41 protein-coding genes (1 of these 41 running past the window's edge) are annotated in these 57,671 nt (G+C 59.5%); 32 read left to right on the forward strand and 9 right to left on the reverse strand.

The features are described 5' to 3' along the window. Positions 1 to 815 precede the first annotated feature (815 nt). From HMPREF0577_RS00005 to HMPREF0577_RS00035, 7 genes are all read left to right on the forward strand, one after another. The gene (locus tag HMPREF0577_RS00005; RefSeq protein WP_036342068.1) at positions 816 to 1,922 is read left to right on the forward strand and encodes a tyrosine-type recombinase/integrase; all 1,107 of its coding nucleotides are present in this window, start codon (positions 816 to 818) and stop codon (positions 1,920 to 1,922) included. Between the two features lie 176 nt (positions 1,923 to 2,098). Continuing rightward, positions 2,099 to 4,069 (forward strand): ABC transporter substrate-binding protein, encoded by a 1,971-nt coding sequence (locus HMPREF0577_RS00010; RefSeq protein WP_004011557.1) that lies wholly within the window; start codon positions 2,099 to 2,101, stop codon positions 4,067 to 4,069. Positions 4,070 to 4,254: 185 nt separating this feature from the next. Beyond that, entirely contained in the window at positions 4,255 to 6,285 is a 2,031-nt protein-coding gene (gene typA / locus HMPREF0577_RS00015; protein ID WP_004011558.1) for a translational GTPase TypA, read from the forward strand. 149 nt (positions 6,286 to 6,434) lie between these two features. After that, complete coding sequence (locus HMPREF0577_RS00020) at positions 6,435 to 8,318, forward strand: VanW family protein (RefSeq protein ID WP_004011559.1); 1,884 nt, start codon at positions 6,435 to 6,437, stop codon at positions 8,316 to 8,318. A 32-nt stretch (positions 8,319 to 8,350) separates the two neighbouring features. Continuing rightward, on the forward strand, positions 8,351 to 8,671 hold the full coding sequence (gene fdxA / locus HMPREF0577_RS00025; protein ID WP_004011560.1) for a ferredoxin: 321 nt from the start codon (positions 8,351 to 8,353) through the stop codon (positions 8,669 to 8,671). A gap of 179 nt (positions 8,672 to 8,850) precedes the next feature. Beyond that, positions 8,851 to 10,152: a citrate synthase gene (locus tag HMPREF0577_RS00030; protein ID WP_004011561.1), complete on the forward strand. Its 1,302-nt coding sequence runs from the start codon at positions 8,851 to 8,853 to the stop codon at positions 10,150 to 10,152. 35 nt (positions 10,153 to 10,187) lie between these two features. Then, positions 10,188 to 11,162, forward strand: coding sequence for a DapH/DapD/GlmU-related protein (locus tag HMPREF0577_RS00035; protein WP_004011562.1), 975 nt, complete (start codon positions 10,188 to 10,190; stop codon positions 11,160 to 11,162). 17 nt (positions 11,163 to 11,179) lie between these two features. Here HMPREF0577_RS00035 and HMPREF0577_RS00040 read toward each other — a convergent pair whose 3' ends face one another. Continuing rightward, a complete protein-coding gene (locus tag HMPREF0577_RS00040) occupies positions 11,180 to 12,673 on the reverse strand; it encodes a DNA repair protein RadA (RefSeq protein WP_004011563.1) in 1,494 nt (497 codons plus the stop codon). 489 nt (positions 12,674 to 13,162) lie between these two features. Here HMPREF0577_RS00040 and HMPREF0577_RS00050 point away from each other — a divergent pair, with 489 nt between their 5' ends. The 3 genes from HMPREF0577_RS00050 (at position 13,163) to HMPREF0577_RS00060 (ending at position 15,184) form a co-directional block, all read left to right on the forward strand. Continuing rightward, positions 13,163 to 14,077, forward strand: coding sequence for a 1,4-dihydroxy-2-naphthoate polyprenyltransferase (locus HMPREF0577_RS00050; RefSeq protein ID WP_004011565.1), 915 nt, complete (start codon positions 13,163 to 13,165; stop codon positions 14,075 to 14,077). Positions 14,078 to 14,226: 149 nt separating this feature from the next. After that, positions 14,227 to 14,988 carry a hypothetical protein gene (locus HMPREF0577_RS00055; protein WP_004011566.1) on the forward strand — a complete coding sequence of 254 codons (762 nt, stop codon included), beginning with the start codon at positions 14,227 to 14,229 and terminating at the stop codon, positions 14,986 to 14,988. Then, positions 14,978 to 15,184 carry a PIN domain-containing protein gene (locus tag HMPREF0577_RS00060; protein ID WP_004011567.1) on the forward strand — a complete coding sequence of 69 codons (207 nt, stop codon included), beginning with the start codon at positions 14,978 to 14,980 and terminating at the stop codon, positions 15,182 to 15,184. Before HMPREF0577_RS00055 ends, HMPREF0577_RS00060 begins: the two co-directional genes overlap by 11 nt. Positions 15,185 to 15,606: 422 nt before the next feature. Here the strand turns inward: HMPREF0577_RS00060 and HMPREF0577_RS00065 are convergent, their stop codons facing one another. Genes HMPREF0577_RS00065 through HMPREF0577_RS00080 form a run of 4 tightly spaced genes read right to left on the reverse strand, consistent with a single transcriptional unit; the run spans position 15,607 to position 19,638 of the window. Beyond that, on the reverse strand, positions 15,607 to 16,464 hold the full coding sequence (locus HMPREF0577_RS00065) for a class II fructose-bisphosphate aldolase (RefSeq protein ID WP_004011568.1): 858 nt from the start codon (positions 16,462 to 16,464) through the stop codon (positions 15,607 to 15,609). 2 nt (positions 16,465 to 16,466) lie between these two features. Next, the gene (locus HMPREF0577_RS00070; protein ID WP_004011569.1) at positions 16,467 to 17,633 is read right to left on the reverse strand and encodes a 1-phosphofructokinase family hexose kinase; all 1,167 of its coding nucleotides are present in this window, start codon (positions 17,631 to 17,633) and stop codon (positions 16,467 to 16,469) included. Continuing rightward, positions 17,602 to 18,744 (reverse strand): ROK family protein, encoded by a 1,143-nt coding sequence (locus tag HMPREF0577_RS00075; protein ID WP_004011570.1) that lies wholly within the window; start codon positions 18,742 to 18,744, stop codon positions 17,602 to 17,604. Before HMPREF0577_RS00075 ends, HMPREF0577_RS00070 begins: the two co-directional genes overlap by 32 nt. 12 nt (positions 18,745 to 18,756) lie before the next feature. Next, a complete protein-coding gene (locus HMPREF0577_RS00080; protein ID WP_004011571.1) occupies positions 18,757 to 19,638 on the reverse strand; it encodes an SIS domain-containing protein in 882 nt (293 codons plus the stop codon). A 207-nt stretch (positions 19,639 to 19,845) separates the two neighbouring features. On the opposite strand from HMPREF0577_RS00080, the gene HMPREF0577_RS00085 reads away from it, so the two are divergent. The 8 genes from HMPREF0577_RS00085 (at position 19,846) to HMPREF0577_RS00115 (ending at position 34,129) form a co-directional block, all read left to right on the forward strand. Next, a complete protein-coding gene (locus tag HMPREF0577_RS00085; RefSeq protein ID WP_036342332.1) occupies positions 19,846 to 20,631 on the forward strand; it encodes a DeoR/GlpR family DNA-binding transcription regulator in 786 nt (261 codons plus the stop codon). A gap of 472 nt (positions 20,632 to 21,103) precedes the next feature. Beyond that, positions 21,104 to 23,104, forward strand: coding sequence for an FAD-dependent oxidoreductase (locus HMPREF0577_RS00090; RefSeq protein WP_248613699.1), 2,001 nt, complete (start codon positions 21,104 to 21,106; stop codon positions 23,102 to 23,104). Positions 23,105 to 23,134: 30 nt separating this feature from the next. Then, positions 23,135 to 23,299 (forward strand): hypothetical protein, encoded by a 165-nt coding sequence (locus HMPREF0577_RS11515; protein ID WP_004016192.1) that lies wholly within the window; start codon positions 23,135 to 23,137, stop codon positions 23,297 to 23,299. Positions 23,300 to 23,927: 628 nt separating this feature from the next. Continuing rightward, positions 23,928 to 24,161, forward strand: a complete 234-nt coding sequence (locus HMPREF0577_RS00095; protein ID WP_004011578.1) for an ABC transporter permease family protein — start codon at positions 23,928 to 23,930, stop codon at positions 24,159 to 24,161. Between the two features lie 274 nt (positions 24,162 to 24,435). After that, positions 24,436 to 24,828 (forward strand): hypothetical protein, encoded by a 393-nt coding sequence (locus tag HMPREF0577_RS00100; RefSeq protein ID WP_248613610.1) that lies wholly within the window; start codon positions 24,436 to 24,438, stop codon positions 24,826 to 24,828. A gap of 187 nt (positions 24,829 to 25,015) precedes the next feature. Beyond that, positions 25,016 to 28,513, forward strand: a complete 3,498-nt coding sequence (gene rpoB, locus HMPREF0577_RS00105) for a DNA-directed RNA polymerase subunit beta (RefSeq protein WP_004015301.1) — start codon at positions 25,016 to 25,018, stop codon at positions 28,511 to 28,513. 27 nt (positions 28,514 to 28,540) lie between these two features. After that, positions 28,541 to 32,446 carry a DNA-directed RNA polymerase subunit beta' gene (locus tag HMPREF0577_RS00110; RefSeq protein WP_004011581.1) on the forward strand — a complete coding sequence of 1,302 codons (3,906 nt, stop codon included), beginning with the start codon at positions 28,541 to 28,543 and terminating at the stop codon, positions 32,444 to 32,446. A 246-nt stretch (positions 32,447 to 32,692) separates the two neighbouring features. Further along, entirely contained in the window at positions 32,693 to 34,129 is a 1,437-nt protein-coding gene (locus HMPREF0577_RS00115) for an AI-2E family transporter (RefSeq protein ID WP_004011582.1), read from the forward strand. A gap of 211 nt (positions 34,130 to 34,340) precedes the next feature. Here HMPREF0577_RS00115 and HMPREF0577_RS00120 read toward each other — a convergent pair whose 3' ends face one another. Together HMPREF0577_RS00120 and HMPREF0577_RS00125 are read right to left on the reverse strand one after the other, a co-directional pair. Continuing rightward, positions 34,341 to 34,913 carry a PLD nuclease N-terminal domain-containing protein gene (locus tag HMPREF0577_RS00120; protein ID WP_036342073.1) on the reverse strand — a complete coding sequence of 191 codons (573 nt, stop codon included), beginning with the start codon at positions 34,911 to 34,913 and terminating at the stop codon, positions 34,341 to 34,343. Between the two features lie 738 nt (positions 34,914 to 35,651). Then, positions 35,652 to 37,286 carry an AMP-binding protein gene (locus tag HMPREF0577_RS00125; protein ID WP_248613611.1) on the reverse strand — a complete coding sequence of 545 codons (1,635 nt, stop codon included), beginning with the start codon at positions 37,284 to 37,286 and terminating at the stop codon, positions 35,652 to 35,654. Positions 37,287 to 37,462: 176 nt separating this feature from the next. Here HMPREF0577_RS00125 and HMPREF0577_RS00130 point away from each other — a divergent pair, with 176 nt between their 5' ends. The 8 genes from HMPREF0577_RS00130 (at position 37,463) to HMPREF0577_RS00165 (ending at position 49,185) form a co-directional block, all read left to right on the forward strand. After that, positions 37,463 to 38,500 carry a DUF3048 domain-containing protein gene (locus HMPREF0577_RS00130; RefSeq protein WP_036342075.1) on the forward strand — a complete coding sequence of 346 codons (1,038 nt, stop codon included), beginning with the start codon at positions 37,463 to 37,465 and terminating at the stop codon, positions 38,498 to 38,500. Between the two features lie 56 nt (positions 38,501 to 38,556). Next, positions 38,557 to 39,702, forward strand: a complete 1,146-nt coding sequence (locus HMPREF0577_RS00135) for an enoyl-CoA hydratase-related protein (protein ID WP_004011587.1) — start codon at positions 38,557 to 38,559, stop codon at positions 39,700 to 39,702. 37 nt (positions 39,703 to 39,739) lie between these two features. Next, a complete protein-coding gene (locus HMPREF0577_RS00140) occupies positions 39,740 to 41,035 on the forward strand; it encodes a hypothetical protein (RefSeq protein ID WP_004011588.1) in 1,296 nt (431 codons plus the stop codon). A 116-nt stretch (positions 41,036 to 41,151) separates the two neighbouring features. After that, positions 41,152 to 42,840 (forward strand): enolase C-terminal domain-like protein, encoded by a 1,689-nt coding sequence (locus HMPREF0577_RS00145; RefSeq protein ID WP_004011589.1) that lies wholly within the window; start codon positions 41,152 to 41,154, stop codon positions 42,838 to 42,840. A 54-nt stretch (positions 42,841 to 42,894) separates the two neighbouring features. Further along, on the forward strand, positions 42,895 to 44,094 hold the full coding sequence (locus tag HMPREF0577_RS00150; protein ID WP_004011590.1) for a PP2C family protein-serine/threonine phosphatase: 1,200 nt from the start codon (positions 42,895 to 42,897) through the stop codon (positions 44,092 to 44,094). Then, positions 44,091 to 44,555: an FHA domain-containing protein gene (locus HMPREF0577_RS00155; RefSeq protein WP_036342077.1), complete on the forward strand. Its 465-nt coding sequence runs from the start codon at positions 44,091 to 44,093 to the stop codon at positions 44,553 to 44,555. The genes HMPREF0577_RS00150 and HMPREF0577_RS00155 overlap by 4 nt, the downstream gene beginning before the upstream one ends. Positions 44,556 to 44,792: 237 nt before the next feature. Then, complete coding sequence (locus HMPREF0577_RS00160; RefSeq protein WP_004011593.1) at positions 44,793 to 47,216, forward strand: thiamine pyrophosphate-binding protein; 2,424 nt, start codon at positions 44,793 to 44,795, stop codon at positions 47,214 to 47,216. A gap of 229 nt (positions 47,217 to 47,445) precedes the next feature. Continuing rightward, positions 47,446 to 49,185, forward strand: a complete 1,740-nt coding sequence (locus HMPREF0577_RS00165; protein WP_248613613.1) for a trypsin-like peptidase domain-containing protein — start codon at positions 47,446 to 47,448, stop codon at positions 49,183 to 49,185. Between the two features lie 365 nt (positions 49,186 to 49,550). Here the strand turns inward: HMPREF0577_RS00165 and ubiE are convergent, their stop codons facing one another. Beyond that, positions 49,551 to 50,243, reverse strand: coding sequence for a bifunctional demethylmenaquinone methyltransferase/2-methoxy-6-polyprenyl-1,4-benzoquinol methylase UbiE (gene ubiE / locus HMPREF0577_RS00170; RefSeq protein ID WP_004011595.1), 693 nt, complete (start codon positions 50,241 to 50,243; stop codon positions 49,551 to 49,553). Between the two features lie 276 nt (positions 50,244 to 50,519). On the opposite strand from ubiE, the gene HMPREF0577_RS00175 reads away from it, so the two are divergent. Both HMPREF0577_RS00175 and HMPREF0577_RS00180 read left to right on the forward strand, forming a co-directional pair. Then, the gene (locus HMPREF0577_RS00175) at positions 50,520 to 52,286 is read left to right on the forward strand and encodes a chorismate-binding protein (protein WP_244854242.1); all 1,767 of its coding nucleotides are present in this window, start codon (positions 50,520 to 50,522) and stop codon (positions 52,284 to 52,286) included. Between the two features lie 255 nt (positions 52,287 to 52,541). Beyond that, a complete protein-coding gene (locus tag HMPREF0577_RS00180) occupies positions 52,542 to 53,798 on the forward strand; it encodes an ATP-binding protein (RefSeq protein ID WP_004011598.1) in 1,257 nt (418 codons plus the stop codon). 74 nt (positions 53,799 to 53,872) lie between these two features. Here HMPREF0577_RS00180 and HMPREF0577_RS00185 read toward each other — a convergent pair whose 3' ends face one another. Continuing rightward, complete coding sequence (locus tag HMPREF0577_RS00185; protein ID WP_172606781.1) at positions 53,873 to 54,325, reverse strand: hypothetical protein; 453 nt, start codon at positions 54,323 to 54,325, stop codon at positions 53,873 to 53,875. Between the two features lie 710 nt (positions 54,326 to 55,035). Between HMPREF0577_RS00185 and ndhC the strand changes: the two genes are divergently transcribed. The 4 genes in view from ndhC to HMPREF0577_RS00205 are tightly spaced (at most 28 nt apart) and all read left to right on the forward strand, a layout consistent with a single transcriptional unit that may run on beyond the window. Continuing rightward, positions 55,036 to 55,395, forward strand: coding sequence for an NADH-quinone oxidoreductase subunit A (gene ndhC, locus HMPREF0577_RS00190; RefSeq protein ID WP_004011602.1), 360 nt, complete (start codon positions 55,036 to 55,038; stop codon positions 55,393 to 55,395). 28 nt (positions 55,396 to 55,423) lie between these two features. Continuing rightward, a complete protein-coding gene (locus HMPREF0577_RS00195) occupies positions 55,424 to 55,978 on the forward strand; it encodes an NADH-quinone oxidoreductase subunit B (protein WP_004011603.1) in 555 nt (184 codons plus the stop codon). Next, positions 55,975 to 56,775, forward strand: coding sequence for an NADH-quinone oxidoreductase subunit C (locus HMPREF0577_RS00200; protein WP_004011604.1), 801 nt, complete (start codon positions 55,975 to 55,977; stop codon positions 56,773 to 56,775). Before HMPREF0577_RS00195 ends, HMPREF0577_RS00200 begins: the two co-directional genes overlap by 4 nt. Then, positions 56,772 to 57,671: the 5' portion of an NADH-quinone oxidoreductase subunit D gene (locus tag HMPREF0577_RS00205; RefSeq protein WP_004011605.1), read on the forward strand. The gene runs 465 nt beyond the window's last position; only the first 900 of its 1,365 coding nucleotides appear in the window; it begins with the start codon at positions 56,772 to 56,774; its stop codon lies off the right edge, out of view. The genes HMPREF0577_RS00200 and HMPREF0577_RS00205 overlap by 4 nt, the downstream gene beginning before the upstream one ends.

Raw genomic sequence — 57,671 nt, forward strand, 5'->3', positions numbered from 1 at the left:
CCTAGGTAGAAACCCAAATGCTACGCAAAAAAGTGCAATTCTGGCGCAAAATTTACCACATTTCAAACCTATTAATCGCTAGTGGAACCTAACTTCCATAATAACGTAGCATTTGGAGCCTTTTGAATGTAGCGCGTAACTTATGCCAATCCTAGAAATCTAATTCGTGTTTTCGGCACACTAATACTCAAGGTCTGGAGGGAAATTTAGACTATTACCGGTGCATCAATTGCGACAGTACCGAAATTTGGCGGCATTTTCTGCCCTGATGGCAAGATTTAATGTCTTGAGGTTATTAAATCGGGCAAAACGTCCCAATCAAGAGTTAAATAGGCTACAATGTCCAGTTTTTTCTAGTTGTGTGGTGAATCTGCTTTTTGGTGTCCCGAATTCATCTGGTTTTGCCGCCAATACCAACCAGGCGCAAAACTTGTGAGACTAATGGGGGCGCATAGCCTGGCCTGAGGCTGAGGGTGGCGCATAGCCTGGCCTGAGGCTGAGGGGGGCGCATAGCCTGGCCTGAGACTGAGGGGGGCGCATGGCCTGGCTTGAGGCTGAGGGGGCGCATGGCCTGGCCTAGAATTAGGAAAATCGCCGCAAACTCCGGCCTAAAATCATAAAATCAGAAAAATAGTCTTGAACCCCGCCCCAAAACCAAGAAAACCAAGAAAACCAAGAAAACCAAGAAAACCAAGAAAACCAAGAAAACCAAGAAAACCAAGAAAACCAAGAAAACCAAGAAAACCAAGAAAACCCCAGTCTAAGACTAAGAAAACCGCCCAGACCCCAACAAGGACGATGTTACAATATCTGGCGTGCAGGGAATAACAGAAATCAGGCATAAAGACGGTCGTGTCGTCTACCGGGTTCGATTCCGAGACGGCAAAACCAACGCCAGTGAAACTTTTCGTAACATAGAAACTGCTACCTATTTCCGGGATTTAGTGAAGCAATTCGGCGGCACCGCCGCCCGCAACATCCTAGATTCACGGGAAAACCCTGACGATACGGATACCCTCACTCTCGGCGGTATCCACCAATCCTATTTGGAGCATGCGGCCTCGTATGCGACCCCTGGCACCATCGCCCGCTACCGAAACATGGCTGCCAGCTACATTTTCCCCAAAATCCCGCCGCAAACCCCCATTCGTGCCCTCACCCGGGAAAGTATAGAAAACTATGTCACCTGGCTTCGAGCCAAGCCCAGCCGATACGGAACCTCGCTGAAACCTCGAACAATAAAGAGGATTGTGGCTTTCCTCTCTACCCTGTTTAACTACCAGATAGAAATCGGGAATCTGGAAAGTAACCCCGCGCGCGGCATCCGCATCCCCAACGACGCGATCCCCACCCAGCCGGTGTTCCTCACGCCGCAACAAGTCGAAAAAATCGCCGATAATTGTGGCTATTACGGGGTTCTGGTTCGGTTCCTATACGCCACCGGTTTGCGATTCGGGGAAGCCACCGCTTTGACCCCCGCCGATGTGAATGTGAAAACCCGCACTATTACCGTCTCTAAAGCCTGGAAACAAGGGGAGAAAAGCAGTGACTTTTACCTTGGCGCCCCGAAAACAGACACTTCCACGCGAACAGTTTTGGTTTCTAAATCTGTTATTGCCTTGTTGAAACCGCTGTTGGTCGAGGACGCGCCGTTCCTGTTTCACCCTAAAACTCGTCCTGATCGTCCCTTGCGTAACAAGACCTTTCGTAACTGTGCCTGGAAACAAGCCGTCGAGAACATGGATCCCCGGCCGCGAATCCACGATTTGCGCCACTCGCATGTTTCCCGGCTTATCCAGGCTGGCATCCCCCTGCCGGTAATCCAGAAGCGGGTCGGCCATAAGGATATCCAAACCACGATAAATATTTATGGCCATATCACGCCGAAAGATGCCCGCGCCGCTGCCGATGTTTTCGGGTGACGTGGTGCGGGGTTGCGCGGGTGGCCGGTGGGATGGACGCCGGGTTCATGAGGTGCCAGCCGGGGTGCTGGGCGAATCGCCAAGAGTGAGCCATCCCGGGTGTGAACCCGGGATGGCTCCGGACACAATCCGTGGTTGATAGAATCAACCACGTGTGGCGCAAATCCAAACAAGTAATGGTTAAAACCTTGGTCTTAGGGATGCTGGGAGTGCTTGGCCTTGCCGGATGCGCGATGGCACCTCATGAACCCGGCACTAACGCCACCAATGCCACTAACGCCACTAACGGCGCCAACAGTGACCTTCCCGGCAGTCACCCGGGCGCGAACCTGCCCGGGCTGCCGCCGGGCGCCAAGCCGCTGACAAACTACGTGACCGTCGCCGCCACCGAACCGAACACCCGGTTGCTGCCCTCGACCGCCGTGGACAAGGCGACCTCGAAAATCACGCGTCTGATATTTTCCGGCCTGGCCTTCCTCGACGAACGCGGCCAGGTCAAAAATGATATCGCCACCGCGATAATCCCGAATGAAACCTGTACTATCTATGATATTGAAATCCGTCCCGACCTGTATTTTTCTGATGGGACGCTGGTGAAGGCCGGGAACTTCGCGCGCACTTGGTCCGATATTGTGCGCAACGCCGACACCCGCCGCGAAGCGACGTTGCTGAAGGCTGTGCGGGGTTATGCGGATACTGCGCGGGGTCATGAGGTGCCATCCGGGACGATGGCGAATCCCGGGGCGGCGACTAATCCCGAGGGGGGGAGCGTCCCGGCCTTAACTCCGGAGCTGGAGGGGATAGAGGTGATGAGCGACACGCATTTTAAGGTTCACTTAGAGCGGTCAACCTGTGATTTTATCAGCCGGGTCGCCACCCCTGTGTTCGCGCCGCTGCCGTATGCGGCCTTTGACCAAAATGGCAAAATTTCGGCAAACTTCACCGAGAACCCTTATGGTTACGGGCCGTATATGCTGTCGCGGGAAGGCGCGTGGGAACGCGGGGTACAGCTAAACCTGGTGCCAAACGAGCGGTATTTGGGGCCGCGTTTGGCGAAAAACGAGGGGATTTCCTTTAAATTTTATCGCGACCGCGACGCTTCGTACCGGGATTTACAGACCGACGAGCTGGATGTGGTTGATGCGCTGCCGGTGGCGGCGTTGAAAACCTATCGCGACCAGTTGGGGGCGCGAACTAAAGAGCATGTCTCGTCGGTAACCAGTTTCCTGGTGTTGCCGCGCGTCGCGCGGTTTTCGCCCACTACCGACGAGGGACGGTGGCGTCGTCAGGCGATTTCACTGAGTCTGAACCGAGCAGAAATAGCGCGGAAGTATTTTTCTTTGATGGTGATTCCCGCCACTGACTTTGTGTCCCCGGTGGTTTTGGGGTACGACAAAACCCGTTCGGATAACGAGGCGCTGCGTTTTGACTTGGCGCGGGCGAAAGCCGCCTGGACGCAGGCCAATACCCTGTCGCCGTGGGAAGGGGAACTGGTTTTGGCGCGGGTGGACAACGAATCCAGCGAGTGGGTGGAGCGGGCGGCCAGCCAGATTCGTACGGCACTGGGGGTGAGCGTCCGAGTGGTGAGTTTCCCCGATCGCGCCGCTTTACGCAAGGCCGCGACAGAGGGGATTAGCCCCGGGTTCGGCCAGCCGGTTCAGCCGAGCCAGCCGAGCCAGCCGAGCCAGCCGGGTAAATCCGGCGGGAAGAACCCCGGTAGTGCTGCGGGTTCTGGGCAAGACAAAACGAATCAAGGCGGCCAGCCGGGTCAACCGGGGCAGCCGGGTTTTTTGAACACGCCGCCGGGCGCGCTGCTCACCCCGTATCTGGTTTACGCGGATTCCTGGGAGCCAAAGTATCCGGGTATGAACGCGTATCTGTGGCCGTTGTTTTCCGCCGCTGGAATCGGTAATGATTCGGGCTATCATAATCCCGGGTTCGAGGATATGCTGGGCAAGGCTCGCGCTGCAGTTTCCGAATACCAGGCTTCGCATATTTACCACGATGCCGAGACTATCTTGTTGCGTGATTTACCGGTAATTCCGCTGTGGTTCGAGAAAACCGCCGTCGGATGGTCGACGAAGGTCGCGGGGCTTCACCTTGACTGGCAAGGAATTCCGCAATACTGGCGTATCACTAAAGATTAGTTCGCCCCAGTTGCTTGGTGGGTCGCGGGGGCGCTGTGGCGCTTGACGCTCGGGGGCGAAACCGCGTAGCTGTCGAGGCGCTAGCGCCACAGCACCCCTAGCGCCTCATGAACCACAACAACGCAAATGCGCTAAAATACTGAAGGTTAAAAACAACGATTCAAGGGAAACAGTAAAGAACGCTTATGGCACAGACCGCACAAACCCCACAAACTAAACAGAGAGAAGACCTTCGTAACGTCGCCATTGTCGCACATGTGGATCACGGCAAAACCACGCTGGTGGACGCGATGTTGCGCCAGGCTAAGGCCGAGGGGCTGCGCGCTGACACCCCGGAGCGGGTTATGGACTCGGGGGATTTGGAGCGCGAAAAAGGCATCACTATCCTGGCGAAGAACACGGCCGTGAAATATTTCGGGCCGGCTGCCCAAGCCCACGGTCTGAAGGACGGGGTAACCATCAACGTCATCGACACGCCTGGTCACGCCGATTTTGGCGGCGAGGTTGAACGCGGCCTGTCCATGGTTGACGGGGTGGTGCTGTTGGTGGACGCCTCGGAAGGCCCCTTGCCCCAGACCCGCTTCGTGTTGCGTAAGGCGCTGGCGGCGGCGCTGCCGGTCGTTTTGGTCGTCAACAAGGTTGACCGCCCGGATGCCCGGATTCATGAGGTGATATCCGAAACCACTGACCTTTTGCTGACTTTGGCGTCTGATTTGGAAGCCAGCGAGGAAGTGCTGATGGATGGCCAGCCGGAGGCAGCGGGGACGGGTGAATCCCCGATGGCACCTCGTGAAGCCGAAAGCAACGCGAGTGTCGGAACTAACGCGACCACCGGGCGACCCAAACTGGATGTCGACCAGCTGCTGGACTTGCCGATTATCTATGCTTCGGCGAAGGCGGGGTGCGCATCCTTGAAGAACCCGGGGGACGGGAATGTGCCAGACGGCGACCTGGAATGCCTGTTCGAGGCGATTTTAAAGCACATTCCCGGTCCTACCTATATCCCCGGTGCCCCGTTACAGGCGCATGTGACGAACCTGGATGCCTCGCCTTTCTTGGGGCGTCTGGCGTTGCTGCGGATTCACAACGGGAGTTTGCGCCAAGGCCAAACGGTGGGCTGGGCGCGGTCGGACGGAATGGTAGAGGCCGTGAAGATTACGCAACTTTTGGCGACTCATGGACTCGACCGGGTGCCGACTGAATCCGCCTCGGCCGGCGACATTGTGGCGGTGGCCGGGATTGACGATATTACGATTGGTGAATCCCTGGTGGATTTGGATGACCCGCATCCGTTGCCGCTGATTACGGTGGATGAGCCGGCGATTGCGATGACGATTGGGATTAATACTTCGCCTTTCGCGGGGCAGGTCAAGGGGGCTAAGGTTACCGCTCGCCAGGTTAAAGATCGTTTGATGCGCGAGTTGGTTGGCAATGTGTCGCTGCGCGTTAAAGACATCGGTCGGCCTGATGCCTGGGAAGTACAAGGGCGCGGCGAGTTGGCGCTGGCGATTCTGGTGGAACAGATGCGCCGCGAAGGCTACGAACTGACCGCTGGGAAACCCCAGGTGGTGACAAAGACGGTCGACGGGAAACTGCTGGAGCCGATGGAGGCTTTGACAGTGGATGTGCCCGAGGAATATCTGGGGACGGTGACACAGTTGCTGGCGGCGCGCAAGGGACAGCTGAAAACCGTGACGAATCACGGTTCCGGGTGGGTGCGTCTGGAGTTTTCTGTGCCGGCACGCGGGCTGATTGGGTTCCGGTCGCGTTTCTTGACCGAGACACGCGGGACGGGAATTTCGGCATCGGTGGCGGCGGGATTCGCGCCGTGGCAGGGGGATATCGAGTCGCGTGCTACTGGGTCGCTGGTTGCCGACCGGGCTGGTAAGGCGAGTCCCTATGCGATGATTAAGTTACAGGAGCGCGGGGCATTTATTGTCCAGCCAGCTTCCCCCGTTTACGAGGGTCAGGTCGTGGGCGAGAACCCGCGTGGCGAGGACATGATTGTCAATATTACCAAGGAAAAACAGCAGACTAATATGCGTTCTTCTACCGCCGAGGCTTTTGAAGGCCTGACTCCGCCCAGGGTTTTGACCCTGGAGGAGAGCCTGGAGTTTGCGTCCAATGACGAGTGTGTCGAGGTCACACCGGAGGCGATTCGTATTCGCAAGGTTATCCTGAATGCCGAGGCCCGGTATAAGAGTAAACGCCAGTGACCCCGGTTTTTGCGGTCATGGACACATAAGCCCCTTATTGAGAATACTTGATAACGAGATAAGTCTGTGACCTGGGGGTTTGTCTGGGGTGATATCGTAGCAAAGCGCTTATGTGTCCATGATAAAATCAGGGGTTAAAGGAGGGTTCAATGACCAAAGCGCCCCGGAAACCGACACTCCGGAAACTGGAGCCCGGGAAGTCGGCACCCCGGAAACCGATACCCCGTGACACGAACGTCACCGAGGTCTTCGCCGGTTTTGCCCAGGACAAGAAACGCACCGGTCGGTTCCCCGCTACCTTGGGGCTGATAATCGGACTGGTCGTTTTAGTCTATGTCGGGACGGGTATCGCCCTGTCCGGTGCGGTTCCAAAGGGAGCCAGTTTTGCGGGAGTCGCAGTGGGGGGAATGTCCACTGACCAGGCCATAAAGAAATTGGAAACGGAACTGGGACCCAGGCTCAAAGCGCCACTGAAGGTGAAACTGGGCGAAAAAACCGCGCCGCTTGACCCGGTGGCGGCGGGACTCACCCCGGATTTCGCTGCTTCGATAAACCAGCTGACGCGTTTTACCTTGAACCCGCTGACAATCATGTCTCGTTTGACCGGGGTAGGGGAACAAACCTTGAAAACGCAGGTCGACCAGCGGTTACTCGACCAGGCCGTCGCTAAGGTGGCGCCGCTGCTGCGGATGGCACCTCGTGAAGCCACCTTCCAGTGCGTCGACGCGAAACTGCACCCCGTGAAACCCCAGCCGGGATACGACTTGAACCTGGCTGCAGCCAGCGCCAGCATCGCGGCCAAGTGGTGGCGCGGCGAGCCACTGAGCCTGTCGGGCACCACCATCGCCCCGAAAAGTACCATCGCGCAACTCGACCAGGCCGCCGCTGGCCCCGCGAAAACCCTGATGAGTAGACCCGTTAAAGCCAACGTTGGCGGTAAAACCCTCGAGATACCCACCGGGGAACTGTGCCGGGTCGCCTCGTGGAAACTGGGGGGCAAAAAACTCGCGGTCACCTTGGACGGCGCAAAGTTGCGTGACTATGTCATGAGTCGCGTGTCCGGGTTGGAAACCAATCCCGTCGATGCCCGCTTTGAATTTGTCAACGGCGCGCCCCAGGTTGTTCCCAGCATCAACGGCACGAAACTGGAGGCGGCCGAAGTCGCGTCCAAAATCCAAGCCGGCGCGATCTCGCCGGAAAACCGCGAGGTCAGCGTGGATTTACAGCCAATAGCCCCGAAGTTCACTACCGAGGATGCCACCCAGGCCGGTATCAAAGAAGTCATTGGTGAATTCGACACCCCGGTCACCGCCGTGGCCAAGCGAACCGGGAATCTGCGGCAAGGAGCGGCGAAAATCACGGGAGTGATGGTGCGCCCGGGTGAAGAATTCTCGCTGGAAAAGGTGCTCGGCCCCATAACCGCCGAAAACGGCTGGTCAGACTCGGGGGTTATTAACAACGGGGTGCACACCACGGCGGTGGGCGGAGGATTGTCACAATTGTGCGCCACCACGCTGAATGCGGCGTGGTTCGCGGGTATGGATTTAATTGAATTTCACCCACACTCCGTGTGGTTTTCCCGTTACCCGGCAGGACGCGAATGCACCTTGTGGGAGGGCTCGCTGGATTTGCGATGGCGCAACCCCAATCCGAAGCCGGTGCTGTTGCGCGGCTGGGTGGGAGCCGAGCGGCTGCATGTGCAAATGTGGGGTACCAAGTATTTTGAGGTGAAATCCACCCAGAGCGAACGCAGCGGGGTGCGTGCCCCCGGCAAGAAAGTCAACACTTGGTCGGGGTGCGTGCCCAGTAGCTCGGGGCAATCCGGTTTCACGATTTCCAATACGCGGGTGCGTCTGTTGGATGGCAAGGAGTATGATTCCAAGACCTATACGCATACCTATCAGCCCGACGACCAGATTGTATGCGCGAAGGATGGCAAGGATGACAAGGACGGTAAGGACGCGAAAGCCAAGTCCACGTCGCGCGGTGCCCCCGGCGCAAAGCCTTCGACCAATCCGAAAGCCGTGGATTAAACCCTTAGCCTATTGTGACATAGACTTATCGTATGACCTATGTGATTGCCCAACCCTGTGTGGACGTGAAAGATCGGGCGTGTGTGGACGAATGCCCGGTTGACTGCATTTATGAAGGCGCACGAACCTTGTATATCAATCCGCTGGAGTGCGTGGATTGCGGGGCGTGCGAAGCGGTCTGTCCCACGGAAGCAATTTTCTATGAAGACGACCTGCCCGCAGAATGGGAAGATTATCTGCGTGCCAATCGGGATTTTTTCGACGACATTGGCACTCCTGGCGGGGCGAGCTCCTACGGTCCGGTTGACAAGGACGACCCGATGATTGCTGCGCTGCCTCCGATGAATCAATAACGCTGGGCATCCGGGCTGGCACCTCATGAATCGGTGTAAACGCAACCCTGCCCTCAACCCTAAGTTCGATGCAAAATCCAGGTAAAGGGACAACCCCGTTTCGACTTGCTAAACTTATAGAATCTAAAATATTATATATTGTAACAATCTATACATTGTAACACCCAAAGGAGGTTCTGATGGGCGACGAATCCGCCGACGAATACTATATCCAAGCCGGCTCCACCAGGCTCGACACCCCGTTGCATCCCGCCACGCTGGGCTGCAACGGCCTGGAAATCAATAAACTTTTAGCCACCACTGGCGATGTCGCCCTGGACTACGGCTTCGGCAACACGGCCAATTGTGAATCCAGCATCACCTACATTGACGGCGCGAACGGGATTCTGCGCTACCGAGGCTATCCCATCGAGGAACTCGCCCGCGAATCAAGCTTCGTAGAGGTCGCCTATCTGTTGATTTACGGGGAATTGCCCGACCGGGCGACCCTAGACCTTTTCACCCACCGGGTTAAACACAACCGACTTTTGCCCGAGGATTTCCTAGCCTTTTTCGGGGCTTTCCCCTCGAAAGGGCACCCCATGTCCGTGCTACAAGCCGGGGTGGCGGGCTTGGCAACGTATTACGAAGACACCCTCAATCCCCTTGATCCCGAACAACTCGAGGCCGCGACCTTCCAACTGTTGGGGAAAGTACCCACCATGGTGGCGATGATTGCGAAACGCGCCGAAGGCCTGCCCACGCTTTACCCCGATTCTTCGCGGGAATTGACCGAAGATTTCATCCGCATGACCTTCGGGTTGCCCTACCAGTCCTACGACATTGACCCGGTGTTGATTCACGCGCTGGACACCCTGTTTATCCTGCACGCCGACCATGAACAAAACTGTTCGACTTCCACCGCGCGTTTCGTGGGGTCGTCGCGCGCGAATCTCTATGCCTCGGTGGCCTCGGCTATCGGTGCGCTGTCCGGGCCGTTGCACGGGGGCGCGAACGAGGCCGTGTTGCGCATGTTGATGCAGATGGAGGACACCGACATGACGGTGGCCGAGTTTGTGGAAAAAGTCAAGACCAAGGCAGAGGGCGTGAAACTGATGGGCTTCGGGCATCGTGTCTATAAGTCCTATGATCCGCGCGCGGCCATAGTCAAGGAATCCGCTCATGATGTCCTGTCGCGCCTGGGTAAAGCCGATCGGCTGCTTGATCTGGCCCTCGAGCTAGAGGAGGTTGCCCTGAGTGACGACTACTTTGTGTCCCGGCATCTCTATCCAAACGTGGATTTCTATACCGGCCTGATATACCGCGCGATGGGCTTCCGCATGAAGATGTTCACGCCCCTGTTCGCGATTGGGCGGTTGCCGGGTTGGATTGCGCAATACCGCGAGATGATTACCGACCCGTCGACGCGAATTACCCGACCGCGCCAGGTTTATGTGGGTGCGGCGGAACGTCACTATCGCCAGGAATCGGCGGGTTCATGAGGTGCTAGTTTGAGAGGGAAGAGGAGGGTTAAATAATGCCTGATGAAATCATAAAGAAAGCCTGGGGAGTGGGCGTCACCGCCGAGACTTACGGCGGGAAAATGCTGGACACGTGGTTTCCTTATGTCCACAAAGGGTCTTTGAATGATGCCCAGGCGCGGGAATACGCGGCTCGTCTGGCTAGTTTGGAGCGTCGCGATGATGCCCGCGAAATCAATAACCGGGTTGTGATTGTGGAATCCGACCTGGAGAGTGACGTGACGAATCCGCGCGACGGGTTTTTACGACTGCATGTTTTGTCGAAGCGTTTAGCGAAACCGAATACGGTGTGCCTCGAGGGCTTATCTCACCAGTTGAACCTGGTGATGTGGACGAATCACGGGGCGTGTGACCCGGTAGGTTTCGAGGAAACCCGGCTGCGGTTGAAAGCGAAGTTCGGGGTGGGGGTGTCGGTGCAGTCCCTGGATCGGATTCCCCCAATGACCAGTTATGTTTCCTCTAGTGACGTGCGTATCACCAGTTCCCCGAATGTGCGTTTAGGGGCGTATTTGGCTCCCGGTACCGAGATTGGTTACACCGGTTTCGTGAACTATAACGCGGGAACCTTGGGGGCGGCACATATCGAGGGGCGCTTGTCCCAGGGGGTGACCGTAGACGAGGGCACCACCTTGGCGGGGGGTGCTTCCACGGCGGGAACCATGGCGATTGGGGTGCACCAGCGCGTGTCTCTGGGGCGGAATTGTCACCTGGGAGCGAACTCTGGGTTGGCGATTCCCCTGGGGGATGAATGTGTGATTGAACCGGGGTTGTATTTGAATGCCGACACGAAGGTTTATGTGATGCCTTCCGGTGGGGTGATTCCGGGGGAAACCGGGTTCTTTATGGAACCGAAAACCCTGTTGGCCTCGGATTTGTCTGGCGTATCCAATGCTTTGTTCCGTCGCAATTCCCAGACCGGACGGGTGGAGTGCGTCGGGCGGGACGGGTTGCAAATGGAGTTTGCTGACTAGCCGCGTTCCTGGGTTGGTTAAGCGTCGGGGGAGGGGTGCAGGGCGAGGGCGAGGGCTTCGCGCAGGTTTTTCGCGGTTCTCAGGCTAAGCCCGCGCGGGGCGGAAAGTTTTTCCGCCCCGGCGGCGGGGACGACCGCCGTGGTGAAACCTAGGCGGGCGGCCTCCGCGAGGCGCCGCGACAGCGCGGTGCAACTGCGGATTTCGCCGGTCAGGGACACTTCCCCCAAAGCCACTAAGCGATGGTCAATTACCTGACCAGTGACCGCGCTGGCCGCCGCCAGCGCCACCGCCAAATCTACCGCCGGTTCCACCGCGCGCGCCCCGCCCACCGTGGACACATAGGCATCGAGTGTCCCCAAGGGCAGTTTCATCCGGGCTTGTAGCACCGCCAGCATCATGGAAACCCGCGAATAATCCAGTCCGGACACGGTGCGCCGGGGACTGCCGGCGGCCATCGGGGTGGCCAGCGCCTCAATCTCTATCGGCAACGCCCGCCGACCTTCCAGGCTCATGGTCACGCACGATCCCGGCACCGGTTCGGCGGTTTGGGATAAAAACAGCCCGCTGGGGTCAGCGATGCCCTCGATACCGGATTCCGCCATCTGGAAAAATCCCACCGCGTCGGTCGGCCCATAGCGGTTCTTTACCGCCCGCAACAGGCGCAACTCCCCGGTGCGCTCGCCCTCGAACTGCAACACCACATCCACCAGGTGTTCCAGGGTTCGCGGACCGGCCACCGCACCATCCTTGGTGACATGCCCCACCAAAAGCAAGCCCATATTGCGGGATTTTGCGGCTGCGGTCAGTTTCGCGGTGACCTCACGGACTTGCGCCGGGCCGCCTATAGACGTGTCTAGGAGCGGGTCGGTTAGGGTCTGAATAGAATCCACAATCGTCAGCGCCGGGGCAGCGGCCTCTATCTGGCTCAAGGCCTGATCCACCGAGGTTTCCGCCGCCAAAAGCAGCTCATCGGCCAGCGCGCCGATGCGCCTGGCCCGCGAATACACCTGTTGCGCGGTTTCCTCGCCCGTCAAATACAGTACCCGCCGGCCTTCGCTAGAATCTTTGCTGTCACCCCGCCGTCCGCTTAGGCTCACCACCTGCGCCGTTTCGCCGGTAGCCTTATTCAACTCGCCAGACTCGTCGCCACGGGCTACCGCCGCCGCGACCTCTAGCAGCAACGTCGACTTGCCGATGCCCGGTTCCCCGGCCAAGAGGATTACCGCCCCGGGAACTACACCGCCTGCCAAAACCCGGTCGAATTCCGCCACCCCGGAGGGAATCCGCGCGGTGGCTTGCGTCTCGAATGTCGCGATAGCCTGAGCCGGGGAAGCCGGCTTGCCCAGGCTCGCCCGCCCGGCGGGCTGGCCCCTCATGAACCCGGAACCCGAAGCACCCACCACCGATTCCTCCAGGGTGCCCCACTCGCCGCACGCGCGGCACTGCCCAGCCCACTTCGGCCATTCTTCGCCGCAAGACCCACACACATACACGGTTTTCGATTTTGCCATGCCTCTATCTTCCCACGCTCCCTAGCCCCAAAAATCCGCTAACTCGCACCGGGACTTTTCCCCGGCAAAACGCCAAAATCCCCGAATAGCGCCTCATGAACCCGACCTCACCAAGAAGTCTGATATAATTATCGCGGTTGACCGCAAATTGACGGAATCCGTTTCGCCGCAAAGGGGAGGCTACGACTTCATGAGCAAAGGCCTGATTGCTTTTTACGCCACTGTTGCGGGTTTCGCGGTTTATGAACTATTCACAAGTCGCTCCTTTTTCATACTTTTCCTTGGGATTTATATCTATTCCCTGAAACGGGACATGGGGAAGCGCGAAGGGAAGAACAGTCGCTATCGCGGATTCTTCAGGGCAGACAGGGGCGATAGAATCGACTAGCGGAGCGAGCTAAGATAAGGGACAGCCTGGCACTCGCGCCCACTTTCGTTGCGTGAAGTACCGACTCGCTAGCCCGCTACCCGCCTGGAGAAAGGAACCCGATGGCCACCATCAGCGCCTGGATAGAAGGCGCGCGGCTGCGTACCCTGCCGGCCTCCGCCGCACCGGTACTATTGGGAACTGGGATAGCCTTCGGCCTGGGACGCGGCAATGCCTGGCTGGCGGTGGGGTGCCTGGTGGTGGCCTTGGCCATCCAAATCGGCGTGAACTTCGCCAATGATTACTCTGACGGGATACGCGGCACCGATGAACACCGGCTGGGGCCGCCGCGCCTGGTGGGTGGCGGCGAAAACCCGCGTCGGGTCTTGGCGGCGGCGCTGGGGTTCTTCGCGCTGGCGGCCGGGGTCGGGCTCGCGGTGGTTATCGCCAGCGCTTCTTGGTGGCTGGTCGCAGCGGGGGCAGCAGCGCTGGTCGCGGCCTGGTTCTATACCGGGGGCAAGCACCCCTACGGTTATACGGGGTGGGGCGTAAGCGAGCTGATGGTTTTCGTATTTTTCGGCTTAATGGCGACGCTGGGAACCCTGTGGGTGCAAGCCAAAACCCTGCCGTGGCAGGCTTGGCTGCTGGCAGCGGCGCTGGGGTTGCTGTCGTGTGCGCTGTTGATGGTCAATAATCTGCGCGATATTCCCACCGATACCCAGTCGGGGAAGCGTACCTTGGCGGTGCGACTGGGGGATCGCGGGGCGCGCTGGGCTTATGTCGGGCTGGTGGTCGCGGCGCTGGTTTTGGCCGCCGTGGTGGTTTTTATTCCCTGGCCGGCAGTGTTTTCCAGCGGGGTGCGCCAGTGGTTGCCGGGTTTCGCGGTTTTGCTGGTGATTTGGGGTGGAGCGGCTGCAACGATGCGCCCGGTGCGGCGCGGGGCGACGGGGCGCGACCTGGTTGTGGCGTTGCGCAACACGGGTTTCCTGACCCTCGCCTTCGGTGCCTTGCTCGCGTTGCTCTTTGCCTTGGGCTAGTCGGCTTCATGAGGTGCCATTTGAATTGCCGGCGTAAGTGTGAAGAATAACCCCACACATCACCGATTCAAAGAGAAACCGGCTAGAATTAAGCCTGTACCCATGTCGTTGACACACCCGACGCACACTAAAAATCCACAGGGGCAGAAATGGCAGAAATCAACCTGGTTTTGAATGGTGACCCCGGCGAAATAACCGCCGAGGCTTTTTCTGCGGCGCTGTCACATTTGATTAAGCTGATTCGTTCAGTGGACGGAGGCGCGGACACGGCTCTAACCGTGACTGGATTGGCTATGGGTTCAGTTTCGGCCACCTTAGACACCGAAAAAGCTGTTGCCGACAGGGTAAATCGAGGTATCGCCCAATTGCGAAATACCCCGGAGATTCCCCCTGGGTGGCACCGCAAAACCTTGCGAGAACTGGATTATTTGGGGCGCATCGGAACGGATAAGCATTCCAACGGGGTCACCGGGGTGAGCCTTTCAATCGGGGATGAAACCGCGCATCTTGACACAGAACTTGCCAGAAACATCCAGGAAGCCTCTATCCCAATCACCCAGGCGCTCACCACCATTAGGGGCAGACTCTTTGCATATTCCCACAAAACCAACGAGGATTCGCGCTACGTCATGATTCAACCACAGGGCAGAACCCCGGCCGTGCGGGTCAATGTCCCCGATATTCTGGAGGATACAGCCATTCGCCTGATTGAAAAACAAGTAGAGGTACTTGGTTTGGGGACGCGTGACGATGGGGTGACCTTGAAAACTATTGATGCCCAACGGATTGAGGCCATGTCCGATAGCATCCCGGAACTGTCCATTGATGACATCATTGGTTCTTGGGAAACAGTTCCTGGAGTCGTCCCCGATTCGGTTCACCTGGTTCGGGAAGTGCGTGATGCCTGGTAAAAAGCCTTGTTACGTCCTTGACACGTCCCTGTTGATTGCCCTTTTCCTGAAGGAAACCGGTCGGGTGTACCGCTCACGCGAGGTGCTTACCAGTGATGCTGACTTGGTTTTACCCTCGCTGGCAGTGCTAGAGATTCTAGCCAACCCGAAGCTGCGAGTGGCGCACAATCCCGCTCAAGCCCCGCTGTTCGTATAACTTTGGATAATCTGCGTTGGTATCTTTGGGGGGGGGTTGCTCGCGTTGCTCTTTGCCTTGGGTTAGTCGGCTTCATGAGGTGCCATTTGAATTGCCGGCATAAGTGTGAATCGCGTCTGGCTAAATGTCCGTGGACATCCGACAAATCGCCTAAATCTCTCTGCCCGGATTCCCCTATCCCAACCGCCGTCGTGTCGCGGTACATGATGGAGCGGGAGGCGAAGTGGCGCAACGCAAACGTCAGGCAGCGTAGACGCGCGAGGAAGCCGGATGGCGAAGAGCCTATGAGTGCTCGTAGTTTCTCTTAGAAACGAAGTTTCTAAGAGAAACAGAGCGGGTCCCCATCAGCTCGAGCCGCCGGCGAATCGTGCGTCGAGCGGCATGTACCCCTAGCAGTCGAGCGACAAATTAAAACAAGCACCTCATGAATCCACAGCCGCCGCAACAGGCGTTGAATACATCCGCAACAGGCGTTCGACCTCGGCCTGTACCGCCGCGTTGCCACCGCGCGAATACTTGCGCGGGTCGACCAACTCCGGTCCGGCCGCCAGGTCGCGGCGCACCATTTCGGTATAGACCACGTTAAGGTGCGTCGAGACGTTAATCTTGGTCATGCCCGCACGGATAGCGGCGCGCATCCCCGCGTCCGACACCCCCGACGACCCGTGCAACACCAGCGGCACGGGCACGGCGGCGGCGATTCGCGCAATCAAATCATTGTCTAGGGCGGCATCGCGGGAAGTCATGGCATGTGACGACCCCACCGCGACGGCCAGCAAATCCACCCCGGTGTCGGTCACAAAATGCGCGGCATCATCGGGATTGGTGCGCGCCGAAGGATCGTGTACCCCATTCTTGCCGCCGACCTCGCCCAGTTCGGCTTCGACCGAAACCCCCCGGTCGTGACACCATTGGGTGATTTCGGCGGTCGACCGGCGGTTTTCCGCGTCCGGCAGTTTCGAGCCGTCATACATGATAGAGGTAAATCCCAAATCCACTGCCGCCTTGCACAAGTCGATGTCCTCGGCGTGATCCAAATGCGCTACGACCGGGACGCGAGCCTCTTCCGCGAGGCGCAACACCGCCGAGCCAATCGGGCGCAGCCGCCCGTGGTGGTATTTCACGGCGTTTTGGGAAAGTTGCAAAATCACCGGCAGCCCGCAGGATTCGGCAGCCGCGACTTGGGCTTCCCCGTGTTCCAAGAGCACGACGTTGAACGCTCCCAGTCCGACGTGGCGCGCGGCCGCGTCGCCCGCAAGTTTACGAATATCTGCCAACATTTTTAACTCCAATCTTCGGTTTTATAGGTAATTTCACGACGCAACTCGCCGACCAGTTCGGTTTCAATCACCCCGGCATAGGCGGCGGGTACGGCCGCCGCCGACCACGCCACGGCTTGCGCCAGCGCCGCTTGTCGCCCCAAATTTTGCGCGCGGGCGGCCAGGAAACCGGCTACGGCCGCGTCGCCCGCCCCGGTCGGGTTGCCGGATAGTTCCCGCCCGGGGCGCGCCCAAAAAGCCTTCACTTGCGGTTTTGCCTTGGTTTCGGGTTTTTCTGTGCCGTTCATGAGGGGCTGGCCAAAATCCCCGCCTTTGTCAGATTCGCGGGCTTCCCCAGTTTCAGATCCGCCGTCCCGGCACACATACGCCAAGCCATCGCGTCCGGCCGACACCAATAAAGACCCGGCGCCAAGTTCCAGCAAGGCTCGCGCGGCGGCTGGCACCTCATGAATCCCGGTGGCCGCACGCAACTCGGCGACATTGGGCTTTAAACAATCCGCCCCGGCGCGCGCGGCCTCGACCAAGTATTCCCCGGAGGTGTCCACCAACACCCAGCACCCGCGCGAGCGCAGCCCCGCGACCAGGCGCGATACCATCCCCAGCGGGGTCCCCAGCGGAAACGACCCGTTGATGCTGACCAGAGCTCCGGGCGGCGCCCAGTCGCAGTCGAGCACCCGTTCCCACACGTTTTCCCAGGTCGCGGCGATTTCCGCAGCGGTCAGTTCGCCGTAGTTCGGCGCGGCCTCGTTGAACAGGGTCGCGTCGCCCTCGGCCACCACCGCCACCGACAGCCGGTTCGGCCAGGGCATCTCTAGCGCCCGCCACTGAAACCGCCCCGGGGATTCGGCCTCGCGTCGTTGCAGGTCAGCGACGTAATCGGGGCTGGTGAAGAAGCCGGTGGCCACCACCGGGTAGCCCATCGAGGCCAGCACCGAGGCGGTGTTCAAGCCCTTGCCCCCGGCGCGGCGGTGAATCCGCTCTACCCGGTGGGAAGTCCCGAAAACGACCTGCTCGACTTGGTAGGTGATGTCCACGGCCGGGTTCGGGGTGAAGGTTACCAGCGGCACCGATGTTGGCGCGGTGCCCGCAGCGGTGCTTTGGGGTGGGGTGGCGCTCATCTGGCTGTCCTTTCGCGCTTCATGAGGTGCCAGCCGGGGTGGCAGCCGCATTTGCGGATTTGACCGTGTCACAATCCGCCACGACTTGCGTGGCGATTCCCTCGTAGTCGAAAACCCGGGCGGCTGCGCCGAGCAGTTGCGCCCGAGACCCGAAGCGCGCCAAGGAAAATCGGGGTTCCGGCAGGTTTACCAGCCTGGCAGTTGTCGCCGCCCGCAACCGTTCCAGGTACGCCGGTCCTTCCTTGGATTGACCCCCGCCGATAATGACCTCTAGGTCACCGAGGGTCGCTATCATCGCGGCCAGGGCTTGCGCAAGGGCGGCGGTACCGGTTTCCACGACGTGGTGCGCGGCCGCGTCGCCCTCGCGTTCCCGCGCGAAAACCGCCTTGGAGCCGGGCGGGGTGTCCAGCCCGGCTAAAGCCGCGTAGCGCCGCCCGGTGAAAGCCGCCGAAGCCAGCTGTTCCAGCGGCAGCATTTCTGGCGGATTCATGAGGTGCGAGCCTAAATTCTCGCTTTCCGATAGATACTGCCGATCCGGGTTCGGGAACAGGACTTGTCCGATTTCCCCGCTGGTGGCGCCCCGGTTCAAAACCTGGCCGTCAAGGACAATCCCGGCGGCTATCCCGGTGCCGATAGCGACGAAAATACAGTCGCGTCGCCCCGTAAACCGGGCTTCCCCCAAGGCGCCGGAACGCAAATCGTGGCCGAGTAGCACCGGTGTCCCCAGCGCCTGGGCGAGGGTATCGCGCATGGGGAACCGCCCCCACCCCAGGTTCGCCGATTTGATAGTCATCCCGGTGGATTCATCCACCAGGCCCGGGATTGCCACTCCCACCGCTTTACAGATATTTTCGCTGGTCAGGGTCTCGGTGCTGGGGGTGAGGATGGTACCCTCGGCGAGTTGCGCCTGGATGCGGTCGTATTCTTCGCTTAGCTGCGCCACCAGGGCTTCGGCTCCACCTTGGGTGGTTTTGACGCTAGGTAATTCCACCAGCGAAGCATTCGGGGCGACGAGCGCCATTTTGATATTCGTGCCCCCCACATCGAAGGCCAGGGCATAACGTGGGGGAGTGGGTTCATTGGGGTTGGCACCTCGTGAAGCCGCAGTCCCAACCGTAGCGGCGCCCCCAGCGCCACCAGCGGGAGAAGTATCGGTGGACATAGGAACCTCGCGTTAGGACAGGATAACGGAACGAGTCAGGTGACGCGGGGTGTCGGGATTGAGCCCGCGATGCTCCGCGCGCGCCACCGCGACGCGCTGCAACAGCACCAACGAAGCCATCGGATCCCAGTCGTGATGCACCAAAGTCGCGCCGGTGGCTTCGATTTGCGCGCTCATACCCGTTGGGATGGGGCCGAAAATCCAGGTGATGCGCCCGGGCTGGGCGATAGAAATCGGGCCGTGGCGGTACTCCATCGCCGGATAGGCTTCTGTCCAGGACTGCGAGGCCTCGCGCATCTTTAGCGCCGCTTCGTTGGCCAAGCCATAGGTCCACGCTGTGCCCAGGAAAGTGAACTGGTCGGCGGTGACGAAAGCCTGGGGGATATCGGCGGTGGTGGCGGCTTCACAGTCGCGGATAGCTGGGGTCAGGTCTTCGCCCAGACTGGCGCGCATAAGCGCCAAGGCAGTCGTGGCGAAACGGGTTTGCACCACGGATTGTTCATCGGCGAAATCCAGCACGACTTCTTTGTCGGTGTAGGGGGTGGCCGGACCGTTGCCAACCGCCGTAATCAGGCGCGTCGGAGTTTTACCGTGTAAGGCTTTGAGGATGTCAATAATCTCGGTTGTCGTGCCCGAGCGAGACAAGGTAATAACCAGGTCGTATTTGCGGGTGAGCGGGAATTCGGTGGCGGTGTAGGCATCGCTGACACCCAGACCGGCTGTCTCGCGGGCGCGGCAGTAGGCTTGAGCCATAAACCACGAGGTGCCACAGCCAATCATGGCCACGCTTTGGCCGGCGCGCGGAAAGAAATCGGGGTCAAGGGAGGGCGACATCTCGATGGCACGCTTCCAAGTGGCGGGTTGGGTGGCGATTTCAGTGGCGGTAATGCTCATAGTGAGTTGTCCTTCCTGGTAAAGTTTAGGGTGAGATTACGTAATAAAATTACCACTAAGCAGCTCGATTTGTGCGCGAAAATGATTGGAATTAATAGTTATGCACATTTTAAAGCATGGGCGAGGGGTATTTTCGGGCTAAAACTTGAGGAAACAGTAAAATATTTGGCTTCGGCTGAAGTCAAAGTTGCGGCGAAAAGGAGAGCGATGACAAGCCAATCCGCGCGATTGACAAAAATCCTTGACACGGTGCTGGAACAGGGCTCCGCGAAGGTCGAGCAGCTCGAAGCTGCTTTGGGAGTTTCTGCCGCCACCATCCGGCGTGACTTAGACCGGCTCGCCAACCAGCAACTCGTGACCCGAGTACGCGGTGGGGCGGTAGCGAACCCGCTATCCGGAGATTTACCGCTGCGTTACCGACAAGCCAATCACGGGCGGGTTAAACAAAGACTCGCCCGCGCCGCCGCGAAACTGGTGCAACCCGGGGACATAATCGGGGTCAATGGGGGAACCACCTCTACCGAAGTCGCCCGCGAAATCGCGCTGCGTGTCAGCACCGATTCGGCCTTCGAGCATGAAAGTCTGACCTTGGTCACCAACGCGGTGAATATCGCCAACGAGCTGGTGGTACGCCCGCAAATCAAAGTAATCGTGGTCGGCGGGGTCGTGCGGCCGAATTCCTACGAGATTGTCGGCAACCTGTCGGGGGTGATTTTAGAAAACCTGGCGATGAACCGAGTCTTTTTGGGGGTTGTCAGCATTGACTCGGCTCGCGGATTGTTCAATGACGATTTGCTGGAAGCTGAAATAAACGCCGATTTCCTTGCCGCCGCCGCGCGAGTCACCGTCGTGGCGGATTCCTCGAAATTTACGGCGGTTGGGGTGGCGCGGATTTCGGACTTTTCCCTCGTAGACGAGATTATTACCGATTCAGTCAGCGCCGAGGATCGCGCGGCTTTGGCACAACACGGGGTTGAAGTTATTGAAGTCTAGCTTTGGTGCGCTATGGGGCGACGCGGTTCGGCGGCGGTTCGCCCGGCGTGCGGTCGGCTGCTAGGGGTGCGCGCACGAGAGGCGAAAGGGGGAGGTTTCCCCCGCTCGAGCTGCTCGCGCAGCTCGAGCTCCCCCTCAGCCTCTCTTAGCGTCGCACTCCCTACGCAGCCTTCCCGCGCCGCCGCTGACGTGCCGGCGCGCGCCCAACGCGGTATCGCGACGTGCCGCGTCGCTGTTCCTCAATCTAGGACGGGAACTGAAACCAGCGTGGCGCCAAACCGTGCCGGCGCGCGGCGCTGAGTTTTTCGGCAATAGGGAGCGGGATCCGGGCCGGGAGATTTAGGCCTAGATTTCGGTGGCACCTCATGAAAACGGAAAGTGCGCACCCCTAGCGCCGAAGCGATTGCTGGGCAGAGAAATACGAAACATGCTATGGTGGTGTGAATGTCTGGACAAAGGAAAGGAAACAATGATGAAACTGGTTGTGGTCGGCGGGGTAGCCGGCGGACTGTCCTGCGCGGCACGCGCCCGACGCCTGGATGAAAACGCAGAAATTGTGGTCTTTGAAAAAGGCTCCTATCCCTCGTTTTCCAACTGCGGGCTGCCCTATCATCTAGGCGGCGAAATTCCCTCGCGCGAAATGCTGCTGTTGAATACCTCCGAGGCACTGCGAGCGAAACTAAACCTCGACGTGCGCCTCAACCACGAGGTCACCGGCTTGGATGCGAGCGCGAAAACCGTCACGGTTCGCGACCCGGGCGGACGTGAATTCCAAGAATCCTATGACTTCCTGGTGTTGTCCCCCGGAGCCCGTGCCGCGCGCCCCCCGATTCCCGGCCTGGATTCCCCGCGTGTGCACCCCTTGCGTACTGTCGACGATGTGACCCACCTGGTGGAACTGGTCGAAGGGAGCGGCGCTGGGGGCACTGGCGGTGGGGTGCCCGCGAAATCCGCCGTGGTTATCGGCGGGGGCTTCATCGGCATCGAAGCCGCCGAAGCCTTGGCGCAGCGCGGCCTGCAGACCACCATTGTGGAGGGCGCCGCCCACGTTATGCCGCTGCTGGACCGTGAAATCGCGAATATGGTCACCGGCGCGCTCGGGTCGCTGGGCATCGCAGTTTTCGCCGACACGCGCGTGGAATCCATCTCGCCCGTCACCGCTGGTGGTGGTAGGGGTGAGGTTCATGAGGCGCCAGCCGAAGGGCAAGCGCCTCATGAAAACGCTGACCCAACCGAAACACCCAACCCGGGCGCTTCCGGCAACCCGGGCGGCGCGGTCAGTGTGGACGAAGCAGGCGGCGCGACCAACCCGGGCGGCGCGACCAATCTGGATGCCACAGGTGGGGCAAACCCCGGCGAAGAACCCGGCGCGGCGCTCCAAGTGAAGCTGTCCACCGGCGCGGAAATCCCGGCCGACCTGGTAGTGCTTGCCGCCGGAGTCACCCCGAATACCGAGGCCTTCGTTGCGGCCGGAGTGGCCGCTGACCAGCGCGGATACCTGCAAATCGACGCGCACGGCCGCACCAATTTGCCCGACGTATTCGCCCTGGGCGACGCCGCGACCCAGGTCACGGCTCCCACCGGCGCGACTCGACCCGTCGCGCTGGCCGGGCCGACCAACCGCGCTGGGCGACTGATTGCGGATTTCATCGTCGACCCCGAGTCCGCCCGCCCGTTGCCGCGTCCACTGGCGACCTCGATTTTCCGAGTCGGATCTATGACCGTGGCTCAGACTGGGGCGAACCGGGATGCCCTAGCGGCCGCCGGGGTGGATTTCCACACGATTCACACCCATCCTACCGACCACGGGACTTTCCTGCCGGGCGCCCAGCCGATGCAGCTATTGCTGCACTTCGAGGCCGGTTCGGGGCGGATTTTGGGTGCCCAGGGCATCGGCGGGAATGGTGTGGACAAGCGGATTGACGTGATTGCGACGGCTTTGCGAGCCGGGCTGAGCGCGGCGGATTTGATTGACTTGGATTTGGCGTATTCTCCGCCCTATGGTTCGGCCAAGGATCCGGTGAATTTCTTGGGGTATGTGGCGCAAAACGTGTTGTCGGGGCGGCTGGCGTTGTGGTATGCCGCCGAGGCCGAGGCGCTGGTGTCGGGCGGGGCGCTGGTGGTTGATGTGCGCCAAGAGCCGGAGTTTCGTGCCGGGCACCTGGTGGGGGCGCGTTGTGTTCCGTTGACGCAGTTGCGCGGGCGGCTCGACGAGATTCGCGTTTGGCTCGCGGGTGCCTCGGGTTCATTAGGTGCCAACCCGGGGGCGAGTTCCCCAAGTGTGGCGGCCGGTTTGAGTGCGGTGGGTTCATTAGGTGATTGCGTGTATTTATGCGATGACACGGGGGTGAATGCTTGGCTGGCGTCGCGGATTCTGAGCCAAAACGGAATTAATGCTAAAGTATTGTCTGGTGGGGTGAATACCGTATTTGCCTACCATTTCTTAAACCCTGGGGTAGTGCTGGAAATGTAACCCGGGTAGTGACAACGAAAGGAAAGAAAAATGTGCTCACCAGTGAAATGTGCGAATTGTGGGAAAACTACTTGGACGGGGTGTGGGATGCATATCGAGGCGGTGAAAGCCCGGGTTCCGGCTGACCAGTGGTGTACTTGTCCCGAGGATAAGCGCAAACCCCAATCCCTCTTTACGAGTTTCTTTGGTCGCTAGAGGTTACGGACACATAAGCACTTTGCTAGGATATGGGGCTTGGTAAAGCCACTGTTCGCAGGCTTATCTCGATATCAATCATGTTCAATAAGGTGCTTATGTGTCCATAATCAAGATTACGGACACATAAGGGGATTTTCACCGAAGGCGAAAATCCCAAACCAGCTCTGAGCTGGGGTTTTGTCCGGTCTAACATTCTAGCAGACTGCTCGCGTGTCCATAACCAAGAATATTGGTCACTGGTCTCCGGTGTGGGTCACACCGGAGACCAGGATTATTTATGGCACCTCATGAGCTTCCCACGAAAACCCCAAAATTCAAAATCCTGTTTAAAACCCCCACATTTGATTAGAAAAAATCATATTCCGGTGATGGCGGGTCCTCGATGGCACCTCATGAAACCCCAAAGAAGGGCGGAAGACGGCCAACGGAGGCGGACAGTTTACCCACGAGCAAACCCTGTGCCCCCGAACAACCCAAGGAAGGAATGGGCGGGAACCACCGCGAAACCCGGAGCTGAAAACCCACAACCGAAAGGAACGCTCGTGAAACGCATTACTACTATCGGCGCGTTCGCGGCCATCGCAGCCCTAGCATTAAGCGGCTATGACCCGGGATTGTTACGGCCGTGGTTTTCGTATTCATCAATCCTTGGAATGAATACGCGGCGGCCTTCGTTTTGGTGCAGAAAGCCGAGTTGCAGTCCTTGACCGTGGCGATGCCGCGGTTCCTGGGATTGTATGTGCGCGAATGGCAGTTCATGTTCACCACCTCGGTGATCGCGATTGTCCCGGTGATTATTATGTTTGCCTTGATAGAGAAACGCTTGATTGGGGGACTCACGGCCGGGAGTATTAAATAGACGCGTAGCGAAGTCGGGAGGTAGCGCACGGTTGGATGTCCGCAGATAATTGTAAGTACATTCTGGCAAATTCGCGCGTTGTTGATGAAATCTAGCAAGTTTCTGAACAGGAGCTTTGCCAGGTTGAATACGTTAGCAGGGTAATTATCCGTCCATTACTGGATAAAACCGATTGGATTGAAAGCTGGTCATGGTACGGTGTTACGAAATGACGGTTGGCAATTTGGAGTTAACTGCGATTGCTTGGACAAAGTTACTATCGAAGGATATGAAAATGATTACAAGTACCAGTAAACGACGGGGTCTGGTGGCGATAATAGGCATCCTGGCAGCCTGCTTGTTTACTCTCGGATTCACTACGGCTCTCGAGGTGGCATCGCCAGCTTCTGGAGACCCCGAATTTAACCAAATTCGAGAAAAGGCTCGAAGCGGAAAAGATTTGAGTCTTCGAGAACTGAAAATCCTGGCAGACCCCTATCGCAGTCCGTCCTATGCCAATGTCAGTGTGGCTGAAAAAGACCTCGTCGTGAGGCACATTAACAATCCTGACGCTTTTCAATTGACGATTTCCGTCAATCCCGATACTGCAATGGTGGAATCGGTAACAGCAACGCCACGTATTGAATCGCGGAGCGCAAAACTCAATAACCCGTGCAAAACAGCGTGAGCTGGGCGACTTGCGCAACCCCGCAACTTTGTGATAGCTTGAGTGTTTGCGTTTGCTGTGTCCGATGCGGCCTGTGACCTGGGGTTTTACCGGTAATGCGCAAGGTTTACCCCGCCAGTGCGACGACGAGGGGCCAGCGAGTTAACGCCGGTGCGCGCCCAATTCAAGAAAAAGGGAAGAGGAAACCTTGGCCAGCTCGCCTAAAACTGTCGAAACCCCATTTAGGGTTTCATTCGCTCAAATCAAAGAACCCATGACCGCGCCGAACTTGTTGGCGCTACAAACCGAATCCTTCGACTGGTTCCTGGGCAACGACGCGTGGAAACAACGTGTTGAAGCCGCTGCCAGCGGGGAAGGGAAGCACGTTCCCACCGTCTCGGGGCTGCAAGAAGTCCTGAATGAGATGTCGCCCATCGAGGATGCCGGCGGCACCATGAGCCTGTCTTTTAACAGCTACACACTGGAAGACGCGCCCTATACCATCGACGAATGCCGCGACAAGGACTTGACCTATGACGCGCCGCTGTGCGTCGAAGCCGAGTTCATCATGAACGAAACCGGCGAGATTAAGAACCAAACCGTGTTCCTGGGGAACTTCCCCCTGATGACCCCGCGCGGTACGTTCATTATCAACGGCACCGAGCGGGTGGTCGTGTCCCAGCTGGTGCGCTCCCCCGGGGTGTACTTCGAGAAAACCGCCGACAAGACCTCGGATCGCGATATTTACCTGGGCAAGGTGATTCCCTCGCGCGGGGCGTGGCTGGAATTCGAAATCGACAAGCGTGATTCCGTCGGGGTGCGTATTGACCGCAAACGTAAACAATCCGCCACGATTTTCTTGAAAGCCATGGGGATGAGCACCGCCGAGATTCGCGAAGCCTTCGCGGATTTCCCGATGATGCTGGAAACCCTAGAAAAAGACGGGCCGATTGAAACCCAGGAACAAGCCCTGGAAGATATTTACCGCAAAATTCGTCCCGGTGAGCCCCCTAGCGCCGAAGCTGGACGGGCATTGCTGCATAACTTCTATACCAACCCCAAGCGCTACGACCTGGCCGAAGTGGGACGCTACAAGATTAACAAGAAACTTGGGGTCGCCCACGAGATGGATCAACGCACCTTGAGCCTGACCGACATGGTGGCGGCCTTCCGCTACCTGTTGGCTTTGCGTGAAGGCATGGACGTGGTGTCCATTAAAGGCGCGGCGGGTGAGGCACTCGATGTTAAGGTGAAAACCGACGATATCGACCACTTTGGCAACCGCCGGGTGCGCGCCGTGGGCGAACTGATTCAACTCCAGTTCCGTACCGGCATGTCCCGGATGGAACGGGTGGTGCGCGAACGCATGTCTACCCAGGACATGGAAGCCATTGTGCCGAAATCCTTGATTAACATCCGCCCCGTAGTGGCGGCGATAAAGGAATTCTTCGGTACCTCGCAGCTTTCCCAGTTCATGGATCAGAACAACCCCCTGGCCGGTTTGACCCACAAGCGACGCCTGTCCGCCCTGGGGCCGGGTGGCTTGTCCCGTGACCGAGCCGGCATGGAAGTCCGTGACGTGCACCCCTCACACTACGGACGCATGTGCCCCGTGGAAACCCCGGAAGGTCCCAACATTGGTCTGATTGGATCGCTGGCGACATTCGCGCGGATTAACCCCTTTGGCTTCGTGGAAACCCCGTATCGCGTGGTGCGCGATGGCGTGGTCACCGACGAGATTCACTACATCACCGCCGACGACGAGGAAGGCTTGAATATCGCCCAGGCCTCGGCCACTTTGACCGATGATAACCACTTTGTGGAAAAGGAAGTCCTGTGTCGCTCTACCGGTGGGGATCCGGTGTTGGTCAGCCCGGAAGAAGTGGACTTGATGGACGTGTCCGCCCGCCAGATGGTGTCGGTTGCGACCGCCATGATTCCCTTCCTGGAACACGACGATGCCAACCGCGCTCTGATGGGGGCGAACATGCAGCGCCAGGCCGTGCCTTTGCTGCGTACGGAGGCTCCCTTGGTGGGAACCGGCATTGAAAAACGCGCGGCGGTTGATGCCGGCGACGTGGTTGTAGCCAAGAACGCCGGGGTTGTCACCGAGGTCAGCGCCGATTTGGTCAAGATACAAACCGATGCCGGTCGAGTGGATAATTATAAGCTGGAGAAATTCCAGCGTTCCAACCAGGGTAACTGTTACAACCAGCAGGTTTTGGTTGATGAAGGCCAGCGCCTGGAAGTTGGCGACGTGATTGCTGACGGGCCGGCCACCGACCAAGGCGAGATGGCTTTAGGCAAGAACCTGTTGGTAGCCTACATGTCCTGGGAAGGCTTGAACTACGAGGACGCGATCATCTTGTCCCAGCGGGTGGTATCCGAAGACTTGCTGACTTCGATTCACATCGAAGAACACGAGATTGATGCCCGTGACACGAAGCTAGGACCCGAGGAAATCACCCGCGACATTCCCAATGTGTCCGAAGCCGCCCGTAAAGACTTGGACGACCGGGGAATTATTCGCGTGGGAGCCGAGGTTCACGCCGGGGACATTCTGGTGGGCAAGATTACCCCGAAGGGCGAAACCGAACTGACCAGTGAGGAACGCCTGTTGCGTGCGATTCTGGGCGAAAAAGCCAAGGAAGCCCGCGACACTTCGCTGCGGGTGCCCCACGGTGAATCCGGGATTGTGATTGCCGTCAAAGAGTTCACCGACGAAGACGAAGATTCCGAGTTGGCACCCGGGGTCAACCATATGGTGCGCGTCTATGTCGCCCAGCGCCGCAAGATAACCGTAGGCGACAAGATGTCGGGTCGTCACGGCAACAAGGGATGTATCTCGAAGATTCTGCCGGTCGAAGACATGCCATTCCTCGAGGACGGCACCCCGGTGGATATTATTTTGAACCCGATGGGTGTGCCTGGACGTATGAATATCGGCCAGGTACTGGAGTTCCACCTGGGCTGGATTGCCCACGAAGGCTGGGACATTACGAAAGCGCTGGAATCTGGCGAGCAGTGGGCCAAGCATGTGCCGCTGCCCACCGCCGAGCCTGGCCAGCATGTCGCCACCCCTGTGTTTGACGGAGCCGAGGCCGACGTGATTACTGGGATGCTGCAAAGCACGCGGGTGCGCGATAAATTTGACCACCAGCTGATTGACGAAAACGGCAAAGCACAGTTGTTTGACGGACGTTCCGGCGAACCCTTCCCGTACCGTATCGCGGTGGGCTACAAGTACATGCTGAAGCTTCACCACTTGGTAGACGACAAGATTCACGCCCGTTCCACCGGTCCGTACTCGATGATTACCCAGCAGCCTTTGGGTGGTAAAGCCCAGTTCGGTGGCCAGCGTTTCGGCGAGATGGAGGTGTGGGCACTAGAAGCTTACGGAGCTGCCTATGCTTTGCAGGAAATCTTGACTGTCAAGTCCGACGATGTGCAAGGCCGCGTGAAGGTTTACGAGGCCATCGTACGTGGCGAGGATTTGCCGCAGCCCGGCATCCCCGAGTCTTTCCGCGTGTTGATGCAAGAAATGCGCTCGCTGTGTTTGAATGTCGAGGTTTTGGACTTTGACGGGCACCCCTTGGATATGCGCGACGATGCTGATGAAGCCTCTCGTGGAGCCGCGAAACTGGGCTTCGACCTGTCGAAACGCCCCAACGCACCCGGCATGGTGTTGAGCATGGAAGAAATCTAAGGACGACCGATAGAAGGAAGAAAAACAATGATAGACGCGAATAAATTTGCAGCCCTGCACATCGGTCTGGCTACCGAAGAAGACATCAACAGCTGGTCTCACGGCGAAGTACAAAAACCCGAGACCATCAACTACCGCACCTTGAAACCCGAGAAAGATGGCTTGTTCGACGAACGAATTTTCGGTCCCACCAAGGACTGGGAATGCGCGTGTGGCAAGAACAAACACGTCCGCTACAAGGACACCGTTTGTCCCGAGTGTGGGGTAGAGGTAACCCGCTCCAAAGTGCGCCGTGAACGGATGGGGCATATTCGTTTGGCGGCTCCGGTTACCCATATTTGGTATTTCAAAGGGGTACCGTCACGGTTGGGATATTTGCTGAACCTGGCACCCAAGGACTTGGAAAAGGTGATTTACTTTGCCGCTTACATGATTACCTGGGTGGACGAGGAACGCCGCCATAAGGATTTGGCAGATATGCAAAAAGAATCCGATTTGGCACGTTCACAGATTGAAAAGAACCGCGACATTGACATCGAAAAACGTGCCCAGAAGATGGAAGAAGACATGGCGGCCTTAGAGAAAGAAGGCGCCGAGAAATCTGATATCGACAAGGTCAAGCGTGCTGGGGAAAAAGAGATGCGCGCGATTCGCCACCAGGCGGAAACCGATTTGAAACTCCATGACGAAGTCTGGGAGCGTTTCAAGACCCTGAAGGTCGGGGACTTGGAAGGTAACGAGGTGGTCTATCGCGAGATGTACGCGCTTTACGGCACGTATTTCAAGGGCGGGATGGGCGCCCAGGCCGTGAAAGACCGTCTGGAAGCCTTTGACTTGGAAGGCGAAGCCCAGTATCTGAAAGAAATCGTGGAATCCAAGACTGGCCAGCAAAAAACCCGCGCTTTGAAGCGTTTGAAAGTGATTAATGCTTTCTTGAAGACCGGGAAGCCGGCCTCCGCGATGGTGTTAGATTCGATTCCGGTTATCCCCCCGGATTTGCGTCCCATGGTACAGCTGGATGGCGGGCGTTTCGCCACCTCTGATTTGAATGACCTGTACCGCCGGGTTATCAACCGCAACAACCGTTTGCGGCGATTGCAAGACCTCAGCGCCCCGGACATTATTGTCAACAACGAAAAACGCATGTTGCAAGAATCCGTTGATGCCCTGTTTGATAATGGGCGTCGCGGGCGTCCCGTTACCGGGCCGGGCAACCGTGCCCTGAAGTCCCTGTCTGACATGCTCAAAGGTAAGCAGGGGCGTTTCCGCCAAAACCTGTTGGGGAAGCGCGTGGATTATTCCGGGCGTTCCGTAATCGTGGTTGGGCCGCAGTTGAAGTTGCACCAGTGTGGTCTGCCCAAGGAAATGGCGTTGGAACTGTTCAAGCCCTTTGTGATGAAGGTGCTGGTCAAGAACGGCACCGCCCAGAATGTGAAGGCCGCCAAGCGTATGGTGGAACGCGGATCCAGCGAGGTCTGGGATGTGTTGGATCAGGCGATTACCAACCACCCGGTGTTGCTGAACCGTGCCCCTACCCTGCACCGCTTGGGCATCCAGGCTTTCGAGCCGCTGTTGGTGGAAGGCCGTGCGATTCAGCTGCATCCCCTGGTGTGTGGCGCGTTCAACGCGGACTTCGACGGGGATCAGATGGCGGTGCACGTGCCCCTGTCAGCTGAAGCCCAAGCCGAAGCCCGGGTGTTGATGTTGTCTTCGAACAACATCTTGAAGCCTTCCGACGGACGACCCGTGACCATGCCTTCCCAGGACATGATTATTGGTATCTATCACCTGACCTCGGATGAAGACCCGACGATGGTGCATAACCCGAAGTTCGACGCGGACGGCAACCGGGTGTTGAAGTACTACACTTCCCCCGCCGAAGCCCGTCAAGCCTATGACAACGACGATTTGGCGCTGCAAGAAACCTGTGTCATTCGTATGGAACCCGGCGATGTCCCCCCCGAAGGCATGGAGATGCCCGAAGGCTGGCAGCCCGGGGATCGATTCCAACTGGAAACCTCGCTGGGGCGCGTGATTTTCAACGATGCCCTGCCCCGCGAATATCCTTTCGTAAACTACGTGGTGGCCAAGAAAGAACTGGGTAAAATCGTCAACGACCTGGCCGAGCTTTACACCAAAGCTGAAATCGAGGTTTCCTTGGACGCGTTGAAGTCCTTTGGTTTCCACTGGTCGACGTGGTCGGGGATTACGATTTCCTTCACGGATATCGTGCCGCCGTCCGCGAAGCCGGAAATCTTGGAAAAGTACGAGAACATGGCGGCCGATATTCAATCCGACTACGACCTGGGTGCTATCACCGAGGAAGACCGCTATTCGGGACTCATCAAGCTATGGGAGACCGCAACTAATGAAGTCGCCCAAGCGATGGAGGAAAACTTCCCCGAACGAAACACCGTCTATCGCATGGTTAAGTCCGGGGCGCGTGGTAACTGGTCCCAGATTCGCCAGATTGCCGGTATGCGCGGCCTGGTGTCCGACCCGAAACAGCGCCTGATTGAGCGCCCCATCAAGTCGAACTACCGCGAAGGCCTGTCCGTGTTAGAGTACTTCATCGCGACCCACGGCGCGCGCAAAGGTCTGGCGGACACGGCTTTGCGTACGGCAGAATCCGGGTATTTGACGCGGCGTTTGGTTGACGTGTCCCAGGACGTGATTATTCGCGAAGCCAACTGCGGCACCCGCAAGGGTCTAAAGATTGTCATCGGGCATCGCAACGATGACGGTGTGGTGGAACCCGACGAACTGGTGGAAACTACCGCTTTTGCCCGTACTTTGGCGCGCGACGCCGTCAACGAGAACGGCGAAGTCGTGCTGACCGCCGGGGAAGATGTCGGTGACGTGGCGATACGCAAACTATTGCGTGCCGGTATCACTGAGATTACCGTACGTTCCGTGTTGACCTGCGAGGCTCCGGTCGGAACCTGTGCGGCCTGTTACGGACGTTCCCTGGCTACTGGCAAGCGCGTGGATATCGGCGAAGCCGTAGGGATTATCGCGGCTCAGTCCATTGGCGAGCCGGGTACCCAGTTGACGATGCGTACCTTCCACACTGGTGGTGCTCAGTCGGGTTCCGATATTACCCAGGGTTTGCCGCGTGTCCAGGAGCTGTTCGAAGCCCGCACCCCCAAGGGTGAGGCTGCGATTACCGAAGCCGCAGGACGTGTTAAGATTAACGACGACCCGGCGGGTGCCCGGGAAGTCATTATTGTGCGCGATGATGGCAAGGACGACCTGGTGATAGAGGTTTCCCGGCGCCAGAAACTGCTGGTGGCCGAGGGCGACCAGGTAGAGGTCGGCCAGAAGCTGACCGAAGGTCCGGTGGACTTAAAGAAGCTGTTGCGCGTCAAAGGCCAGCAGGCCACCCAGAAAGCCCTGGTCAACGAGGTACAGCAGGTGTACCATTCCCAGGGTGTGGATATTCACGCCAAGCACATCGAGGTTATTGTGCGTCAGATGTTGCGTCGCGTGACCGTCCTGGAGGAAGTCGGTGACACCAGCTTCCTGCCTGGCGAGTTGGTGGATCAGGCGCGGTTCTTGTCCGAAAACCGCCGCATGGTGGAGCAGGGCAAACAGCCGGCTTCGGCTCGCCCGGAGTTGATGGGTATTACCAAGGCTTCGCTGGCTACGGATTCGTGGCTGTCGGCCGCGTCCTTCCAGGAAACCACCCGCGTGTTGACCGAGGCCGCGATGAACGGCACCGACGACCCGCTGTCTGGGTTGAAGGAAAACGTCATCCTGGGCAAACTGATTCCCGCCGGAACCGGCTTGGTGCGTTATCGCAACGTGGAAATCAACCCCTCTGAAAAGGGTCGTGAAGCATTGATGGCGCAGCTGCCGTACAGCGACACGATTGGCTTTGGGGATTTAACGGATTTCTCGGACGCGAGTATTGATTTTCCGTTTGGGGTTTAGTTTCGCTAAACGCTAGCAAGTGCGGCGCGCGGGTTTCGGCTCGCGCGTCGCACTTTTCATGAGGCGCCATCCGATTATCCAGCTGCTTCGCTGGAATGCCTTTCTGGTCATGGACGCATAAGGAACTTATTGAGAATGCTTGATATCGAGATAAGCCTGTGACATGGGGGTTTATCCAGGCTATTATCCTAGCAAAGCGCTTATATGTCAATGGATATTTAGACCCAGTGCGATACAGTTGAGACTATGGAAATAAAGGGCAGGCTTGGACTATTGATTGGGACAGTCGGGAAGGCGGCGAAAGCCGTGCGGGGGCGGCGACTGGCACCTCATGAAACCTCCAAAAGAAACCTGGAACAGGGCAACCTCGCGACCAGCGGACTAACCACAGAAACCGGCGACCCCGCGAACCCCGCTGCAACCGCCGCGTTGCTGCATGAAACCGGGCTCGCGGCCTGGCCGGCAGGGATGCGTTACGCCTTGGCGCTGGCCGGCACTTTCGCAGTGGTGGCCGGGCTGTGGATTATTGCCCCGGTGTTCACCCCCGCCTTCCTGGCGTTGTGTATGGCGTTGACGCTGCATCCGGTGTCCCAGTGGTTGATTCGCCGCAAGGTTCCCGCCGCGTTGGCTGCCTTGTTGAACATTGTGTTGATGTTTGCTGTCATGTTGGGCGTGACTGGGATGATAGCTGGCGCACTCACCGCCGTGACCACGGAACTGCCGCGCTACCAACGCAAATTCCAGATACTCTATCAAGACAGTATCCACCTGTTGGAAAGGCTCGGTGACCGTTTCAACATCGACATGTCTTCGGTGACCAGCCCGGCTCAGCGGGTTGACCTGGGGCGGGTGACAAGCTATGCCGGGAGCTTGGCTAATTCGCTGGGCAGCGCGGGAACCACCATGTTCTATTTCACGATGCTGGCGATTTTCCTGGTTGGCGACCTGGTGGTGATGCGGCGCCGTGCCGCCGAATTGGCGACTTACGCGCCAGGTTTGGCGATTTCGTTGCGCAAGTTTGCCCGGGGGGCGCGCATGTACTTCCTGATGGCCACGTTTTTTGGTGCCGGGGTGGCGGTTTTGGACATCATTGTCATGTATATTTTCGAGGTGCCCTCGCCCTTGACCTGGGGGATTCTGGCTTTCGTGGCGAACTATATCCCGGCGGTGGGTTTCATTATTTCCATGATTCCCCCCGTTTTGATGGTGTTGGTGACCCAGGGTGTTGGTCCGGCAATCGGGGTGGCTGTCAGTTTCATCGTGATTTCCACGGTGGTGTTCAATTTTGTCCAGCCGCGTTTCGCTGGCTCAGCGGTGGGTTTGAATCCGACGATTTCTTTCCTGTCTTTGATGGTGTGGTCGGCGGTGTTGGGGCCGTTGGGGGCGGTGGTTTCCGTGCCGATGACCCTGTTTATCAAGGCGATTTTCGTGGATTCTGACCCGCGCACGGTGTGGATTGACGTGTTCTTGCGTCCTAGTGATACGCCGCCGGCCGATTTGTTGCGCCGTAAACGTGACCGCGACCGCGATGGGCGTGACGACCGCACCGGCGAGGCGGTGGTGGTTGATCGGCGCACTCATGAGCAGCAAGTCCGCGAGGCGGCCGAGGCGGAACGCCAGCGTGCCCAGGCCACTATTCACGAGCTAAACGAGGCCGCCCAGGCGGAAATCAACCAGGCCTAGCAACTTTGGTTTCGTTGCCAAAACCGCAGTGTTCCGGTGGTTCCGTGACCGTGTCTGGTGGTAATTTCAGGAAAATTTGGGATAGGCTGGCGGTTTATTCGCCTGTGAGGGGCATTTTTTCCTGAATTTGTCACGCGTGTCGGTGGGGTAAAGTGGTGCGGATTCATGAGGCGCTTGCCCGAAAAACTACGGACACCCAAAATCCCGGCTGTTACTGTTCAGGGTCTTCAGGCCTATCGGGGTTTTCGCCTGTCGCCGTGGCATCATCCGGTTCCGTTGGGTGCGCAGAATCCGGGTATCCGCCGTGCGGATTCGGGTTTGTTTTGCCCGGGTGGGGGTTCGCGTTGAAGTCTCCGGCCGCTCCACCTTCACGGGTTTCGCCCTGCCGGCGCCCCCTAAACTGTTCTTCTTCGGCTTCGCGCTGTTGGCGCTGGTATTCTTCCCGGCGTTTGTCGCGAATTCGCTGTTCCAGGGATTCTAGAAATTCGGGGTCGTCGTCGGGGGTTTGCGGGGCGGCGGGTTTTTCCTTCCCGAATCTGACCTGTACGGAATCCTTACTTGACCACACGGTCGGTTCGAATCGTCCGCCCTTTTCTTCGGCGGCGGTGACCCGCGACACGATAATCCACGCAATCGGCCCAATCGGACTGAACAGCATAACCACCAGCAGCCACAGCGCCTTCGGCAGTTTCGCCGGCATCATGTCGCGTGGGGTACGAATACAATCCACCAGCGCATAGAGCATCAGCGCCACCATCAGAATAAACAGAATCGCCCTTCCCACGCCCAATATCCTAGCCTAAACCGCCGTGCCTTGCTCGTTGTCCCCTCGGGTTCATGAGGTGCTTGCTTGGGTGTGTCGCTTTTCGCCCTCACGAGCGCCGTCGCTGCTTACGCGCGGACGGGGGTTAAGTAACATTTTATGTGTCTTATTTTGGGGTTTTTGGTTGGTGCAACAGGGTAAAATCTGGTTTTCCACAGGCTGTGGAAACAGGTTTTATGTCTCGAACCAGAGCCGGTATCCTGGTGAGGCCAGGGAGACACCCTGACTATGTCAGGGCGAAAGCCTTGACATAAAGTCAAAGCCCCGGTCGCAGCCGGGGCTTTAAGGAAAGGATATTCAGATGAGCACCTTCATCCAGATTCTGATTTTCTTACCTCCTTCGATTCTAGCAGTAATCCTGATAAAGGAGAAGCTGTGGAATAACAAGAAGGACGATTAAGGAAATCGCGGCCAGCCTACCCAGGCTGGCCGCTTCCTTATTAAGTGTTCCCCGAGTCTGTTTTGTCGCTTTCCCGGCGGGTAGATGCGAGCCTAGCGAAGGTGCTCGTCGGGGTGAAACGGCGTAAGCGAAGGCTGCTTAGGGAGTGCGACGCAAACGAGAGGCTGAGGGGGAGCTCGAGCTGCGCCAGCAGCTCGAGCGGGGGAAACTTCCCCCTTCGCCTCTCGTGCGCGCACCCCTAGCAGCCGAGCGTCTCAGACAAGCACCTCATGAACCCGCCGGGACAAGCAAAAACAGACCTACCTCACCCAGGCGCGCCCCGCCCTCAGTTCGCGCTGCGCAATCGCGGCGGCTTCGTGACGGTCGACCTTGCCCGGCCCCAACAACGGCAGCTGCTGCACAATAATAATCACGCGTGGCGCGTGAGCCGCCCCCAACTCGGCGCCTACCGCAGTGCGAATCCGCGCCGCCAGGGAATCCGGTTCGACCCGTTGGCCGTCCGCTCCGCGCACCCCCAGCGAGGCCGGTGAACCCATCAGGGGAGCCAATAAATCCACATCTACATCCTGTCCGGGCACGACCAGCGCGGTGACTAGTTCGCCCCAGCGGGCATCCGGCAAACCAACTACACATATCCGCCCGACTCCCGGCACCGTCAATGCGGCTTCCTCGACGGCCGAAGCGTGAACCTTGACCCCGCCGGTGTTAATCACATCATCGGTTCGGCCTTGAATAATCAGCCGCGGCCCTTCCATCCGACCCGTATCCGAGGTCTTAAACCAGCGCCGCGGTCCCATCTGAATCCAGGGGGTTTCCTCGCCGGGGGCGGGGATTTCCAGGTAGTCTTCCATCAATGTCGTGCCGGTTATCCATACGGTGTCGCCCACGGTGGACACCTGCGTGCCAACCAGCGGCATCCCGTCGTATACGCAGCCGCCACAGGTCTCGGTCATGCCATAGGTCTCTACCACATGCCACCCTGCCGCTTTTGCCCGGTCGGCCAGGAACGTGGTGAAAGCCGCCCCGCCAACCAGGATTGTGTGCAGTTTCGCCAGCGCCTCGACTGGTTCGCCGCCTTCGTCCAGGATGCGCGACACCTGGGTGGGCACCAGGGAAATATAGGCCGGTATCCCGGGGTCGCTGGTGGCGCGTTCGACCGCGCGCACCAGCTGTTTGGGGTTAAACCCGCTGGTTGTATCGACGATTACGGGCTTCGTGCCGGCTATCAGCGAGCGCGTCAACACTTGCAGCCCGCCGATGTGGTTGACCGGCAGCGCCAAAATCCAGCGGCCTTCACCTATCATCGCCAGGGTGGAGCGCGCCGATGACACCAGTGCGGCAGCGGAAATCGCCACCAGGTGTCCGGTGCCGGTTTGCGAACCCGAGGTTTGCATAATCAAGTCGCAGCGCGCCGGCAGGGGTCCTTTCAGTCGCCGCTGTATATCTCGTTTGGCCTGGTCAGGGCTAGTTCCGGGGGTGATGGGCACCAGGATTTCTTTGACACGCGGGGTGCCGGTTGCGGGGGTTTCGCGGGTTTCAGGGGGCACCACTGCGGGGGTGGCGGTATTGGTTTCGCCGGGGTTTTCCGGTTCACGAGGTGCCAGTTCGGAATCCGCGCTGGAATCCCCAGATGCTGCCATCCCTGGAACTGGGGAAGGCGGGGCGGCGGCGGGCAGAGCGGTGTTTGCGGATGGCGCCTCATGAACCCCGGCGGAATCGGGGTCAACGGAACCCTCCGTGTCACCCTGGGGGTAGCCCCAGTCGTAGTCATCGACAACCGGCAGACCCTCGCGGATACGGCGTTCATCGGCGGTCAGATGCGGTTCTATCAACGTGGCCAGAACCTCCGCGAGGCTGACCACTGCGGCGGGGTTAGTCCCTCCCGGCATGATGCGGAATCGAACGGGAACCCCTCGCCTTGACGTGTCACTCACCCTTTTCACCTTTCGCAAGCGCTACAGTTTATTCCATGGTCGTTATCCGGGAGAATACCGCCGCCACAGGGCAAACGGAACCTGACCGGCACAGCACAACAGCTAGTCCTAAGAAGATTCTAGCGGTTATTGGGGTTCTTTGTGGACTTGTAAACGCGGCGGGTTTAAGCGGATGCGTGAACTCTGCACCCGGCAAAAGTGCGGCACCGGCTGCGAGTACGCCGGTGCCGACGCAAGTTCCACAGCCCGAAACCTGGCCTCTAACTGGCTTGGAGCGCCCCGCGAACGCCGGGGCGCGGGCACGCCAGGCAGTGGCGGTGAAAATCGAGAACACCAGTGCGGCACGCCCGCAATCCGGGCTGGAGGCCGCCGATATTGTTTTCGAGGAATTGGTGGAAGGCGGGGTGACCCGGTACAACGCGATTTTCCATTCCCAGCAGCCAGAGGAAATCGGGCCGGTGCGATCCGTGCGTCCCATGGATCCCGCGATTGCGGCGCCTTTCAGAGCGTGGTTGGTTTATTCCGGGGGAGTGCCCCAGTTTGAACAGCGGGTGCGTGACGAGGGTTTGCGTGGTTTCAACGAGGACCAGGCGATGGGGGCGTCGTATCGGGTGCAGTGGCGGTGGATGCCGCATAACCTGTACCTGTCGATTCCGGCCTTGCTGGGGAAATTCGGCGGCGCGGGCGCAACCGGGGCGGGCGGCGCGGATAGTGCCAGTAACGCGGCCAACGGCGCGGCCAACGGCGCGGCCGACACGACCGAGCCCGAGAAAATCTTTGAATTCGCCAAATCCGGGGAAACACCTAGCGCCGTGTCAACCGGGGTGGAGGCGAAACAGCTGGTGGTGAATTTCCCGGCCGCCCACGCGCGCTTCGACTGGAATGGCTCGAAGTGGCAGCGCGTCGATGAGGGTGTGGCCTCGACGGCACGCTCCGGGGTGCCGCTGCAGGCCGATAATGTCGTGGTGGTGCGCACCACTACTGTGGCCACGAACGCGCTGGATTCCGCCGGTTTCCCGGTGCCGGAAACTGTGATGGAAGGTGGCGGCCAGGCCTATGTGGCGACCGGCGGGAAAATCATGGACGCGAAGTGGTCGAAGGATTCGGTGGGTTCCCCGCTGGTTTTGACCGACGTGTCGGGAGCCCCGATTGTGTTGGCGCCGGGCCAGACCTGGGTGGAGTTGTTGGCTGCCGGGACGTTTTCCTATTCATGAGGTGCTTATTGGGATTTTAGGCGGTTTGCTGCGGCCGGGCAGGATAGAGTGAGAACATGATTTCGGATGTTTTTGAGGCTGCCAGGTGGCGGGAAGTCGGGCTGACGGGACTCACGGATGTGACCTATCACCGGGGTATTATGCCTGATGGGAGCCCCGCTCCGGTGGTGCGAGTGGCTTTCAACCGACCCGAAGTGCGCAATGCCTTCCGCCCCCAGACCGTCGACCAACTCTACCGTTGCCTCGACCACGCACGCCAAACCGCCTCGGTAGCGGCCGTGCTGCTGACCGGCAACGGACCGGCGGCGGACGGCGGCTATGCCTTTTGCAGCGGCGGCGACCAGCGGGTTCGTGGCCGGGACGGATACCAATACCACGTCACCGTGCCGAAGGGCGGCAGCGGTGGTGCGGATATGGGCGCGGGTTCATTAGGTGCCAGCGACAATTCTGGCTATATTCCCGAAAACCAAGGCCAGCGCACAATTCAAGAGGGCGACGTGCAATCCCAGATGGCACCTCATGCAGTCGGAGCTAAGGCGAGCACAGCCGGCCGATACCCAACCGACTTGCGGACAGGTGACCCGAACGCAGGAGAGACAAGCAAAGGCGACCGGTACGAAACCGACCCGCGCGATGCCGCCGGGCGATACGGCAGGCTGCACATCCTAGAGGTACAACGCCTGATACGCGCCACCCCAAAACCGGTGATTGCGCTGGTCAACGGGTGGGCGGCCGGTGGGGGACACTCGCTGGTGATGGTGTGCGACCTGGCGCTGGCTTCGCGCGAACACGCGCGGTTCAAACAAGTCGATGCGAATGTGGGATCTTTTGATGCGGGCTATGGCTCGGGGTTGCTGGCGCGGCAAGTCGGGGATAAACGCGCCCGCGAGATTTTCTTCCTGGCCGAAACCTATGACGCGGAAACGGCCGCGCGTTGGGGGGTGGTCAACCGCGCGGTGGCACACCGGGATTTGGAACGAGTGGGCTGGGAATGGGCGCTGACGATTGCCGGGAAATCCCCCCAGGCTGTGCGCATGTTGAAGTTTGCGTTTAACGCGTTGGACGACGGGCTGGCGGGGATGCAAATGTTCGCCGGTGAGGCCACTCGGCTGGCCTATGGCACCGCCGAGGCGCGCGAGGGGCGCGATTCTTTCCTGGAGCGGCGCCCGGCCGACTTCAGCGCCTTCCCGTATTACTATTGAAACCATGCAGGCTCAAGGCAGAGAGAGGTGAGCGAGCGTGGACTTCACGTTTCTGGTGGCGACGCTGGTTGGTATCGCGTTGACGGTGGCGACCTATATGACCCCGAAAGTCAAGTTCATTCGCGACGGGCTGGCGAAGGGCGACTTTGGGGATCGGATTTTGCTGATTATGATTCCCGGCCTGACCCTGATGTGCCTGGGTGTGACCGTGTTCGAGGCGTTGGCGACCTATGCCACCGGCCTGTCGTGGTGGCGCGTGTGGGGGATTCCCCTGTCCGGATTGTTGGCGCTGGTGGGTTTCGGGTTGGCCTTGTGGGCGCTGGTTCCCGCGCCGGTACCGGTTTGGCTGCGTCCGCGTTGGATGCAAGAGGAGCGCCTGGGAGCGGCGGTGGCTTCGTTGCGGCGCGTGGAAAAAGCTAAGCAGCGGCGCGACCGGACGGTAGCGCGGCGCGGCTTTGAATACTTTAACACCCAGGTGATTGCTGGGGTGTCGCTGGCTTACCCGGAAAACTGGGTGTTGAACCTGGATCCGGGGGCGCCCGGTGCCGTGCCCGGGTTGCGGTTGCGCTCGCGTTTCGCGGTGGATACGCCCCACGATTTCCGCCCCCGCGCGCGGTTTTTGGTCATGTCGGCGGATTTGGCGCCCGAGTCGCCCGAGTCGCCCGAGTCGCCCGAGGCGGGTGTGGATGTGGGTGCGGATGCGGGTGCGGATGCGGGTTCACGAGGTGCCAGTTCGGATGAGCGCTTGGGTTTTGATATCGAGGCTAGCCTGAATGGGAAGACGAGCCTCGATTTGGAAGCCGAGCTTGAATCCGGTGCGGATGTGGGTGCGGATGCAGGTTCACGAGGTGCCAGTTCGGATGAGCGCTTGGGTTTTGATATCGAGGCTAGCCTGAATGGGAAGACGAGCCTCGATTTGGAAGCCGAGCTTGAATCCGGTGCGGATGCGGGTTCGAGGCCGGCCGCTGGCACTGGAATCAAGGCGGAGCCTAGTATTGGCGCCGCTGCGGTTAGCGTCAACGAGATAATGGCTGTTTTGCGGCGAGTCGTGGTTCCCGCCGGTTGGGAACTGGTCGATGTCCAGGCTGCGCCCTTCGCCGGTGTCCCCGGGATTATGGCTATCACCCGCCTGGCCAGCGGCAAAGGAGTGCAACAGCGCTGGGCGGCAGTCTTACCCAGCAAAAAACCTGGTGTTGCCGGCGGATCCGAGCCGGGCAGCTTGTGGGTGGCAGCTTTCCAGGTCGCCGCCCCGGATTTCGGGGCGCTGCGCGAGGTGGGCACTAAAATCGTGGCCTCGGTGTCGGTCATTCCCGATTCGCCGGATGCCATCTGAGGGGAGCTCTGTACCAAATTCAGGAAAAAATGCGGGGGGCGGTGCGTATATGGAAGCCTTAGGGTCATTTTTTCCTGAATTTCTGCCACGTATGAAACAGAGAGGACAAAGAATCAATGGGTAAGAACTTGGCGCGGCTCGCCCGCTTTGAGCCTGGCCCGCGTGCCGCGCGGTGGCTCGCGGAGGCGGGCGTGGAGGCCGCCTGGGTCTATGAAATCCCCCTTACTACCCAGTTTCGCGGGATAACCGCGCGCGACGGACTGATTCTGGCCGGCCCGGGAGGCCTGGCAGAGGCCGCACCGTTTTGGAACTATGCGCCGGCGGTGGCCAGGCGCTGGTTCGAGGGTGCCCTGGCGATAGCGCGCGAGGGGCTGCCGGTTCCCCCCGCGCCGGTCGCGCTCAACGTCACCGTGCCGATAGTCCCGCCCGAGGTTGCGAGCCAGATTGCGCGGGAATCGGGGTGTCGCACCGCGAAGGTCAAGGTCGCCGACCCCCGCGCGAATCTGGACGCGGACGTGGCGCGGGTTCGGGCAGTGCGCGCGGCTCTGGATGAATTGTGGGGACCCGGCGCGGCTATTAATGCCCCTGGTAGTGACGGGTTCATGAGGTGCCAGTCGGGATGGGCACCTCATGGATCCGGGGTGAACAATTTGGCAACGGGTGGCAACACCGCTGGTGGAGGCGATATTTTAAGTATCGGGGACGGTGTAAATCCGAAAGTGAGCGGCTGGGGGCAAGCGCCTCATGAAGTCGAAACCAACGCAGCAAACGCGAGTGGCGAGGTGAACGCGAGTGGCGGCTATGATGCCGGTGGAACAAACGAGCGGGTCAGTCTGGCAGCAAACGCGAGTGGCGCAACCCAAGCGACCCAAACGGGTGGCGGGCAAATCCGCGTTGACGTAAACGCGGCGTGGAGCCTGGAACAGGCGCGAGAAAACCTGCCACGCCTGGTTGAGGCCGCCGGCGGGCTGGAATACGCCGAACAACCCTGCCGTGACCTGCGCGATTTAGCGGTTTTGCAAGCCGAAGGTATCGCCCCGATAGCGGCCGACGAATCAATCCGCCTCGCCCCCGACCCGGCCTTGGCCATCCGGGAAGTAGTGGCAGCTGGGCTCGCCGCCATGGTAATCAAGGCAATGCCACTGCGCGGCCCGGCCGCAGCCTTACAAGCCCTAGCCCAGGCGATGGCGCAGGCATTTGCGCCTACTGTGCAACGGCAAGAATCCCTCGGCTTCGCCACGCAAGAATTTTCGCCGGAAACGGTCAATCGCGACCGTTTCCAGGGTGCAAGCACCCAAAGGAGTTTCGGCGGCGACGCCAAATCGTTACCATCGCCTATTCGTTTCCACGCTGCGACTGCGGCGCCGCGCGAAAATAACGCGGACTGCCAAATTACGGAGGACGGGATTAAAACAAACAGTGAAAGGAACGGTACCGAGGCAAGACCTATGGTCGTGGTGTCTTCGGCTTTGGATTCCGGGGTGGGGCTGGTGGCGGGAATGTCGCTGGCGACAATGCTATATCAGGACTCCGACCCGCAGACTTCGCCGTCACTGGCCGGAGCGCAAAAAAACACTCCAGCGGATCGTTTTAGCCCTAGCATAACGAACCCCCAGCCGAGTGTGGCAATGGGTTTGGGCACCGGGCGACTGATGCGCGGCGGAATCCTGGTCGAGGAACCCCGCCTCGAGAACGGCTACCTCATTGCGCCAATAAAACCGCAGTTAAACCTGGACTTGCCCGCGCCGGACGCGGAACTCAGTGCGCGGTGGCGCGAACGCCTGGAAATGATAGCGGGCATTTAATTCTTGACAGTTGCTAGAATTTAACCAGCAACTCATGAACACCGAGGGGACGCTATGGAGATTGTGACTGGCGAGAGTACTCTGAGGACGGCGCCACCCCTAGGCGGCGGCGCTATCCTTGGTGGTACCGGGGGGTTTTTGCAGTCGTTTTCAGGACAGGTGCCCTCTGAATCCGCTTCGGTCGCTTCCGGCGAATCCAGTGTCCCGCAGTGGCGGCTGTCCTGGGCAGCCGGCACCGACATCGGTTTGAAACGCGCCGACAACCAGGATTCCTTCCTGGTTGCGCCCCCGTTTTTCCTGGTCGCAGACGGCATGGGCGGGCACGCCGGCGGGAAGCAAGCCTCCGCGACCCTGTTGCATGCCCTGGAGCCTTTTTGCGGTCGCGCCCTCAGCATCGAAAAATTCCACCGTTTGCTGGCTACGGCCTGTCACGAAGTCATGGATTTGGCCGACGCCAATCTGGACTATTCCATCTCGCCGCCCGGCACGACTCTGACCGGGTTAGTGCTGGTCAACGGGGTTTTACCTCCGGTTCATGAGGCGCCATCCGGGGCGGCTCCCGCGCCACCCCAACCCCCGGAACCACCCCAACCCCCGCGACCGCCGCATCCCCCGGAACCACCCCATCCGCCCGCGCCACCGGAGTCCCCGGCAGAGCTGCTGGTCGTGAATGTGGGGGATTCGCGCACCTACGTGCTCGCGGGCGGGCAGTTGCGGCAACTGACGCGCGACCACTCCCAGGTCGCCCAGATGCTGGAGGCCGGGCTGATAACCCCGGAAATGGTGCCGTTTATGCCCAATCGTTCGGTCATTACCCGCGCTATCGGCGCCGGGCAAACCACGCTCCCGCAGGTTGACACCTGGCGGTTGCCCGTGGCGGGTACAGCGCCAAACACTGGGCATAACCCCGGAAATAACGCCAAAACCGGCGCTGAGCCAGGCGGGAAAACGGGCAGCGAAAATGCGGGCAACCCGACTGGCATGACAGGGCGGAAACCCCAGCAGCTCAGCCGGGAAACGCGACGTTTCCTGGCGTGTTCCGACGGGTTGCACTCGCTGGTTCGCCAAGCGCTTATCGAACGGGTGCTCGCTGACACCCCCACCCCCGAAGCAGCGGCAAAATCCCTGATAGAGGCCGCGCTGAGAGCGGGCGGATTGGATAATGTGACTGTGGTGGTTTTGGATATAGAGCCGGCCGTGGAAATGGCACCTCATGAAACCGCGAGCGACCCCACGAAAAAGGAACGCGAATGAAACACGTTGAAACCGGGGACGCGCCGCGCTTTGAAGTGCGAATTTGTGAACTAGGTCACCATAATCCGCCCGATTTTCCGCGCTGCCGGGTGTGCGGCGGAACCTTGGGGGCGCCGATGCTGGTGGCTGTCCCGCAGTTGGGGTGGGTGCGGGCAGCTGACGGCCAGATGCGTCCTTTGCAGGGCGATATCGTGGTGGGTCGCGCCCCGGAAACCGGGGGAATCCCGGGCGTGACCGCGCTGGAAACCCCGCCGAGGCTGCTAGAGATTTCCCGCCAACACCTGCGGATTCACCAGGACGGCTGGGAAGTCAGCGTCACCGACCTGGGTTCCGGGAACGGCACCCTGTTGCGTCGTGCGGATGGGAGCCTGTTGGAACTGGTGGCAGGCCAGGCGTACAACGTACAGCCGGGGGATGTGCTGGAACTGGCGCCGGAATACACGCTGAAATTCGAGGCCTAGTTGATGGTGCAGCGGGGGTCGTGGCAGAAATTTAGGAAAAAATGGGGGTGAGGCTCCATATATTGCACCTTCCCCTCATTTTTTCCCGGATTTCTGCCAGGGCAACCGGAATGGGCGACGGATACGGGCAAAATACCCCGAAATTAGCTGGATTCAAACCAGGAATGTGACGGCGGAGGTATTAAGGCTGTGGGAATGCTTCGATAAACTCGAGGGGTGGCTGAAACTGTGGATTCGATGGATTCGATGGATTCGATGGAGCGGGCGCGGGTCTTGGTGCGGACACTCGCAGCGGAGGGGGTGCGCAACTGGTATTACGCCCCCGGTTCGCGCGATGCCCCCCTGGGATATGCATTGGCGGAGCTGGCCGCGCGTGACTTGCGACTGGCCGTGCACGTGCGCATTGACGAGCGTGACGCGGCTTTCATGGCTCTCGGGTCGGCTCGGGCTTCCGGGAGGCCGGCCGCAGTGGTGATGACCTCCGGGACGGCGGTGGGAAACGCGCTACCGGCGGTTATGGAGGCGCATCACGCCCGGGTGCCGCTGGTGGTGGTTAGTGCCGACCGTCCGGCGGCATTGCGCGGGTCGGGCGCGAACCAGACCACGATTCAGCCGGGGATTTTCCGGTCTTTTGTTCGTTTCGAAGCCGACTTGCAGCCTGGCGGCTGGGGTGCGTTGGAGTCCGTTGCCCGCGCGGCCGTTGCGGCTTGTTGCGGTTGCCTCGGGGTTCACGAGGTGCCAGCCGGGATTCCGGGGCAAAGTGCCGAGTCCCTCGACCTTTCTGAGCCGGGAAATAACCCGGTCACTTTGGATGCAAGTGCCGGGGAGTCGGCTACAGAAACCAATATTTCCGGGCATGATGGGGGACAAGTCCTGAGGCAAAATCGGAGTCAAGGGCAAGACTTGCGGGTCAATCTGGGTCAGGATTGTGGCTGGGGACAAAACTGGAATACAGAGCCACAGCCCGGTCCGGTGCACCTCAATGTCAGCTTTGTGGAACCGCTGGTGCCCCCCGAGGTACAGGCGCGGTTCGAGTTGCGGGCGCCTAAGGAAATTAGCACTGTAGCACGCAGGGTAAGGGGTCGGGTCACAGGTTCGGGTGAATCTCGGGTGGAGTCGAAATCCGCCTGGTGTGTCCATAACGATAGTTGTGGACACACCAGCGCGGAACCCCAGCCGGCGCCTCATGAATCCGGGGCGGGCTGGGGTGTAAGTGCGGCGGATTCCGGGTCGGCGCCTCATGAAGTCGCGCGGTCGAAAGCCCCCACCATCAGCGGCGATGTGCTGATTGTCGGTGACTTGTCGCGCGAGGACTTCCCCGGGGCGGACGAACTGTGGCGCGCGGTCGAGGCCGCCGGCGTGCCGGTTTTCGCCGAACCGACCACCCGCTGGCGCTTCCACCCCAACGCGGTGCGAGCCTACAGCCGAGTGACCGGGGATGCGGGCTGGGCGCGGGCGATACGCCGGGTGCTGGTCGTCGGTCGCCCCACCCTGACACGCCCGGTGACGCGGCTGTTGCATGAGGCGCGAGCCGAATTCCTGGATTCGCCGGGATTGCGAATCAACCTGGACGGGGGTGAACACCGGCGGTGGAGCGACGCGGCGGCGCTGGGTGCAAGCCTGGAGGCAAACCCGGAATCCTGGGTGCACCAGTGGCGCCAGGCCGGCGAAGTCGTGGCGCGGGAACTGTGTTCCGAGTGGGGGATTTACCAGGTCGCGCGCGAGATTTGGGTCGCGGGTACGGGGGTGGAATTTGGAACCAGCGTGGAACCGGGCACCGGTGCGGAACCGGGAGCGGGCAGGGAACCGGTGGACTTGTTCCTGGGGTCGTCCTCGACTATTCGTGCCTTTGATGCAATCGCGGGGCTGGGGACTGACTTGGCTTCGTCGGGTTCATTAGGGGAGAGCGGAAATGGCGGTATTTCAGGGAATACCCTGCCGGTTTTGGGTGGGGATCTTGGCGGTGCTTTAGCAAACCGCTGTGCCGAAAACAAAGAGGACATGGCCAGGGGACAGCGCGCGGAATCCGGGATGGCACCTCATGAAACCGGGGCGAGCCCGAGCCAGACGACCCCGACCGACGCGAATGGCCTGGCTCGGTGCGTGTACGCGAACCGCGGGTTGGCCGGAATCGACGGCACGATAGCCTGCGCGTGGGGGGCGGCGCTGGCGAGTCAAACGGCTCGGCGCGCGGGAAATCCGCGCGATTCGGGAGCCGCGAACGAACCGGTCTGCGGTGAATCTGGGGTTGGTGCAAGTATCGATGTGAAGGTGTCTGGAAGTCTGGCGTCCTGCGGTGAATCTGGGGGGGTGGGAGAGCCAGCGGCGCACCGAGCGATGCGCCTGGTGCTGGGGGATGTGAGTTTCTTTCACGATCTGGGGGCGCTGGTTCGTGGACGGCTCGAGGCGACCCCGAATCTGCAGGTCGTTGTGCTGGACAACGGCGGCGGCCAGATTTTCGCCGGTCTGGAGCACGGGTGCGCGGCCCCTGAGGTGTTGGAGCGCCTGTTCTTGACCCCGCAAGTCCCCGACCCGGTAGCGCTGGCTCGCGCGGCCGGATGGCCGGCGGAAACCGTGTGTGACCTGGGTGAATTGCGGGCGGTGCTGGCGCGCCCGGTCGTGGGGCTATCCCTGGTGCGGGTTATGCTCATAGACACATAAGCGCTTTGCTAGGGTAATGGGTCGGGTAAAACCGCGGGTCGGGGGCTTGCACCAACCTCATTTGTCAAGATTACTTGACGCTATGTGTCCGCAATGAGGAGGAGCACAAAATCATTCCATGGCAGGATTCCCCGGGTTTCCCCCGTGCCCCCGCAACGCTAAATTTGACACTGTGAAAGGCCGCAAGGCCACGGTGGTTCCATCCGCCGCGAAGACAAAAGGAGCGAAAGTGAACGCAGAAAATCCCTGGGCTTCCCCCGACGGGCGCCCGCAGCAGACCCCGTCCCCCAATCCTCAATCCGCCGCGCCGGACTCTTCGGCGCAGCTCGCGTCGGGTGTTTCGGACGCCTCGGCTTCACGAGGTGCCATCCCGAATCCCAGTACAGGCGACACTACGACCCAGCCGGGGGCTCCGAATCACGACCAGTCCGCCACTGCGAACATGAATCCAGAAACGAACTTGCCCGTAAACCCGTTCGCGAACCCCAGCGGGGCGGGCTCGGTGGCAGCAGCCACCCCGGCCACACCCGGAAATCCCGGGGCGGACACGATTCCCGGAAAGGATGCTACCCCGATGGCACCTCATGAACCCGCAAACCAAAACCCCACCAACCCGCAGCCCGGTGCGCAATACGGCGCCAACCAATTCTGGGGACAACCCGGATTCAACGATCCGCTGGCGGCAGCCAAACCCCTGCAAACCAGCGCAACCTGGGGCGGGGCAACCGACTCGCGTGCCCGGCGACGCGGCCCGGGATGGTTGGGAGCCATCGGCATCGCGGTGGCGGCCTCGCTAGTCACCACCGGCGGGTTCTATACCGTGACCTCGAACCTGCCGGCCAAAGCCGAAGCCAGCAAGTCGACCCTGTTCAACCCCGACGATAAAGGCGTATCCACCCCGGCGCCGGTCGCGAACTCGACCTCGCAAAACCCCGACTGGGAATCCGTCGCGAAAGCCGTGCGACCCGCCGTGGTCGCTATCAACGTGCGCACCAATCGTGGCGCCGAACAAGGATCCGGAGCGATAATCGATTCCTCGGGACATATCTTGACCAATAACCACGTGGTCGCGGCTGCCGCCGATGGAAACGGGAAAATCATGGTGGAACTGCACGACGGGAGGCTGTACAAGGCCGAAATCGTGGGACGCGATGTGTTAACTGACCTGGCGGTTATCAAAATCGTCGACCCGCCCAAGGATTTGACCGTGGTGGCGCTGGGGGATTCCAGCAAACTTCGCGTCGGCGAGTCCGTCGCGGCTATCGGCAACCCGCTGGGATTGTCTTCTACTGTGACCACCGGGATTGTGTCCGCGCTGGATCGCACGGTGCGGGTCGACGCGGTGCCGGGTGGTAAAGAAGAGGAAGACAGTGGCCCGGGACTCGATTTGCGTGAGTTCTTTGGCGGCGACCTGGGGGGCTCGGACGACGGCTTGATTCGCCCCCAGCCGCGACCCAAACCGAAAGACGATGTTTACACCAATGCCATCCAGGTTGACGCGGCGGTGAACCCCGGGAATTCCGGCGGGCCGCTGTTCGATGCGAAAGGCCGAGTTATCGGCGTGACCTCTTCGATTGCGACCCTGAGTGGCGGCGGCACGGCCACGGGTTCGATTGGCCTGGGCTTTGCGATACCCATTAACCAAGCCCAGATGATTGCCACCCAGCTAATTGAACACGGCGAGGCAGTTCATGCCGCCCTGGGAGTCGTGGTGGGCGACGATATTGCCTCGGTAGGTGGAGTGTCGCGCCTGGGAGCCTCGGTACAAGAGGTGCAACGTGGCGGAGCCTCGCACAAGGCGGGCCTGAAGGCCGGCGACATTATTGTGGGCATTAACGGTAAACAGGTCAAGGGGATGCGTTCGCTAATCGGTTGGGTGCGCCAGTATGCGGTCGGCGACACAGTTGACCTGCAGATTGTGCGTGACGGCAAAGAGATGAAAGTTTCGGTTACCTTGCAAGCACAGTAGGCGGGTTCATGAGGCGCCAGTGTCAGTTGACCGCTTACGCGGCGCTCTGGGGCGGCACGACCGGGCTAGCTATGGTTTGTCCTATTTTTCTAGGCAACAAGTTGCCAAGAAAAATGACGGTAAACCATGAATCGCCCTACGTCGTGCCGCCCCTTCGAGCGCCGCTTCGCGCTCGACTTCAAGGCACCTCTTAGGAAGCGGGGAGGGAATCCGGGCAGGGGGATTTAGGTGGGGCTTTTGGTGGCGACTCGTGGAAACCGAGTCACTGCCTTTTGGGCATCGTGCGAAAAGGGGAGAAATGCGCGGGCCGGGGGATTTAGGCGTAGGTCGGGGGTAATGCCCATTCGGGCATTACCCCCGACCGGTTATTTAAGCTTGTAGCCGCGATGCAGAGCGACAATGCCGCCGGTCAAGTTACGCAGCTGTAGGTGTTCAAAGCCAGCGTCACGCAAGTGCGTGGCGAACTGGTATTGTGAAGGCCAAGCCAAAATCGACTCGGTCAGGTAATCGTAGGCCACCGCATCACTGGATGCCAGGCGCGCAATCGGTGGCAGGACGGCATCTAGAAAGAACCGATACAAGGCTCGGAACGGCGCCCAGGTTGGGCGGGAAAACTCGCACACCACCAGGTGCCCGCCGGGACGCAGCACCCGGTAAAATTCGCGCAGTGCCTGGTCGGGATCCGCAACATTGCGCAGCCCGAAACTGATGGTCACCGCGTCGAAGGAATTGTCCGCGAACTTGAGGTTCATGGCATCGGCCTGTTGGAAATCAAGCTCTGGGTGCCGGACTTGCCCCTCATGAATCATGCCTTGCGAAAAATCCACCGCGACCACCTCAGCCCCCGCGCGCACAAACTCGATGGCGCTGGCTCCCGTGCCGGCCGCGACGTCAAGCACCCGCATTCCCGGGCGAGTCACGACCGCGCGGCGGGTCGCCCGGCGCCAAAACTTTTCCTGTCCCAGCGAGGCCAAAAAATTCATCAGGTCATAATGTTTCGCCACCGCGTTGAACATAGATTTCACGTCGTGCGGGTTTTTGTCCAGATTTGCGCGCATGAGCTTTATTCTAGTCGGATTGCGTCGTCGTGCGGTCGCACCAGCATATGAATCCAAACATCCACCAATTGCAGTGAACCCTGTGGTTTTCTGGTTCCCGAGGTGCCAATCGTAAGTGGTGCGATTTCGACCACATCGTCGGATATAAGATGATACGACCGAAATCGCACCGGTTATGTTCGGTATTCCGGGTGAAACCCCTAAATCCGGTGACGCGCCGCGCCAGACTCGCGACAGCCGGCCGGCTGTCGGGCTGGGGTTGGCTAGGATGGAGGGATGCTGTTTGTTTCGACCTGCCCGGTTCCGGTTCGTCCGTTGCCGGCGACCGATTTTTATTTTTCTTCGCCGGGGTCTGCGGGTTCGCCGGATTCGCCGGATTCGCCGGGGTCTGTGGGTTCGCCGGGTTCGCCGGGTTCATTAGGTGCCAGCCTGACCCTGGTCGGCTGCGCTGAGTCCCCGGCCTGGGAATACTGCGGGAATCCGGCGGGGGGAATAACGTCGGCTGAGGAGCGGGTGAATGTCAAAACACAGGCCGATGACCTGGTAAGACAGCGCGGAAATATTTTTTTGGCGGCGGCGGGGCGAGCCTGGGAACAGTTGGCTGCCCAGGCTCAGGTTGATGACCGGGTACAGCGGCGCGGCACGGGTCTGGTGGCCTTCGTTTCTTTCGGTTTCGACGCGGCGCCTCCGGTTTTCGCCGTGCCCCGCTGGGTTTTCGGGGCGGATGCGGCGGGTGCGTGGTTGACGGTGGCGTATCGCGCGGAGGCACCCCGCCCGGATTTGGTGGAATTCATGAGGTGCCAGGCCGAAACCTGGCGCGTAAATTCCGGTATGCGCCTCGTGAATCCGACGAACCCGAGCGAAGTTGAACCCTGTACCCGAATCCCCGTGGGGGCACCGAAAAACCCGGGGCGCGAACGTTTTGAGGCGAATGTTCGGGCGGCGGTCGCGGCGATCCGGGCGGGGGCGGCACGCAAGATTGTGTGCGCCCGGCGAGTGGACTTTCCGCTGGTCAAGCCCGCGCCAGTGGCGGAAACTTGCGCCCGTTTGGTGGCGTTGCTGTCCCGAAAATACCCGGATTGCTGGGTTTTCTCGGTGGGTGGGCTTACGGGGGCGACCCCGGAAATGCTGCTGGAGGCGCGCGGCGAGGCACCCAATAGCGAGGCTGTGGGCGTGGCGGCGGGGAAGCGGGTAGCTCACGCGCGGGTGTTGGCGGGAACCGCGCGGCCGGGCGAGGGGGTGAACCTGATGGAATCGGCGAAAAACCGGCGTGAACACGAGTTGGCGGTGGCCTCGGTCGTAGCGCCGCTGGAAGCGTTGCTGTCGGGAAGTTCCGCAGACGTGGTTACGAATGGTTGCGTGAACCCGGTTGTGGTATCGCCAGGATTTCAGCAACCGGAGGCGAGAGCCTTTACGCCGGGAGAAAACTTCGCCAACGGTGGAAAAAGTGGGGTTAGGTTGGACTATAAGAACAAGGCCAGGCCGTTTTTTCCACCATCAGAGACAGAAACCCGGCCAGCACCTCATGAACCCGCAGGGGCACCCCGCGAACCCGGACGGGTGCCTCATGAACCCGAACAATCCGCGCCGGTGCCTGGGCGGACACCTCATGAACCCGGACGCGAGCCGAGCGCGGTGCAAACGCGCGGACCGTACCGGTTGGAATTGCCGAATTTGGTGCACTTGGCAACGGACGTAACCGCGCCGATTCCGCCCGGCAAAACCGTGTTTGACCTGTTGGGGGTGATTCACCCGACGGCGGCGGTGGCGGGGTTGCCGCGCGAGGTCGCCCTGGGTTTCATTAGGCGCCAGGAGCTAGATCGCGGGCGCTACGCCGGGCCGGTGGGCTGGGTCGATGCGCGGGGCGGCGGCCAGTTCGCCCTCGCGCTGCGTTGCGCCCAGGTCAGCGAACGGGCAGTATCGGCTCAGGTAGGCGCGGGGATTATGGCGGATTCTGATCCGCAGGGCGAGTTCCTGGAAACCGAGGCGAAACTGGCGCCAATCCGCGATTGCCTGGATTTCGACGCGGACTGTTTTGAGTAATTTTGCTACATGAAGCAAAATCACTCAAAGCTAGATATGCTGAGAGTGCGGAAATCCAGCGGGATATCTACCTGGGTCAGTTGCTTGACCGGATGGGTAACGGGATGATTAAAGTCGTTACCGGGGTGGGTTCCTCAACGAGGATACTTCCCCTTTTCGTCTCGCTAGCGCGTGCCTGCCGATAAAGTGGGTTATACTTTCAAAATAGAAACCGGGTTTAGATTTTGAAAGTGGGCGAAGTTGAGCCAGCACCTCATGAACCGGCAACACTACCTTGACCAGGCGTTGCTGTTTCGCGACACCGACTTGATTAAAGTCGTTACTGGGGTGCGGCGTTGCGGCAAATCGAGCCTGCTGGCGCTGATTCGCCGGCACTTGGAGAGGGAGTCACCGGGGACGTGGACAGTGGAACTGAATCTAGAAAGCATGTCTTGCCCGGTAGACAGCGATAGGGAACTCTACGATTATTTCCGTCAGCGCCTCAACCCGCAGGGGCGCAGTTATTTCTTTCTGGACGAACCACAACGAATCAAGAACTGGCAAAATGCAGTCAACGCGATGCGAGTAGATTTTGACTGCGATATATACCTGACGGGTTCTAATGCGTATTTGCTTTCTAGTGAACTGTCCACGTACCTGTCGGGGCGGTATGTAGAGATTAAGATGCTGCCGTTGGCGTTTGGCGAATACGCCGATTTTTGTGGGTTGTCTTTCGCGCCGGGGAAAAACGTGACCCTGGATGCGGCGGGACGACCGGTGTTGTTCGAGGATTTTTTTGCCCAGTATTTGCGCTATGGGGGAATGCCGGCTCTTGCTGGCGGTGACATCGACCAGGAAAAACACGCCCTTTACCTGTCTGGCTTGTATGAGGCGGTGGCATCTCGTGACATTGTGAACCGGGAGCGCAACCGCGAGCAAAGCCGTATTACTAACCCGGAATTGCTGCGCAGCATCGCGGTTTACTTGGCAGACAATATTGGCAATCTGGTTTCGGCTTCCGGTATTGCCAACACGCTGACTTCGGCGGGTATGAAAACCACGCATCCCACGGCAGCATCCTATATTGAAGCCCTGAACCAGGCGTTCCTGTTTTACCGGGCGACACGCTATGACCTGCACGGTAAGGCGATGCTGCGGACGAACCCAAAGCACTACATTGTGGATTTGGGACTGCGGTCTTTCCTGGGGGGATACCGGGTCAGTGATGCGGGGCGGATTTTTGAAAACGCGGTTTACCTAGAGCTTCTGTTCCGGGGGTACGCGGTGCATGTGGGCAAGATTTACGGTCAAGAGATTGATTTCGTGGCCATCAAGGACAGTGAGCGGCTGTATATTCAGGCCACTGATGATATGCCGACCCCCGCGACCCAGGAACGCGAACTTGCCCCGTTGCGGACTTTACGCGATTCGTACCCCAAGTTGATTGTTACCAGGAAACCCCAGGTGGTAACCGATTTTGCGGGAATCCGGGTGGTGTCGGCTCGGGACTTTTTCCTGGGCGAGTGGCGCTAGCGTGTCGCTAGGGCTGCTTTCAAAAGGGAAACCAGGTTTCGATTTTGAAAGCAGTTTCGGTTGCTTCGGTGGGTTCATGAGGTGCTTGCCCGGGATTCGCGGCGTGGTTTTAGGTGAAATTCCCTGAGTGGCGAAGCTGCGACCGCGTGGGGTAAATCGGTGGGGCTGGAGGGCAGGGCGGATTCCTGTTTGATACAGGCGATAACTCGGGTGACGCCGTCATTACGCAGGGAGTATATCGTGGCGTAGCCGCCGCAGGTGCGCACACGTTTCAACAGTTCCGCTAGGGGCTGCGTCTTTCTGGATTTCGGGCGGGGTTTCGCTGGTAAGAATTTCAGTCTTGTTGGGGTGCGTTGCCCAGCGCAGTACCTGTGTGCGTTGGCGATTTCAGGAGAATCCGGCTGAGGCGTGCCCAAATTTGGCACCCCTGGGGCGGTTTTTCCTGGATTAATCAAATCCCCCATATGGCGTCCCCTGATTCTCCTGATTTTGTTAAAATCGCCTGCTATCTGGTGTCGGATTCCCATGATTTAATCAAAAGTCCGGCAAGTAGCAATAGAATTCCCTTGTTTAGGCGTTGACGAGGTATTTTTCTAGGGTAACCACGATCTGACCACGAAGATAGCGAATCCTTTCGGGCGTTGACGAGGTATTTTTCTAGGGTAACCACGATATCTTCCGGGGACAGCTCCGTAAATTACGAAGCTGAGCACGCGACTGTGCTGTGTGGCACGCGAGGCGAGCTTGTAAGCGAGGTAGCGCAAGTGGGAGCAACGCTAACGCGGGACTGGGGGTGAAAGTTTTTGCGCCAGCAAAAACTTGAGGGGGTGCTCCCCCTTCTCGTCCCGCGAGCGTGCTCCCACGCGCTATCGAGCCAAAATGGTCACTCGCGTGCAAAACAAAGGAAACGCCCGTATTTATGCAAGGATATAATTTCTTTAAACCCCGCAAATTCGCACCTCCATCGCGCCTGAAACCGTGAAATTCCGCCAAAAAAGAGCTTCATTTTAGCAATGATAACAGGCTGGGAAAAAAACTAGTAGGGTGTTCCCTGGACTCGAGGTCAGTCGTTCCCTTATGCCTAGACGGTATCTAGGGTCGATGCCGGGTGCGGTCGCGGGACTCGAAACGTGACTCACGGCTGCGCGATGCCCGCCCACGCGGCGCATTGCCCGGAAACCGAAGCGGTGGCTCGCTAATCCCCACCGCTCCGGGGCGCTAAATATAAGGAGAAATCGTGAATCTGTATATTGCCTTGCTGATAATGCTTGCGGCGGCCTTGTTTGTGGCTATCGCCGGGATGGCAGTGGGCGCAATCATGGGTCCCTCCCGCCCAGATAAAGTCAAAAACGCCAACTATGAATGCGGTTGCGACCCCACCCCGAACCGTGGCAACCAAGCGCGTTTTCCCGTGAAGTACTACCTGACCGCGATGATGTTCATCATCTTTGACATAGAGGTAGTGTTCCTCTATCCCTGGGCGGTTTCCTTTATGGAACAAGGCAAGTTTGGAATGTTGGCGATGATGTTATTTGTAGAACTGTTGGCGGTGCCATTTATCTATGTTTGGGCTCGCCGTGGCTTTGATTGGAACTAAATAAGGGGCAAGGAAAGGCAGGTGCACTATGGCGATTTTCCCCCCTGAAATCTCGGAAAAGGGCGGCAAACCCCTGGACACAGTGGTGGACTTTGCCCGTTCGCTGTCAATTTGGCCGGTCACGATGGGTCTGGCCTGTTGCGCCATCGAAATGATGGCCACAGCCGCCCCCCGCTTCGACATCGCCCGTTTCGGATCCGAGGTCTTTCGCGCCTCGCCCCGCCACGCCGATGTGATGCTGGTTTCCGGACGGGTCAGCCACAAGATGGCCACCATTATGCGCAATGTCTATGACGAGATGGCCGACCCGAAGTGGGTAATCTCTATGGGAGCCTGTGCGTCCTCCGGCGGTATCTTCAACAACTACGCCATTGTCCAGGGCTGCGACCACGTGGTTCCGGTTGACATCTACCTGCCGGGATGCCCGCCGCGCCCCGAGATGCTCCTGGGGGCCTTGCTGGCTCTGCGCGACCACATCAAGAAAGACCCCTTGGGTAAACGCCGGGAAGAAGCAATTCGTAAAGCCGAGGCGGCCGCCCTGAAAGCGGTTCCCACCTCGGATTTGAAAGGGCTGATGGCATGAGCGAAACCCAGAAACCCCAGCAAGCACCTCATGAAGTCGCAGTAACTGAGGCAACCAACGCGACCGGCGCTACCAACCAGGGCGTCGCGACCCAAGCAACTTACGCTCACCCCGACGGCACCCCGCTGGGCATACGCGACAACGCTTTCGGCGCGCACGGGCGAGCCTTCGGCTCACACGGTACGGGCGACACCACCGGCTACGGCGGCCTGCGCAAGACGGTAGAGATGCCCGGCCAGTCCCCGCGTCCGTACGGCGGCTGGTTCGACGAGTGCGTGGACTACCTCACGGAAGACCTCCAACAAGCCGGGTTGGATCCGCAAACCGCCATCGAGCGGGTGGTGGTTGACCACGGGGAGCTTACGATATACGTTTCACGAGGTGCCATCCGCGCCGTCGCCCAAGCGCTGCGCGACGACCAAGACTTAAGATTCGAACTGTGCCTGGGAGTATCCGGCGTACATTACCCCCACGACACGGGGCGAGAATTACACGCCGTGTACCACCTGATGAGCGTGACACACAACCGCAACCTGCGGGTGGAAACAACCTGCCCCGACGCTGACCCGAAGATTCCTTCGGTCGTAGATATTTATCCCGGCAACAACTGGCATGAACGCGAGACTTTCGACATGTTCGGGATTATTTTCACCGGGCACCCCGCGTTAACACGTTCTTTGCTGCCCGACGATTGGGTGGGGCACCCGCAACGCAAAGACTATCCCCTGGGGGGAATTCCGGTGCAATTCAAAGGCGGCACCACCCCGCCGGCTGACACGCGGAGGAGCTACAATTGAGTACCCAAACTAATCCCGCCTTCACCGATATTCACGCCACTCCCGGCGCCCCGGATCAGACCCCCGGTCTGCCCGAATATAACGCCGAGGTCGGCGAATGGGATGCCATTGCCCACGACATCGAGTCGGTTCACAATGACCGTATCGCCGTAAACATGGGGCCGGTACACCCCTCGACCCACGGCGTGTTGCGTGTTATCGTGGAACTCGAGGGTGAAACCGTGAAAGACCTGCGGCTCGGCACCGGATACCTACATACCGGCATCGAGAAATCCATGGAATACCGCACCTTTAACCAGGGTGTCGCTTTTTGTACCCGGATGGACTATGTGGCACCGATGTTCCAGGAAGTCGCCTGGTGTCTGGCGGTCGAGAAAGCCCTGGGAATTACTGACCAGGTTCCTGGGCGCGCCAGTGAAATCCGGGTGCTGATGATGGAACTGAACCGGATTGCCTCGCACCTGGTAGCGGTCGGCACCGGAGCCAACGAACTGGGTGCCACCACCATGTTGACCACCGGGTTTAGAGCACGTGAAGAAATCTTGCGGATTTTCGAGCATGTCACCGGTTTGCGCATGAACCACGCCTATATGCGCCCCGGCGGGGTCGCCAATGACTTGCTGCCGGACACGGTACAGATGGTGCGCGACAAGATGCCGCTGGTGAAACGCGACATCGAGGAAATGCAGGATTTGATTATGGCCAATCCGATTTTCTTGGGGCGTACCAAAAAGTCCGGGTATATGCCGCTCTCAGCCATGATGGCGCTGGGGTTGACCGGGCCGTGTCTGCGAGCCGGGGGATTGCCGCTCGACTTGCGCAAGACACAACCCTATTGCGGCTACGAAACGTATTCCTTCGATGTGGCCACCGCCCAGGAATCCGACGTGTATGCC

Origin of the sequence: Mobiluncus mulieris ATCC 35243 (genome assembly GCF_000160615.1) — a bacterium.
Classification (GTDB): Bacteria; Actinomycetota; Actinomycetes; order Actinomycetales; family Actinomycetaceae; genus Mobiluncus; species Mobiluncus mulieris.

What these genes read in the sequence shown, in the direction of transcription:
- HMPREF0577_RS00055 (WP_004011566.1), top strand. Translation starts at nt 14,227, where the DNA reads ATGGCAGAAATCAACCTGGTTTTGAATGGTGACCCCGGCGAAATAACC.
- ubiE (WP_004011595.1), bottom strand. Translation starts at nt 50,243, where the DNA reads ATGCGCGCAAATCTGGACAAAAACCCGCACGACGTGAAATCTATGTTC.
- HMPREF0577_RS00085 (WP_036342332.1), top strand. Translation starts at nt 19,846, where the DNA reads ATGACAAGCCAATCCGCGCGATTGACAAAAATCCTTGACACGGTGCTG.
- HMPREF0577_RS00115 (WP_004011582.1), top strand. Translation starts at nt 32,693, where the DNA reads ATGGAAATAAAGGGCAGGCTTGGACTATTGATTGGGACAGTCGGGAAG.
- HMPREF0577_RS00160 (WP_004011593.1), top strand. Translation starts at nt 44,793, where the DNA reads ATGGATTCGATGGATTCGATGGAGCGGGCGCGGGTCTTGGTGCGGACA.
- HMPREF0577_RS00090 (WP_248613699.1), top strand. Translation starts at nt 21,104, where the DNA reads ATGAAACTGGTTGTGGTCGGCGGGGTAGCCGGCGGACTGTCCTGCGCG.
- HMPREF0577_RS11515 (WP_004016192.1), top strand. Translation starts at nt 23,135, where the DNA reads ATGTGCTCACCAGTGAAATGTGCGAATTGTGGGAAAACTACTTGGACG.
- typA (WP_004011558.1), top strand. Translation starts at nt 4,255, where the DNA reads ATGGCACAGACCGCACAAACCCCACAAACTAAACAGAGAGAAGACCTT.
- HMPREF0577_RS00200 (WP_004011604.1), top strand. Translation starts at nt 55,975, where the DNA reads ATGAGCGAAACCCAGAAACCCCAGCAAGCACCTCATGAAGTCGCAGTA.
- HMPREF0577_RS00195 (WP_004011603.1), top strand. Translation starts at nt 55,424, where the DNA reads ATGGCGATTTTCCCCCCTGAAATCTCGGAAAAGGGCGGCAAACCCCTG.
- HMPREF0577_RS00060 (WP_004011567.1), top strand. Translation starts at nt 14,978, where the DNA reads ATGCCTGGTAAAAAGCCTTGTTACGTCCTTGACACGTCCCTGTTGATT.
- HMPREF0577_RS00035 (WP_004011562.1), top strand. Translation starts at nt 10,188, where the DNA reads ATGCCTGATGAAATCATAAAGAAAGCCTGGGGAGTGGGCGTCACCGCC.
- HMPREF0577_RS00070 (WP_004011569.1), bottom strand. Translation starts at nt 17,633, where the DNA reads ATGCGGCTGCCACCCCGGCTGGCACCTCATGAAGCGCGAAAGGACAGC.
- HMPREF0577_RS00110 (WP_004011581.1), top strand. Translation starts at nt 28,541, where the DNA reads ATGATAGACGCGAATAAATTTGCAGCCCTGCACATCGGTCTGGCTACC.
- HMPREF0577_RS00065 (WP_004011568.1), bottom strand. Translation starts at nt 16,464, where the DNA reads ATGTTGGCAGATATTCGTAAACTTGCGGGCGACGCGGCCGCGCGCCAC.
- HMPREF0577_RS00080 (WP_004011571.1), bottom strand. Translation starts at nt 19,638, where the DNA reads ATGAGCATTACCGCCACTGAAATCGCCACCCAACCCGCCACTTGGAAG.
- HMPREF0577_RS00175 (WP_244854242.1), top strand. Translation starts at nt 50,520, where the DNA reads ATGCTGTTTGTTTCGACCTGCCCGGTTCCGGTTCGTCCGTTGCCGGCG.
- HMPREF0577_RS00180 (WP_004011598.1), top strand. Translation starts at nt 52,542, where the DNA reads ATGAACCGGCAACACTACCTTGACCAGGCGTTGCTGTTTCGCGACACC.
- HMPREF0577_RS00040 (WP_004011563.1), bottom strand. Translation starts at nt 12,673, where the DNA reads ATGGCAAAATCGAAAACCGTGTATGTGTGTGGGTCTTGCGGCGAAGAA.
- HMPREF0577_RS00185 (WP_172606781.1), bottom strand. Translation starts at nt 54,325, where the DNA reads ATGGGAATCCGACACCAGATAGCAGGCGATTTTAACAAAATCAGGAGA.
- HMPREF0577_RS00010 (WP_004011557.1), top strand. Translation starts at nt 2,099, where the DNA reads ATGGTTAAAACCTTGGTCTTAGGGATGCTGGGAGTGCTTGGCCTTGCC.
- HMPREF0577_RS00050 (WP_004011565.1), top strand. Translation starts at nt 13,163, where the DNA reads ATGGCCACCATCAGCGCCTGGATAGAAGGCGCGCGGCTGCGTACCCTG.
- HMPREF0577_RS00075 (WP_004011570.1), bottom strand. Translation starts at nt 18,744, where the DNA reads ATGTCCACCGATACTTCTCCCGCTGGTGGCGCTGGGGGCGCCGCTACG.
- HMPREF0577_RS00155 (WP_036342077.1), top strand. Translation starts at nt 44,091, where the DNA reads ATGAAACACGTTGAAACCGGGGACGCGCCGCGCTTTGAAGTGCGAATT.
- HMPREF0577_RS00150 (WP_004011590.1), top strand. Translation starts at nt 42,895, where the DNA reads ATGGAGATTGTGACTGGCGAGAGTACTCTGAGGACGGCGCCACCCCTA.
- HMPREF0577_RS00100 (WP_248613610.1), top strand. Translation starts at nt 24,436, where the DNA reads ATGATTACAAGTACCAGTAAACGACGGGGTCTGGTGGCGATAATAGGC.
- HMPREF0577_RS00135 (WP_004011587.1), top strand. Translation starts at nt 38,557, where the DNA reads ATGATTTCGGATGTTTTTGAGGCTGCCAGGTGGCGGGAAGTCGGGCTG.
- HMPREF0577_RS00145 (WP_004011589.1), top strand. Translation starts at nt 41,152, where the DNA reads ATGGGTAAGAACTTGGCGCGGCTCGCCCGCTTTGAGCCTGGCCCGCGT.
- fdxA (WP_004011560.1), top strand. Translation starts at nt 8,351, where the DNA reads ATGACCTATGTGATTGCCCAACCCTGTGTGGACGTGAAAGATCGGGCG.
- HMPREF0577_RS00030 (WP_004011561.1), top strand. Translation starts at nt 8,851, where the DNA reads ATGGGCGACGAATCCGCCGACGAATACTATATCCAAGCCGGCTCCACC.
- HMPREF0577_RS00020 (WP_004011559.1), top strand. Translation starts at nt 6,435, where the DNA reads ATGACCAAAGCGCCCCGGAAACCGACACTCCGGAAACTGGAGCCCGGG.